A 56,907-nucleotide genomic window follows, 5' to 3' on the forward strand; every position below is an offset into this window, starting at 1 on the left:
GACCGATGCCGAAGGCGACCTGCGGCCCTGGCTGAAAATGCAGGTGGAGAATCGGCGCTGCCGCCAGATTCTCCTCTCCACCGCGGCCCGTGACACCGGTCCTGGCGAGGGCTGGCTCATGGGCGTGCTCTACAAGCCCTACGCTCCCGACGCGCTTCTGAAGGCTCTGGAACCCTGAACGGATCTCAGGCGGCTATGCTTTTTTTCTGATCCGAGGCTTCCATGTCCGTCTTGCCTTCCAGGTTCCGCACCACGGCTGCGCTCCTTTGCGTCCCGCCGTTCCTGGGCCTGGCGCAGGAGGTCGATCTGGCGGAAAAGCTCTACCGAAGCGGGGACAGGGCCTATGCCGCCAAGGCCTATAAGGAGGCTGCCGATACCTGGGGGCAGTTGCTGCAGACCAGCCCCAAAAGCGAGTTCGCGCCCATGGCTCTGCTGCGACTCGCACGCCACCAGGTGGAAGTCGAGCACCAGCCCGATGCAGCCATGCCCTTTTTAGATCGCTTGCGCGCGGACTACATCAAGTCTCCCGAAGCCGCTGACGGCCTCCTTCTGCGGGGCGTCATCCTGGTGGGCAAGGCCCGGAGAGCGGCCGAGTTGAAGGACGCCATGGCGGAATTCAACCGCGTCCTCGACCTGTTCCCGGACGCCCCCGCCTGTGCCGAGGCGCGCCTTCAGCTGGGCCGAACTTGGCGCGACCAGGGGCAGTGGGGCCGGGCGCTCCAACTCTTCGTCGATGCCATTCGCCTGCACGCGGGATCACCCGTAGTGCCCAAGGCCCTCTTCGAGGCCGCCGAGACCATGGATCTTCTCGGGGACACCCCAGGGTGTCTGCGGATGCTTCAGCGACTGCGAGTGGAGGCGCCCCAGTCACCCGAGGCCCAGGAAGCCGCCTGGCGCATGGCCGTGCGAGTGAAGCACCGTCTGCAGAAGCCGCCTCTCCGCACCGAGGGCCCCTGGCCAACCGGGCGGACCAAATGGCTCAAGACCCCCACCCTCCTTGCGAGTGGTCCCGGTGGGGACCTCCTGGTCTATCAGAACGATCTGGACCGGACTTTCCGTCTCCACGGCAGTGACTTCTCGCCCCAGGGCCCGGCAGCGCCGGGTGCCAAGGCCATGCTGGCCTCGCCCACCGGCACGATCTGGATGCTCACCAAGAATGGGTTGGTCCGCGAGGATGCCCCTGCCGTGCAACCCCTTGGCACCCTGAACGCCATCTCGGGCGCCGCGCTGGATCGCTGGGGCAACCTCTGGGTGGCGGATGCCAAAACCCCAGCCCTGACGTTGTTTTCCCCCGATGGCACTTCGCGAAGCATGGCCTCTCCCACGGGCAATGCCCTGGCCCCGCTGAACACCGGGGGAATGGTCCTCGCCTCGGACACGGACCGCAAGCTGCTCTTCCTGGATGCGGAGGGCCAGCCCCGCCTGGTGGTGCCCTACGGCAAGGATCTGCCCACCGCCTTTCGATCCGTGACTGCCCTGGCCACGGATGGCGCCGGTCAAGTGGCGGCCCTGGTGGACGGCGGCGATTTCGGCGAAGGAGTCGTCATCTTCGGGCCCGATGGCGCCGTGCTGCGACAGGCCACCTTCAAGGCCCTGGGCATCAGCGGACGCATCACCTCCCTGGCCTTGGACCGCTCCGGGGGTCTGATCCTCTGCGACCGCCGCAACGACCTCCTGATCCGGTTGAACTGACATGCGCCTGACCCACCTGCTCCTCAGCACCCTGTTCTGCGCCGCCTTGTGGGGCCAGGACGCCACGCTCAAGGACACCTTCGTCCAAGCCAAGGCCCTGTGGGCCACCCAGGGGGACCGTGAGGGTGCCACGGCCCGCTTCGACAGTGTGGTCGCCGCTCTGGCACCCAAGGCCCTCGGGCTGGAGCCGGAGTGGAGCCAGGTGCTCTGCGAAAGCTACAACTGGCTGGCGGTGCTGGATGACCGCAATGCCCAGACCAGGGCCCGGGCCCAGGTGCGGCTGCAGGCCCTCCTGGATCTGAACCCCGATTTTGACCTTGATCGCGCCCTGACCTCCCAGCGTTTGGCCACCCTCTTCGATCGCATGAAGGGCGAGAAATATGCCCAGGTGAAGCTGAGCTGGGCCCCGGAAGGGGGTCGCCTGACGGTGGATGGGCGGCCTTCTGCCTTGTCACCGCGGAAGTACCTGCCCTTCGGCCCCCATAAGCTGATTTACACCCGGCCCGGCCACACCCCGGCCGAGGTCATGGTGGAACTTGCCCCCAAGGATGCGAAGCCCGTGGAGTTCAAGCTGACCCGCGTCGCCTCAACCATCACCCTCTTCGTGCAGCCGGCGGATGCAGAGGTCCTGCTGGATGGGCAGAGCCTCGGCTACGCCATCGGCAAGGCTGGCCCCGAGGCCGCTCCCTACGCGGTCCCCTTGGGACTTCGACCGGAGGATCTTTCGGCCCCTTTCATCATTCCTGAACTCAGCCCAGGCAAACACCGGCTGGAACTGCGGGCTCCATGTCTGCGCACGAAGGTGCTGGAGCTGGGGCCCGAGCTGTCGACCCCAGCGGCGGATCACACCCTGGAGCCCATTCGCATGGAAGCCTCCAAAGGCTCCCTTAGCGTGAGCTCAGCCTGGCCTGGGGGTGAACTCTTCCTGTCCGGCCAGAGCCGCGGCCCCCTTCCCGTGGTGAACCTCCCGGTCTGTTCTGGGGCCTACGATCTGCAAGTGCGCTTCCCCGAGGGCGGCTATTCCCAGCGCATCACCATGGAGGATGGCCAATCCATCCGGCTGGAGGTTCGGCCGAAGCCCCGCCTCGCCTTCCTGGGGTTGGAGGGCGGTGATTTCACGGGACGCGCCAGGTTCCTCAGCCAATTGGAGACTCTGAGAGAGCGTTTGCAGGCACTGGCCTTCATCCCCGGCCATCCCGACGAGCTGCCCAAGGACGCCCTGGCACGCCTGAAGGCCTCTCACGAGGCGGAGCTGGTGCTCATGGCCCGTCCCATTCCAGATTCAGTCATTCATCGCATCGAGCTGGTGGTGGCCAACCTGGATGGTGAGGAAGAGCGCCTGGTGGTGAAGCCCCTGGAACAGGATCCCCTCGGCGCCCTGGTCGCACGCCTCAATGCCCTCGCAGCCATTCACCAGCCGAGTGCAGATCTCACCCTTCTGGACCTCCCGGGTGAGCCCGGCCCCTGGGTGCTTGCCGCCGGAGAGTCGGCCCTGAAGGCCGGCATCCAGATCGGCAAGGCCATCCTCCACGCTCAGGGAAAGCCCGTGGCCTCGGTTCGGGACCTTCAGGCGGTCATCGCAGGGGCCAAGGAAGGCACTGTGCAGATAACCCAGGAAACCGGGGCCACAAATCTGCCGGTTCAGGTGGAGGCGTTGGAGATCCCCCTGGGCTCGCCCGACCTCTGCTACCCAGCCGTGCTCGCCCAGCTGCGACTTCTCTGTGCCAGCGCCAAGGGTGATGAAGCCAACCTCCTCCGGCTCAACATGGCCTTGGCCCTGATGCAATTCCGCAAGTTCGACAAGGCCATCGAACTGCTGCGCGATGCCCACCTCAGCTCCGTGCGCGACGTCAGCCAGGGCACCATCGACTACCACACAGGCCGCTGCTTCCTCCACCTGGGACCCGCCTACCAATCCGAAGCCTCCCAGGCATTCCGCCAGGCCTTGAAGTATCCTCAGTCAACCCTGCTCGGTCCCGATGGTCCCCTCGTTGCCCCTTTGGCCAAGCAGGCCCTCGAAGACCTGAAGTGAAACGGAGGAGGCCCCATGCAGACACAACGCGGTGAAGGCAAGGTGGGATGCATTGTTTCCCTGCTGGTCTTGGGTGTGCTCGGCGCGGTAGCTTTCAAGGCCGTACCGGTCTACTACGGCAACAGTGAGCTCATCGACGCCTGTGACTTCATCGGCAGCGGCGCCAGTGGCAAGTCCATTGAGACCATCGAACGGGAAGTCAAATCCAAGGCGAAGGAGTTGGGGGTCATCGAGGCCCTCTCCAACAAAAACGCCATTCGAATCACGAAAACTGGGAGCGGAGAAGCGGGGTCATGCACCATCACCCTCCATTACTCCCGCACCGTTGACTTCTATGGCGCCTACCAGTGGACGATCGAAACCAACAAGACGATCAGCAAACCCATTTTCGAGAACATCCGTTGATCGTCCCTTGCGATCAGGGCAGCGTCACGGCACCCTGCCCTGATGCTGCTGTCACTTCCTCAAGACAACCTCGGAATTCCTGACATTCCCTTGGGTCCCGTGCGGGTGCCTGGGTCCAAGTCCGTCACCAACCGGGCCCTGCTGTTGGCTGCCCTGGCCCCTGGCCAAAGTCGCCTTCGCGGCGGACTGGAAGCGGAAGACACCCGGTGGATGCGCGAAGCCCTGCGGGGGCTTGGATGCGAGGTGACCGACCACCAAAGCCCTTGGGGCATTCGAGGCGGACAAAAGCCTCACATCCAAACCCCGCTCTGGCTAGGCGCCTCCGGAACCACCCTGCGCTTCCTCCTGCCATGGCTGGCCCTGATGGCGACGGGGCCACTTCGCCTCGAGGGCGATCCCCGATTGTTTGACCGGCCTCTGGGACCGCTTCTTGACCCCCTCCTGGCCCTTGGCGCCCAGTGGCTGCCTGATGGGGCGGGGGCCTGGCTCCATCCCTGCCCGACGCCTCCCCGCCGACTGGCTTTGAACATCGATGCCCGACTCAGCAGCCAGTTTCTGACAGGCCTAGCCCTCACTGCCGCCGCCCTGCCCGACCCCAGTCTCCTCACCTGGGAGCACGTGGCCAGCGCCAGCTACCTGGAGCTGACCAACCAATGGCTCTGGCGCTTTGGTTGCGAGGCTGACCTCCAGGAGACTTGCTGGCGCATCCCGGGAGGCTCCCTGCTTGCGCGGGATCTGGAGCTGCCCGGGGACTGGAGCGGCGCAGCAGCCTTCTTGGCCGCCGCCGCAGCCACGGGCCGAAGCCTTTGCCTGGGGTCTCTCGATCCTGAAGATGTCCAGGGCGACCGCGCCATGGTGGGCATCCTGGAGGCTGCCGGATGCGATGCGAGGTGGGTAGGCCCACAGGAGCTTCGTTTGTCAGGTCGGCTTCAGCGGGGTCTGGATGCCGATTTGACCCAATGCCCCGACCTCGGCCCCGTCTTGGCTGCGCTTTCAGCCCTGGCCCCGGGTCCCTCGGAGCTGCGCGGTCTGCAGACGCTGCCCCTGAAAGAATGCGACCGGCTGGAGGCCTCCGCCGATCTGGTGCGTTGGCTGGGGGGCGAGGCCCAAGTCATCGGAGACCACACCCTGCGGATCCAGCCCGGAACGCCCGCCCGGAACCGCCGCCCCTTTGACCCCCGCAATGACCACCGCATGGCCTTCGCCGCCGCTGTGGGTGCCCTCCAATGGGGCGGAGATCTCCTCGATTCCCACTGTGTCGCCAAGACCTTTCCTGATTTTTGGGAGGTTTGGCACTGCATGCTCGCATGCTGAGGGCGGCCTGGTTGGGAGACTGGAAGGCCCCCTGGGGCCTGGACCGGGGCCGCCGCTGGGGCGATCCGGCCTGGGCCCTGGCCGCCATCGCCCAGGCCTGGCTGCTCGGCGGGCGGGAGGGCCGCTGGCCCCGCCTTGAACTAGAGGCCCGCCGACCCCACGGCCCACACGTGCTGGCTCACCCTTCCACGTTCGGCCCTCATCCGGATTCCGCGTGGGTGGCGCGCCTCCGCCATGGCAGCGCAGCCGTGGACGCCAACCTGCGTGGCTCCCAGGAGGACGAGCTCCTGGCCTGGGCCTGGGAGGCCCTGCTGGAGGGCGACGGAGATCCCTGGATGGCCGCCGGCTCCGTCATCCTGGACCTGCCCCAGCGCCTCCGGTGGGTGGCCGTCCTCGGAGCGGTGGACGAGACAGGCGCCCTTCACCTCCCTCCCTTCCTGGATCTGATTCCACCAGAATGGCGCACACTGCCGCCGGGCTGGTGGGAGACGCTTTTGAGATCCCAGGATGCCGACGGGCACCTTCTCCCAGAAGGTGGGCTCGACCCGGCGCTGCCATGGGCCCTCCTGCAGCTCCATTCGGAGCCGTTGGTGCTGAAGGCCCTTCCCGAAGAACTGAAATCCCATGAACCCGCCCCCTGGCTCGTTCAATCCATCGCAGGCACATGGATGGTATCGCCCAAGATCCGCGCCTGGTCCCGGGGTTTAGGCGCCTCACCGAAAGGCCTCGTCGGCATCATCCCCCAGGGCCTGGGCACGGGCCATCCCCCTGACGAGAATCTTGCCGCCATCCTGGAGCTGCGTCTGCCCCCCAAACCACCCGCAGGATGGGAGGCTGCCCTGGAGGCCGACCTTCAGGAACGAGTCGAACGGCCGGACCTCCCTCCCCCATCCGGGCATGCCACCTGGGACCGCCTCCGCATGCGCTGGGGAGGTGAACCCGCGCCAAACAGCCCGGGCTATCCAAATTGGGGCACAGTCGCCCATCCCTGCGCTGATCCCTTCCATTGGATGGCTCAGGGAAAGTTGGCGATAGAGGTATGTCAGTCTCCAGTCGCCCTTCGTGCATTTGCCCTCGCCTATGTTCATTTCAATCGATTAGGTGCAGCTGAGTGGGCTTCCCGGGCTGCTTCCAATGCCGCCATCACAGCCCTCAATTGGGCTGATCTTAAGGCTCACCATAGATGGGCAATTCTTCGTGGCCCTTTACCACAGCCATGGCATGACCTCGAAACAGCATTGCTTGTTGAGATGAACCATGGGCCTGATGAGGCCTTGGATTATGCACAAAAGTTGATTAATTCTCACTCGGATTTTGATGAAGCATGGGGACTCCTCGCGAGCCTTGGCGCGGACCTCGAACTCTGGGATGTGGTTCGCGACTGCCTCCCCCACGTCCAACACCATCCCTACGCGCGCTTTCTCGAGGCAGCCCTCGGCCCCCTAGTCGAAGGTCCACCCGAGGACGCGGACCCGGAGACCCGCATCAGCTGGGAGGCTCATCGGCTTTATCGCGGTTTAGGCAGTCCGGAGGCCTTTTGGCGAGCCTGGGAGGATTGCCCCACCCAGATCATGAGGTTGGAACTGGGACTGCAGGTTCTGGAACGTCGGGCGGACCAGCGGCTGGCCCAACACCTGTTGGCGCTTCAGGTCATTGCCGATCGGGCCCAATCGCCTCGGCACCAACGGCGCCTGGGAGAGCTTTGGCCTCATACAGACACGGCGTCCGCACCCACAACCGCCTTGCTGGTGGATGGGTGGCTGGCCCAGCGCGGCCTTCCGACCTGGATCGCCTGGGAGGAGAAGGGCGCCCTGCATACGCTCGGCGCCGGGGATCCACCCCCCGAAGGCACCCTCAGTCGGCTGGCGAAGGATGGCAGCCTTGCTCCCTTCCTGCAGAACGGGTGGGTGTGGCGAGGCCACCCACTGTTCTGGGAGGGATGTCCGGTGGGGGCTGTGTTGCTGGGCCAACGCCCGGATACGCCTCCAGTTCCCCCCTCGGAACCCCTGCTCCTCGCGCCTTGGATCTCGGACCTGCGCGCCCAGCGACCCTCCGCCTCCCCTCTTGATCCGGGCCTTCTGCTGACAGACGGCAGCGACCCCATGGCCAGTGTGCTTCGAGAGTTGGACCGGGTGGCGGGATCAGAGCTGCCGGTATTAATCCTGGGCCCCACGGGCAGCGGCAAGGAACTGGCAGCTGGCGAGGTCCACCAACGCTCGGGACGCCAGGGGCCCCTAGTGGCCGTCAATTGTTCCGCCTTCGCCGAAGGCCTGCTGGAATCAGAGCTCTTCGGCCATGTGAAGGGCGCCTTCACGGATGCCCACCGGGACCGGCGCGGCGCCATCGAGATGGCCAGGGGCGGCACACTGTTCCTGGATGAGGTGGCGGACCTGTCGCCGCGACTGCAGTCCCTGCTTTTGCGGGTGCTCCAGGAGCGGGAAATCCGCCGGGTGGGATCGGACCATGCCGTGAAGGTGGATGTGCGGTTCGTGGCGGCCACCCACCGCCCCATGGAGGATCTGGCCGCAGCCGGATCCTTCCGGCGGGATCTGCTCTTCCGGTTGCAGGGTGCTGTTCTGAACCTGCCCGCCCTGTGCGAGCGGCGCCATGAATTCCCTTTTCTCCTGCCCCATCTCACGCTCCGGGCCGCCGAAGCGGTGAAACGACCGGTACCGGCCCTGGCACCGGGGCTGGCACAGGCGCTGTCCCGCCTCCCCTGGCCTGGCAATGTGCGGGAGCTGCTGCACGCCCTCGAACGGGCCATCCTCCGCTGCGAGGATGGCGCCCTGCGGCCGAGGCATTTTCCTGAGCTCGACGTGCCCCTGCTTCAGTCCCGCACCTGGGACGAAGCCACCCGCACCTTCCAGCGGCGCCTGCTGCTGGACACCCTGCAGGCCTGCCAGTTCCGCGTGGCCGAGGCGGCCGAGATCCTCGGCCTCGCCCGACCGGCGCTCTACGCCACCGCCAAGCGGCTGGGCATCGACCTGGTGGCCGAACGCCTAGCCAAGCCCTAAGGCTGATATAAAGGGGCCTACAACCGACGTCCAAAACTGCGGTCGAGATCCTCCAGCGTCAGCTTCTTGATAATGGGCCGCCCATGGGGACAGGTGTTGGGCACCTCGCAGGCCAGCAGGTCGCGGATGAGGCCCAGGGCCAGTTCCGGGGGCAGGCCGTGATGCTTCTTGATGGCGGCGCGGCAGGCCAACTCGGCGTTGAGATCGCGACGGAAAGCATCCAGATCGATACGGCCCTCCCGTTCCAGGCGCTCCAGCAGATCCTCCAATAGGGCCTGGGGATCACGGTCTACGAGAAAATCGGGAAGGCCCCGCACCACCAGCGCATCCGAACCAAAGGGCTCGGCATCCACGCCCGCGGCGGCCAGTTCGGCCAGGAAGGGCCCCAGCCGCGCCAGGGCCTCGGGGCCCACCTGCACCACCTGGGGCGGCAGCAGGGGCTGGATGGCAGGGGCGTGGCGGCGCAGGAACAGCCGCTCAAAGAGCACCCGCTCATGGGCCACATGCTGATCCACGATCCAGAGTTCGGGGCCCTGGCTGCCGTGGATTTCCGCCAACAGGTAGGTCTGCTGGAAGGCGCCCAGGTAGCGGATGTCCGTCTCCTGACGGGTGGATTCGGCCACACGCGAGGGCGTGGGCTCATAGGTGTAGGCGCGGTCGACGGGCGAAGCCGGAAACGCCGAGGCCAGGGCCTGGTAGGCGCCCAGGCCGCCACCCGAATGATCCGACCAGAGCCGCGGATGCTGGGGTTCCATCCGGCGGGAGGGATCCAGCTCGAACTCCGCGTCCAGCGGTTTGGGCGGCAGCTCCAGCACCGAGGCCAGGCCGCCCCGCAGCTTGGCCCAGGCTTCTTCGGCGGCGCCCCGCACCCAAGCGAACACGCGCTGGGGCTCGCGGAAGCGCACTTCGGCCTTGGTGGGGTGCACGTTCACGTCCACCGCTTCGGGTGGCAATTCCAGAAAGAGCACTGCCGCTGGGTACGAGCCCTTGGCGAAGGTACCGGACCAGGCCTCTGACAGCGCGGCCAGCAGCAGCCGATCCCGCACGGCCCGCCCATTCACGAAGAGGTAGAGGTGGTTGCGGTCGCGAAAACTCAGATCCGGCGGCGAGACAAAGCCCTGCAGCTGCCAGGGGCGCTCGCCATTCACAAAGGGCACCAGGCGGCCCAGCTTCTCGCCCAGCAGGGGCGCCAGGCGGTGGCCCGCGTCTTCCACCGGAGGCAACACCAGCGGTGAACCCCGGTCGGGCCGGATGGTCCAGTGGACGCCGGGCGAGCTGAGTGCGAGGCGCGCCACCACGCCCCAGAGCTGCGCGTGCTCGGTGTCGGTGGATTTCAGGAAGCGCCGCCGCGCCGGGAGCTGGGCGAAAAGATCCCGCACCGACACCGTGGTACCCCGGCTCCGCGTGGCCGGCGCAACGCCCTTGATGACGCCAAATTCCGAACGCAAACAGTGGCCAGCCCCTTCGGATTCGGCACTGGTCAGATCAAAGCGGCTCACGCTGGCGATGCTGGGCAGGGCCTCGCCCCGGAAGCCGAAGGTGCCCAGATGCCCGAGATCTTCCGCTGTGCGCACCTTGCTGGTGGCATGGCGTTCCAGAGCCAGGTAGAGGTCATCCCGGGCCATGCCCGAGCCATCGTCGGCCACTTCCAGCAGCCGTTTGCCGCCCTCTTCCCAGGCCACCTCGATGTGGCGGGCATCAGCATCCAAGGCGTTCTCCACCAGCTCCTTGAGCACGGAAGAGGGCCGCTCCACCACCTCTCCGGCGGCGATCTGGTTGGCCACTTGGTCGGAGAGAATCCTGATGCGGGACATGCCTATGAAACTATCAGCTCTCGGAATGAGCAGGGCAGTCCGGCAAACTTAAGGGCATGTCCCCCCGACTCCTCCTGCCCTGTTTCGCGCTCCTGCCCGTCCTCGTGCAGGCCGCCCCGCACACCCAGGCCCCTGATGCGCCCTGGCTCACCTTCACCACCGCCCACTACCGCATCCACTGCCCCAAAGCCTTCGAAACGTTCGGCCGAGACGTGGCCGGGCGGGTCGAAGGCATCCACGCCCAGTACCTCGATCTGATCGGCTATGTCCATGACAAGCCCATCGACATCCTGATCCTGGATCCGGTCATGGACTCCAATGGCATGGCCTTCCCTTTCTTCGACCGGCCCCACGTGGTGCTCTGGAAGACGGAACCCGAGGCCGATTCCGTCATCGGCCATCACCGGGGCTGGGCCGAACTGCTCCTCACCCACGAGCTGGGCCACATGCACCACCTGCTGCGCCCCACCCGGAATCCCGGTCTGTGGGAGCGCTGGTCCGCCGTCGTGGGGCCCATCCCCAGGAAGGCTCCCCGCTGGGTGATCGAAGGCTATGCCACGGTGATCGAAGGCAAGCTCACGGGCAGCGGGCGCCCCCACAGCGCGTTTCGGGCCGCCATCCTGCGTCAGTGGGCCCTGGAGGGCAAGTTGCCCACCTACGAAGCCCTCAGCGGTTCGGGCGGCTTCATGGGCGGCAGCATGGCCTACCTGGGCGGCAGCGCCTATCTGGCATGGCTGGAGGGCCAGGCCAAGGATCCGCGCATCCTCCAAACGCTTTGGACGCGCCTTGCAGGCAAGCGCGGCTTCGACGCAGCCTTCCTGGCCACCTTCGGCTTCGGCCCCAGGGATGGCTACCAGCGGTTCTGCGCCGAGCTGACCCACACGGCGCTGGAGCTCGAACGCCGGGCCAAGGCCGAAGGGCTGCGGGAAGGCGAACTGGTCACCCAGTTGAACGGCATGGCCACGGATCTGTCCGTCAGTCCGGACGGTTCGAAGCTGCTGGCCCGGGTGCTGGATCCCGAGAAGCCCGGCCTCTATGTCTGGAATCTCAAGTCCGAAACGCCCAAACCCGCCAAGCAGGAGCCCGGTGAACCCGCGGATCACGTCCCGTTGGCACCGAGCCTGCCGCCATCCGGGCGTCTGGGCCGCATCCACGGGGCTCTTCCCTGGAAACCGGTCTGGGCCTCGGCAAACACCATCGCCTACCAGTTGAAAGTCCCCGATGCCGAAGGCGTACTGCAGCCCCAGAACCACCAATGGATCCTGGGCAAGGACTCGGCCCCATCCACTTCATCGCAGGCCAAAGGGGCGCTGTCCTGGAAGGAAGTAGATGGCATTTGGAACTTGGTGGATGGCCAGGGCCGGCCCCTGACCCGCACCCTGGCCGCGGCCTGGAACCCCGTGGCGACCCCCGATGGCAAGTGGATCTACTACACCCAGCTCAGCGCCACAGGCCTGCAGATCCGTCGGCTCGACGCCAGCCTTCCACCCCCGGAGGCGAAGCCGCTGCCACAGGACCCCGCCGCCCTGGTCAAGGATGTGGTGCTCTCGAAGGCGGACGAGCCCAGTCCGCTTCCCGCCCCGGTGGCCGTGGAAGCGCACCCCTACCGCGTGGGAGAAACCCATCAGACCTTCAGCCTGACGGGCTTCAGCGACACGCCTTCGGGCCGCAGCTATCAGATCGGGTTCGGTGGGAACGACGTGATAAATCGCCTCAACTGGCAGGTGCTCGCGGGCCTGGGCGACGGCGCGGGCCCCCGCGGCGGCATGCTGGGCGCGGCCTGGCGCGGCTGGGGCCGGGCACCCTCACTGCAGGCCTTTTCGATCCTGGAGCGCCCCTCCCGCCAGAGCGATCTTGCGGTTCAAGGCTTCGACCGTGAGCGACGTGGTGCGGAACTGGCCTTCGCGCAGGAAGATTTGGGAAGGCCGCGTTTCAGTTTCCATCCCGTGGTGGCCTTTGAGCGCATCACCCCCGCTGGCGCCGAGGCGTTTGGCCGTTCCCTGCTGGGAGGCCGCACCGCCCTGGGCAACATCTGGAGCGAGGATGACCAGGGCTTCCGCGGAGCAGCCACCCTTCAGGCCTACCAGGGACACACCGATGGTCAGAGTTGGACGCTCACCCGCGCTTCCCTCAGCGCCGGGTGGCTCAATCCCTGGGTTCCCCTCTCTGTGCGTGGGGAAGCGGGCCGCATTGGAGGCCAGCCCACTGCCTTCGATGCCTTCCACCTCGGAGGCGTGGCCACCTCCCTGCTGCCCACCACCCTGGATGCCAACCGCGTGGCCCAGGCGGCGCTGCCCGCCTATACGACCGTGGGCAATCGCTTGCAGAAGCTCCGGGGTGACCTGGGGCTCGGGGTGTTCAAGGCCTACCTGGAGCACCTCACGGTGTGGCAGGACACGGCTTCCCGGCCTTCGGCCCAGCGTGTGGCTGGTCTCGAGCTACACAGTCAGGACTTGGGCCTGCCCATGGATGTGCTTCGGCGCCTGATCGGGAACGTCTCCTTCACCGTTGGCATCCACCGGCCTCTGAATGGCGTCATGAAAGATCGTACCGTGGGGACCTTCAGCCTGATTGTGCGACCCTAGGGTTCCTCTCAGGACGCGAATGGCCTTTCTGATCGCCCTCATTCTCATCGTTCTTGTCCAGTGGTTCCACCTCCGGCTGCTGCGGCTGGAGCTGCCGGATCGTTCCCAACGGTGGCTGCCCTGGGCCCTGGGGCTGGTGCATGTGCCACTGATCGTCTTCGCCTTCATGCGGGCTGCGGGGATGAACAGCCACAACGCGCTGCCCCTGCTGCGCTCCCTCGCCCGCCTGGCCTTCTACTTCCAGGCCTTCACAGTGCTGCACCTGATCTTCGGCATGGTGGCCGAAGGGGTCTGGCGCCTGAGTTCTCCCCGCAAGAGGGACGAACCCGAGCAGGAAGAAGACACGCCTGAAGATGCTGGCCGCCGCGCCTTCCTCCGCACGGCGGCCGTGGCCAGCACCGGAGCCGCCGCCGCTTTGGGCGTGGGCGGCTCGCGGCAGGCCTATGGCGATCCCTTGATCACGCGCCTCACCTTGTCCTTCCCCGATCTGCCTGCTGGCCTGGATGGCCTCCGGCTGGCCCAACTCAGCGATCTGCACTCCGGCCCCCTGGTAGGTGCGGGCACCCTCCGCCGCTGGCGCGAACTCACCGAGCGCGAGAATCCGGAGCTGCTGCTCTTCACTGGCGATTTGGTGGACAGTCGGCCCGACGAGTTGCAGCCCTTGCTCGAGGCCTTTGCGGGATTCATTCCCCCTCTGGGCCGCTTCGCGGTGCTGGGAAACCATGATTTCTTCGACGATCCCCGCCCCATCTGGCGGGATCTGGAAAACGCTGGCATCCGCTGCCTGGAGAACGCCTCGGCCCTCATTCCGCGTCGCGGAGACACCTTGGCGATCATGGGGCTCCAGGATCCCATGGCCACCAATGGCCGCTTCCGCCGCATGGTCTTCGGACCTGGCCCCCGGCCTGCCCTGGCCGCCCGGGATCTGCCTTCGGAGGCCTTCCGCATCTGCATGAACCACCGTCCCAGCGAGTGGGAACAGGCCCTGGCGGCCGGGGCCCGGCTCACCCTTTCGGGCCACACCCACGGCGGCCAGATCAACCCCATCCCCGGTTTCAGCAGCGCCCACCTCATCGGCCCCCGCACTGAAGGGTTGTTCCGCGAAGGCGGCGATCTGCTCTACGTGAGCCGGGGCCTTGGCGTGGTGGGCCTGCCCATGCGCATCGGCGCTCCGCCGGAAATCGTCGTCATCACCTTGAAGCGCGGCTAGCGCGGGCTCTTGCGCAGAAGGGCCTGCACGTTAGCCAGAGCCTGTTGGGCGGCCTCTGGCGCCGATGCTGGCGCCTTCAGCGAGGCCTTGGCCACCCAAGGCAGGGCCCGGAGGCCGCGCAAGACGCCGGAGCACACCCGACAGAACAGCAGATGCACCCCGATGCCGAACCGGCGGTGAAAGGGCAGGGTGCCTTCGAGATACTCGGTGAGGTGGGTCTGCACGTCGTGGCAGGAGGGCAGAAGCGTCATGAACGGCCTCCCAGGACATGGTCGCGCAAGCGTGCCTGCAGCAGCACCCGGGCCCGATGGAGCCGCTGGCGCACGGTGCCCGGCGCCAGCTGGAGATGCCGGGCGATGTCCTCCATCTCCCAATCTTCCAGATCCTTCAGCACGAAGACGATGCGCTGCGAATCCGGCAGTTCATCCAGAGCCCGCATCAGGCAGTCACGCAGCTCCCCGCGTTCCACCAGATCGTGGGCCTGAGCCTCCACCTGCCATTCCGGCCGGTGATCGGTTTCCGTGTGGTGGCCCTTGGCGTCGAAGGGGCCAAGGGCCAGGGGTTCCGGACGCTCCATGTCCTGGATGCGCACCCGGCTCCGCCGGAACATCAGGGCCGCGTTCATGCAGATCTTGTAGCCCCAACTACTGAAACGGCTGCGTCCCTCGAACCGGGGCAGATCCCTGTGAATGCTCAACAGGGCATCCTGCAGCGCGTCCTGGGCGTCGGCGCTGTTGCCCAGGATGCGCAGGATGCCGTTGTGGAAGAGGGCGAGGTGGGGTTGCACGAGGTCGCCGAAGGCATCGGAGTCGCCCTGGGCGGCTCGCTGGATCAGGTCACTTTCGGTCAGGAGGGCTTCCATCATGCCGCAGCCAGTGTCAGCGGCGGCCCCACTCCCGGCAAGCGCTACTTCTTGGCGGGAGCCTTGGTTTTGGCCGCGGGCACCTTCGCAGATCCCGCCGAATCCTCGAAGAAGCCCACCAGCAGCAGATTCAGCTCCACTTGACGCTTGAGGCTGATCTTGGCGGCCACGCTTTCGGCCCCCACGCCGAAATCCAGGCGGTCCAACGAGAGGGTGCCCCGGTAGGACCAGGTGCGGACCCCGGCCCCGTTGACCCCCTCGGCAGGCTCGAAGGAAAGGATCAAGTCCTTGGCGACGCCATGCATTTGGAGGGTGCCCTGCACCCGCAGACGGTCCCCTTCCTTCCGCACCTCGGTGGACGTGAAGGTGATGCGGGGGAACTTGGCCACGTCGAAGAAATCCGCCGAGCGCAGGTGTTCGTCGCGGGCCTGAACCGCCGTGTTGAGGGATTTCGCGTCGATGTCGATGCGGACTTTGGCGCCCTCCAGCGTGGCGGGATCGCCCTGGATGTCGGCCTTGAACTTCATGAAGCGGCCCGGCACATCGAAGAGCAGCGTGGAGGCCTTGAAGCCGAAGACCGTGTGATTCTCATCCAGCCGGAAGACTTTGGTCTGGGCCGCGAGGGGAAGGGCCAGCAGCAGGGCTGGCAGAAGGAAGGGTATGCGCATGGGGCCTCTCGGGCTTAGGTGTGGGATTGGAATCCCGCGATGGCGCCATCGCGGTGGAGGTCACGGAGCAGGGAGAACAGGGATGCCAGGTCGTTCAACCCCAGGGAGGCGGCGGCCTCACCCAAGGGCATTGCCTGTGCGCGCACCAGAAAGGCGGCTGTGGCTGGGGTCAGCTCCAGCAGCTGCGCTTCGCCATCGTCCTGGCGGAAGGCGATGAGGTGGGTGGGCCGTGATTCGGGATGTGGCGACGCCTCGCTTGCCTGGTGCACGGCGTGGGCGTACGACACGATCTGGGTGGCTGCTTCCAGCACGAGATGGTCTGCGGCCTGCGGTTCTGCGTGCAGCCCGCTGGCAGGCGCTTCGTCCGGAAAGCGGGCCACCAGCACCTCGAGGAGCTCCACATGGGCCAGCTCCAGCAGGAAGGGCCAGCGGTCCTGGCCCCAGGCGGTGGTCGCCAGCCAACCCAGGAAGGACGGTGCGATGTCGCGGTAGTGGCTACTGCGGAGCACCCTGGCCTCCAGGAACTGCTGCACGCAGCCATCCCAGACTTCATCTTTTTCCAGGAGCGCCTTCAGCACGGGGAACATGGTTTCCAGTGGCTCGATGAGGCTCATGCGAGCCAGCTCCCGATAGGTCAGAAGCGCCTCGGTCTGCGCCCGGAAGGCCTGTTGATCCGCCACGGACAGCCCCTGGCGGCGGGCCACGCGACCGGCATCCGCCTCCAGGGCTGATTCGTCTTCATCCAGAACGAACGACGCCATCGCCCGCTGAAGCCGGAGTGCGCGAGCTTCAACCATGACTTGCCTCCGTAGAGACCAGCACGCGGTCGTAGGCCTGCTGGATCCGCTCCCGTTCCGCCAGCAGCGTGTCCAGCTCGGGGATGTGATTATCCCGCTCCAGCAGCACCGGCACGGGGCGTCCCACCTTGGCCAGGGTCCACTGCATGAGTTCGATGACGGGGTCGATGACATCGGCCCCGTGGGTGTCCACGGTGAGATCGCCGAACTTCCTGTGCCCGGCGATGTGCATCTGGGCCACCCGGTCCAGGGGCATTCGCGAGAGCCACTCCTTGGGATCGAATCCGAAATTGAGGGCATTCACATAGACGTTGTTCACGTCCAGCAGCCAGCCCACATCGGCGCCCTCGAGCACCGCCGTGATGAAGTCGGCCTCATCCATGTCCGGCACGCCCAATTCGGCATAGTAGGTGATGTTTTCCAACAGCAGCGGGACGGGCAGCCGAGCTTGTAATTCCTTGGCCCGCCCAATGGTGTGCCGAACGGCCTCCCGGGTGAAGGGCAGCGGCAACAGCTCATGCAGGCAGTTGGCATCTACGCTGGTGAAGCAAAGGTGCTCGGAATGCCAGGGTGTTCCGGTGCGCAGGAGGAACTGCCCCAGGCCGCGCAGGTAGTCCTCATCCCAAGCGTCGTAGCCCCCCACGGACATGGCCAGCCCGTGGGTGAGCACGGGGTCGCGGTCCAGGATGGCGCAGGCCAGGCGATGATGACGGCCACCATCGCCCACCACGTTCTCAGGGCAGGTTTCCCAGAAGGGCACGCCGTGGCTTTCCATCCGCGCCACCTGTTCGAGGTGTGGGCGGCGGAGCCCCAGCCCCACGCCAGTGAACCTGTCCTGAGTCATGATCAGCTCCTGACCGCTACTGCTTCTTGTCCTTGCCGCAGCTGCCTTCCTTCTTGTCCTTGCCACAGGATCCGTCCTTCTTGTCCTTGCCGCAGGAACCATCCTTCTTGTCCTTGCCGCAGGAACCGTCCTTCTTCGCCTTCTTGTCCTTGCTTCCGCAAGAGCCCTTGCCACAGGACCCATCCTTGGCCTTGCCGTCCTTCGCCTTGGCGGGAGCCTTGGCATCCTTGGCGTCCTTGTCCTTGCTGTCCTGGGGCATGGAGAAAGAGGCCTCAGCACCGGCGTGGACCGGCGTAGCGCCCACCGTGGCGGGCCCAGCGGCCATGAGGGACCCGGCGGCGAAGAGGGTGGCGGCGCCGATGAGTTTCGTGATCATGAATCCTCCGTGCGGACAGAGCCGCATCTGGAGCCGCACGGCGGCCCCGCATGTGATGGAACAGAACCGGATCTCCCGGAGCGGGTGGATCAAGGTGGTGGCGCTGTTCTTAAACCTTGGGGTGCAGGGCCTCATGCCTTTGTGACATTTTTTTATCTCTATGGCTCGAAGCGGTCATCCGGGCCCGAGCCATTCCTTGCACAAACACGCCTTGCTGGACGCAACCAGGCCACCAAGCCGTAGAGCCCATCCCTCAGAAACCGGGGAATCCATCCCATGACCCACCCCAGCGTGCGCCACCCCGGACCCATCCGGCTCAGAAGGTGGATCACGGCCTCCGACCGGAGGAGCAGCTCACCCTCAGGCCTCTGCACCACCAGGCTGTCCGGCAGGTTCGCCCGTTCGGATTCGGCCACGCACCGCTGGAACGTGCCGCCTCCCAGAGGCGCGAACCGGATGTCCCGCGAACGGTCATGACGCGCCACCAGGCGCACGGTTCGGTCGCAGAGACCACACTCGCCGTCGAAGAAGAGCCTGGTCAGCCCTTGATCAGCACCCACAGCCCCACCGCGATGAAGGCCGTGCCGGCGGCCCACTTGATGGCCGGCTCCGGGATGTATTTGAAGAGCACGCCGCCCACGGCCACGCCAATGGCCGTGGCGCACACCAGGGCCGCGCTGGCCGCGAGGAAGACGGTCCAGATCTGGCCGCTGCGCACCGTGGCGGTCATGGCCGCGAGCTGGGTCTTGTCGCCCACTTCCGCGAGGAAGACGGTGCCGAAGGTGGTCCAAAAGAGGGAGCGATTCATGGGGCCTCGCAGATCATCACAAGGCTTCATGGTACCGGACTGGCATACTGGCCAGATGGCGCTGGATCACTTCGACCTTCCCACGACCTACGTGGACACTCCGGACAAGCTGCAAGCGGCCCTGCCCCAGTGGCACGCGGCCGGTGTGCTGTCCGTGGACATCGAGTGCAGCCTCACGGGCGTTCACCATTGCGTGCTGGCTCTCATGCAGGTGGCCACCCATGACCAGGCCTGGCTGGTGGATCCCATCCCCCTGGGTGATCTCATGCGGCCCGCCCTGCAGGCCATGGCGCAGGTGCCCTGGATCGTCCACGACTTCTCCGGCGACGGCATTGTCTTCAAACGGCTCTACGACGTGGTGCCCGACAGCATCTTCGACACGATGTTGTTATCCCGCGCCCTGGGCTACCCGCAGCCGGGCCTCAAGACCATGGCCAAGCTCAAGCTGGGGCTGGACATTCCCAAGGAGGAGCAGGATTCCAACTGGATGATCAGGCCCCTGCGCGATTCGCAGATCAGCTACGCCAGCCGGGATGCGGCGCTGCTCCTGCCCCTGCTGCGCATCCTCGCCGACGAGTGTGACGCCCACCGCGATCACCCCGAGATCGGCCCCCGCCTCGCCGCCCTGCCCAAGGAGATGCGGCAGCTGCTGAAGCGCGTCAGAGCCTACACGCCGCCTGCCCACGATCCCGTGGTGGAGAAGGTGATGCACCTGGGTGAACTGGCCGTGGATCGGGCGCTGAAGCTCACGGCCCTGCGCTGGGCCTGGGGCAACGAGGGCGATGTCGGCGCCGTCATGGAACTGGGGAACCGTTGGCTCATGGCCCGCCTCTCACACCCGCCGACGACGAAGGAGGCCCTGGAGCGCACCATCTCGAATCCCCGGTTCCGCCGTAAAAGGCTGGACGCGCTTTGGGCCGTCTTCGCCGAGGGCCTCCATGAAACTCAGGAAGACCCCGAATCCTCCGATGCGTTGATCTGGAACAACCCTGGACAGCCATGACCCAACCCACCGAAGCCACTCCCGGTTCGACCCCGGCCCCTGATGAAGGCACCCTCCTGACCTTCCCCAAGGGGTTGGTGGGGTTCCCCCACCTCAGAGCCTTCCGGCTCGTGGAACCCCCGGATGCCTATCCCTTGAAGTTCCTCCAATCCGCCGAGGACGAGAGCGTCTCGTTCGTCTGCATCGACCCCGCCAGCGTGAAAGCGGATTATGAAGTGCCTCTGGGCACCGAGGAGGCCCAGGCCCTTCAGCTGGAGGCCCCCTCCGATGCCATGGTGCTCACCCTGGTGGTGATCCCCGAAGATGCCCGCCACATGACCACCAACCTGGCCGGCCCCCTGGTCATCAACGTGAAACTCCGCATTTGCTTCCAGATCGTCCTCAGCTCGGATAAATACCCGCTGCGGTTTCCGATTCTCGCCCCCATTTGATCTGCTCTGGTAGCCTCGCAAAATGCTTGTAATCACCCGGAAAGCCGAGCAATCCATCGTCATCGGTGGCGAGATCGAGGTGGTCGTCCTCGGCATCTCCAAGGATGGTGTGCGGCTGGGCATCAAGGCACCCCAGAGCGTCCAGGTGCATCGCCGCGAGGTCTTCGATGCCATCGCCGCCGAAAACCGAGCCGCCGCCAAGGCCAAAGTGCCCGTGCAGGATGCCGTCGCCCTCCTCCGAACCGCTCATGTCCGGAAGCCCAGCAGCCGATAGGTCTTGAATGGGAGGGTTTATGGAAGTCAGCGCTGCAGGTTCCGTCGCCCAGTCCCAGGCCCTGGTCCAAGGCCAGGTGGCCGTGAGCGTGCTGAAGAAGTCCCTGGATATCACTGCCGAACAGGGCGCCGAACTGGCCAAGATCCTGGCCAATTCCGCCGGCGTGGGACAGCGGGTCGATCAATACGCCTGAAGGAACGTGGCCCGATCGCCAGGCGCGATGAGGGAGCCCCATACACCTCTTGTCTTGAGGTAAACTAGGGTCCCACCCCACTGCTCCGCAGCTGGCCCTTCCTGGACCCATGATGCGTTTTCGCCTTCTGTGCGCCCCGCTTCTGGCCTGCACACTCCTGCACGCGGGCTATGCAGCGAGGCCCATCCTCCGACCATTCAAGACCAATACCCCACCCGTTTTGGACGGCAGGCTCGATGATCCGGTGTGGGCCCAGGCCCGTTCGGTGACGGATTTCGAGACCTTCATCCCGGAATTCGGCAAGAAGCAGGCGGAGAAAACCATCGCCTACATGGCCTACGACGAGCAGAACCTGTACTTCACCTTCCGCTGCTTCGACGACCAGCCCGACAAGATCAAGGCCACCCTTTCGCGGCGTGACGACATTGCCGCCAGCGACTTTGTCTGCATCAACCTCGACACTTTCAACGACCAGCAATCTCTCTACGCGTTCTACGTGACACCGCTGGGCGTTCAAGGTGACAGCCGCTTCGCCAGCAACAAGGAGGATTTCAGCGTCGACCTGGTGTGGGACAGCGCCGCCCGCATCGATGCCGAAGGCTACACAGTGGAGATCCGCATTCCCCTGAAGAGCATCCGTTACCTCCACCGGCCCACGGTGCAGATGGCGGTCTTCTTCGAGCGCACCATCAACCGGCGGCTGGAGCATGGGTCCTTCCCGGCCCTGGATCCAGCCCGCGGCTATGCCTTCCTGCCCCAGATGGCGGTGCTCGAATACGAAGGGCTTGCCCGCCCCACCATCCTGGAATTGCTGCCCGCCTTCACCCTCTCGCAAAAATCCCTGCGGGAGAACGGCATCATGGTGCGCCAGCCCGATGACCGCCAGTGGAGCCTCACGGGCAAGTACGGCATCACCCCCAGCCTCATTCTGGATGCCACGGTGAACCCTGATTTCTCACAGGTGGAAGCCGACGCGGGGCAGGTGGACGCCAACCTCCGCTCCGGGCTCTTCTTCGCGGAGAAGCGCCCCTTCTTCCTGGAGGGCAGCGAGGCCTTCAACATCGCCGCCTCGCAGTCGGGTCCGCTGCTGGCTGTGCTGCATTCCCGCACCATCGTCGATCCCAAATGGGGCGCCAAGCTGTCGGGAAAACTGGGGCAGAACGACACCATCGCCGTGCTCTCCGCGCTGGACACCGCCGACCCCGCCAGCGGCGCCACCGCGGATCCGCGCTTCAGCATCCTTCGGTACCGCCGCAGCACCCAGGAGGACGGCTACCTCGGTGCCTTCTACGCAGGCCGCGATCAGGGCCCTCGAACCAACCGCGTGCTGGGGCCAGACGGCCAGATCCGGCTCAGCCCCGGCTCTCAGTTGGGCTTCCATGCCTTCGCCTCGTCCACCCAGGATGGCGTGTCTCCGGAGGCCCAACGGGGGCGGGCCCTGGGCCTGGAGTATCTCTACGACACCAGCCGCCTCACGGTGAATGCCGATATCCACGACGTCACCACTGATTTTATCGCCGACGCCGGCTACCTCACCCGCACCGGCCTCACGTCCGAAAACCTGCGCCTGACGCCCAAGTTCTACCCGACCTCCGGCTGGGTGCGGCGGCTGGATCCCTTCGTGGGCTACACCACCCTGCGCGACCATCCCAGCGGCCTGCGAGAGGGAGATGCCGTCTTCGGCCTCACCACCGTCTTCCATGGCAACGGCAGTGCCACCCTCCAATGGGACGATGCCACCGAGGTGTTTCTGGGCCAGCGCTTCCGCACCGATGGCCTGCGCCTGTCCGCCAAAAGCCAGGTCCACAAGACCCTGTCTTTGCAGGCCACCTACTGGCACGGCAAGGGCATCCGCTACACCACGGATCCCTTTCAGGGGCGTGGCACGCAGACCTCTCTCGCCACCACCTATCAGCCTGGCGAATCCCTCAACCTCACCCTGAACTGGACCTACGCCGACTTCTATCGAGAGGCCACTGGCGAGCGGATCTACGCCTACCCCATCAGCCGGGCCAGGCTGACGTATCAATTCACCCAGTCCTTCTTCCTGCGCGCCATCGTCGAATACAACGGCTTCCGCCGCCAGATGCTCACGGATCTCCTGGCTTCGTACACGTACATCCCCGGTACGGTCATCTACCTGGGCTATGGCTCCTTGGCGAAGAAACAAGAGTGGGAGAACGGCATGTACCGGCCCGCGGATCACTACCTCGACATGCAGCGGGGCCTCTTCTTCAAGGCCTCGTATCTGTGGCGATTGTGATGCTGCCTACTTCAGATACGGCGCCAAGTACTTGCCCGTGATGCTGGCCTTCCGCTTGGCCACCTCTTCGGGGGTGCCCACGGCAATGATGCGGCCGCCTTCGCCACCGCCTTCGGGGCCCAGGTCGAGGATCCAGTCCGCGGTTTTGATCACGTCGAGGTTGTGCTCGATGATGATGATGGTGTTGCCCGACTCCACCAGCCGCGTGACGACTTCCAGCAGCTTCTGGATGTCTTTCAGGTGCAGGCCCGTGGTGGGCTCATCCAGGATGTAGACCGTGCGGCCCGTGGCCCGCTTGCTCAGCTCCTTGGCCAGCTTCACGCGCTGGGCCTCCCCCCCTGAGAGGGTGGTGGCGCTCTGGCCCAGGCGGACATAGCCCAACCCCACATCCATGAGGGTCTGCAGCTTGTTGGCCAGCACCGGGATGGGCCCGAAGATGGTCAGCGCCTCCTCCACCGTCATGGCCAGCACATCGGAGATGCTCTTGCCCTTGTAGTGGATTTCCATGGTCTCGCGGTTGTAGCGCTTGCCCTTGCACTGCTCGCAGGTGACGTAGACATCCGGGAGGAAGTGCATCTCGATCTTGAGGACGCCGTCGCCCTCGCATTTCTCGCAGCGGCCCCCCTTCACGTTGAAGCTGTAGCGTCCGGGCGCATAGCCGCGGGCCTTGCTCTCGGGCAGCTGGGCGAAGAGCTCACGCAGGGGCGTGAACAGGCCTGTGTACGTGGCCGGATTGCTGCGCGGCGTGCGGCCGATGGGGGCCTGATCGATGTCGATGACCTTGTCGATGGCCTCGAGCCCCTTGATGGCCTTGTGCTTGCCCACCACGTGCACGCCCTGGTGCAGCTGGTTGGCCAGAGCCTTGTAGAGGATCTCGTTCACCAGGGTGCTCTTGCCCGACCCGCTAACGCCGGTCACGCAGGTGACGAGGCCGATGGGGAAGTCCGCATCCACCTTCTTGAGGTTGTTCTCCTCGGCGCCCAACACCGATAGGTAGCCGCGCGAGGCCTTGCGGCGCTTGCGGGGCACGGGGATGGCATCGCGTCCGGACAGGAAGTCGCCCGTGATGGAGCCCTTCGTGTGGCTGATCTCTTCAGGTGTGCCCTGGGCCACCACTTGGCCGCCGTGCTCGCCGGCGCCGGGGCCCATGTCCACCACGTGATCGGCGGCCAGGATGGTCTCCAAGTCGTGTTCGACCACCAGCACCGTGTTGCCCAGGTCGCGCATCTCCTGCAGGGTGCGGATGAGCTGGAGGTTGTCCCGCTGGTGCAGGCCGATGCTGGGCTCGTCCAGCACGTAGAGCACGCCCTGGAGTTTGCTGCCAATCTGCGTGGCCAGACGGATGCGCTGGCCTTCGCCGCCCGACAGCGTGGCCGCGCTGCGATCCAGGGTGAGGTAGCCCAGGCCCACGTCATCCAGGAAGCCCAGGCGTTCGCGAATCTCCTTCAGCACCTTCTCCGCGATGACGGCGTCCTTGCCCTCCAGTGCCAGCTCTGCGAACCAGCGGCGCGCCTCGCGCACGCTCTGGGCCACCACATCGGCGATGTGGAGTCCGCCCACGAAGACCGCCAGGATCTCGGGCTTGAGGCGCCGCCCCCCGCAGTCCTCGCAGGGAATGATGCGCATGGACTGCTCCATCTCCGCCTGGATCTCTTCGCTGGTGGTTTCGCGGTAGCGGCGATCCAGGTTGCCGATGATGCCTTCGAAGTGGTGGACGAAGTCGTAGCGGTTGCGCTTGCTCTCGTAAGTGAAGCGCATTTCCTTGTCGGTGCCGTGCAGCAGCAGGCGGCGGATGTCCGCGGGCAGCTTCTTCCAGGGCACATCCAGGCTGAACTTCATCTTCTTGGAGAGCTGCTCCATGAGCTGGGAACGCCAGCCGTCTTCGCTCACGCTCTTCCAGCCGCTGGCCTGGATGGCGCCTTCATTGATGGACAGCGAAGGATTCGGAATGATCAGCTCTTCGGCGAACTGGCGCTTGAAGCCCAGACCATCGCAGGTGGGGCAGGCACCGTAAGGGCTGTTGAAGGAGAAGGAGCGCGGCTCCAGCTCCGGCAGACCCTGACCGAACTTGCCGCACTTGGGGTTATTGCAGGCCAGCTTGCTGGAGAAGAGTTGCTCCACCCCGTCGAGATCCACCAGGGCGCTGCCTTCGGCCAGGTTGCAGGCGATCTCCAGACTGTCGGCCAGCCGCGACTGGATGGAGGGGCTCACCTTCAGGCGGTCGATGACCACCTCCAACGTGTGCTTCTTCTGCTTGTCCAGGTCGGGGATGCCCTCGGTGAGATCGAGCATCGTGCCGTTGACCCGGGCGCGGATGTAGCCGCGCTTCATCAAATCCTGCAGCAGCTTCTTGTATTCGCCCTTCCGGCCGCGCACCACGGGGGCCAGCAACTGCAGCTTGGTGCCCTCGGGCCTGGCCAGGATCTGGTCCGTCATCTCCTGGATGGTCTGGCTGGCGATGGCTTCGCCGCAGGCCACGCAGGTGGGTTTGCCGGTGCGGGCGTAGAGCAGGCGCAGGTAGTCGTAGATCTCGGTCACCGTGGCCACGGTGGAGCGGGGGTTCCGGCTGGTGGTCTTCTGCTCGATGGAAATGGCGGGCGACAGGCCCTCGATGCTGTCCACATCGGGCTTTTCCATCTGATCCAGGAACTGCCGCGCGTAGGCCGACAGGCTCTCCACGTAGCGGCGTTGCCCTTCGGCGTACAGGGTGTCGAAAGCCAGGCTCGATTTGCCCGAGCCCGAAAGCCCCGTGATCACCACCAGCTGGTTGCGCGGCAGCGAGAGGTCGAGGTTCTTGAGGTTGTGCTCCCTCGCGCCTTTGATGTGGATGTGTTCCATGGTGCCCCCAGTTTACGCCATTTTTTCGCTTTTAGGGAATGTGTCTAAAATCATGGGATGCACCCAGCTGAGTTGGCGATCCTTCTTCACCGCGCCCTTGAGGTTCGCCTGTCCCGCCTGCAGGAGCTGCTGGAACCGAAAGGCTGGGCCGAGGAGGAGGAGCAGCTGCACCAGGTGCGGGTTTCCGCCCGTCGACTGGGCGCGGTGCTGGACCTGGTGGACCCCGAGGTTTATCCCGAGCACAAGAAGCAGCGGAGAGCCTTAAAAGGCCTCGTCGACACCCTTGGGCTGCCCCGGGAACTGGACGTGCATTCGCAATTCCTGCGGAGCCATCACCTCAATGCCCGCACTCCCACCCTCGCCGCCGTCATTGAACACCTGCTGGAGCAGGTGGACCGGGGCCGTGCCAAGGCCCGCCGCAGCATGGAAAAGGAGCTGGACCGCCTGCGCCTGCCGGACCTGCGCCGCCTGCTCGATGTTCCCGCCCTGCAGAATCCCTTCCAGACCACCTCGCTGCAGGAGGCTGCCTGGGCCTGTCTGGAGCCCCGCGCAGCCTCAGCCCTGGGTGGCCTGACCGACCTCGCAGCTCATGAAGACGCTGCAGCCATGCACAAGGCCCGGGTTCGCATTAAAAAGCTGCGCTACGCGGTCGAGGCTCTGGAAAGCGCCTTTGCTGAATCGCCAGAACCCGTCCTCAAGGGCCTCCGTGCCCTCCAGACCGCCCTGGGCGACCACCACGATCTCGCTGCCCTGGAGGCCCTCCTCTGGCAGGCGGAGGCGGATCTGCGCCTGCGGGACCGGGTGACCCTCTGTGGCGGCGTACTCGACCTCTTGGGCGATGTGGCCGAAAACCGCCGCCTCGCCTTTGACCGCTTCGTGGCCTTGACGCAGGCCCAGGGCCTGGAGACCTTCACCCACCTGGTGCGTCCAGCGCTCGGATTGCCCCCCCTGAACGGCGCCCTGTCATGAGCTTCTGGCGCATGCGGATCCGGCCCCTGGCCTGGCTGCGCAGCCTGCACGCCAAGCTCTTCGTGCTGTTGGGCCTGGTCACCAGCGTGCTCACGGTGGCCGTGGCCTACAACATCACGCGGAACAGCCGGCGGGAATTGGAAAGCTACTCGCGCAAGCTCACCATCGAAGCGGCGGGTACGGTGGAGACCGATATCGTCGAACGGGATCCCACCTTCAAGGATCCCGACAAGCTGGATCAGCTGCTGGAAAGCATCGCCGGTCCCGACCGCAGCATCTTCCAGATCGATGTCTTCAAGCGCCTGGGCAAGGGCAGTGAAGTGGAACTGGTGCGCTCCTCGGGTGAAGAGAAAACGGTGGAGTGGGGGCCTGAGATCGGCTCGTACCTTTCCCTTCCGGGCCCCCAAGCCGAGCTGGTGGATCTCAACACCGGCACCAAAGCCTGGAAGGTATACCTGCCCATTCACACCCATCGGCCCGGCCAGCCGCCCATCGGGCTCATCCGGGCCTATTGCGACCTGGAGCGGTGGGAGGTGGTGTGGAACAACAACTTCAACAAGACCGTCCGCACCCTGCCTGGCGTGCTGCTGGGGGAATTCATCCTGCTCTGGCTCATCCTGCGGGTGCTCATCAGTGATCCCATCGAAGGCCTGGTGCTCACCATGCAGCGTCTGGAGCAAGGCGAGGTGGGCGCGCGGGCGCCCGTGCGCCGCAGCGATGAACTCGGACTCATCGCCGCCCGCTTCAACGACATGGCCGCCCAGCTGGAGCAGGCCGCCAAGGAGCGCGAATCCCTGCTCCACGAGGTGCGAGGTCTGAACACCAACCTGCAGGGCCGCATCGACGCCGCGCTTTCCGAGTTGCAGGCCAAGAATGATGAATTGGCCGCCCTGGTGGAACGCAATGCCCTGCTGCGAGAAGAACTGAGCGCCCAGGAGCGGCTGGCAGTGGCGGGCCAGCTCACCGCCACTTTCGCCCATGAGGTGGGCACGCCCTTGAATCTGGTGACGGGGCACCTCCAGCTGCTCGACGCCCAGAAGGACCTGCCCGACAAGACCCGCGAACGACTGGCTGTCATCACCGGTCAGATCAAGCGCGTGGGCGATATCGTGCGCCGCCTGCTGGACCTCACCCGCCGCCCTCAGCTGCACCGCGAAGTGCAATCCCTGGGCGAGCTGCTGCACGACCTCCAGCAGCTCTGGACCCCCACCCTGGCTGCCCACGGCATCCACGTGGTGGCCGATGCCCCGTCAAGTTGCAGCCTGGATGTGGACCGGAAGCAGATGGAGCAGCTCTTCCTGAACCTCATGAACAACGCCGTGGACGCCATGCCTGAAGGCGGCACCGTGCGCCTCAGCGCACGGCCCTCCGAGGACAGCACCCCCGGCGGCCTCTGGTGGGAATTCCGCTTCCAGGATTCCGGACAGGGCATCCCCGCCGACCTGCTCAGCAAGGTCTTCCGCCCCATGTTCACCACCAAGCCTGAAGGCAAGGGCACCGGCCTGGGCCTCAGCATCTGCCGCGAAATCGTGCGAGGCCACGGCGGCGACATCCGCATCGAAAGCACCATGGGCCAGGGCACCTGCGTGGTGTTCACCTTGCCGGGAGCTTCCGCCGCCTGAATCGGGTGGAATCATACTGTGCCGCCTTCAATCGAGAAGGATCCACCACGGAGGCGCGGAGCATGGGCACACAGGAGGCGGCCTTCGGCCTGCCCATGACGGAGGCACGCTGAGGGCTCCGTGCCACCTCCGTGAATTCGGTGTCTCAGTGGGGGATCTCTATCGTTGATGGCGCCTTGGTATCAGGCGCTGTCCGCATCCAGCCGGGCGAGCCAGTCACACCAGGTGGCGTGCGCCTGACTATTTGGATCGAGGAAATCCATGTGGCCCGCGATCGGCAAAGGGATGAGGTCCATCTGATCGCCAGCGGCCTGAGCAGCCAAGGCGTACCGCTCTGAGAGCTCCAGGGGCACCAGGTCGTCCTGAGCGCCATGGAGGATCAGGTGCCTCAGGCCCAGCGGCGCCAGATTGATGGGCGATGCAGCAGCACAACGATCCGGGTGTTCCTCAGGGGAACCGCCGAGGAAGGCTTCCACCGCGCCCTTTCCCAGCTGAAGCCGGAAAGCGTGGTGCAAATCAGCCAGCGGCGCCAGACCAATCGCCGCGAAGAGCCGAATGCGCCCCGCAGGGAAAAGGGGCGAGGGGTTGTGCCGGGCAGCGGCCCACAAGGCGAGATGCCCACCCGCGGAATGCCCCACCACGCTGACCCGGCTCAGATCAAGGCTGATCCCGTCTTCCTCAAGGTTCACCAGGTGATCGATTCCCATCCGAACATCCTGGAGGGTGCCTGGCCATCCGCCACCGGGGGCGCCCAGCCTTCGGTACTCCAGGTTCCATACCGCGTAGCCGCGCTCCACCAGGTCCTCCGCCACGGCGTCGAATTGGTCTCGGCCGTAGGGCATCTTCCAGAATCCGCCATGAAGCAGGCACACCACCGGTGGTCTCACGGTGAGCGGCAGGTGGAGATCCCCCTCCTGGCCCCCGTCCGGGCCGTACTTCAGGGTCTGAATGGAATGGGGAGACCGACTCGTCTGCATGTCTGAATTCAGATCTCCAGATACCAGCCGCTAGATTTCCACCACTTCCACATCGCCCAGCGTTTCTTCAAGAAAGCGGCTGCCCACTTCCTTCAGGCGGCTGCTGGCATCGGTGAGTTGCACTTTCAGGGTGCCGCGGGCGCTGGTGGTTCGGTAGCCCAGGTGGCCTTGCAGGAGGCGGTCCACGGCCTTGGCGGTGACACGGCCGCTGTCGATCCAGTGGGTGCCGGGACGGCTGCGCTCCAGGCTGGCCATGAGGGTCGGGTAGTGGGTGCAGCCCAGCACCACCGTCTTCACCTCGAAGGGCAGCTGATTCAGGTAGCGGCGGCAGATGGTGTCGGTGACGGGATCATCGAACCAGCCCTCTTCGGCCAGGGGCACCAACAGGGGGCAGGCCACGCTGTAAATGACGCGATCCGGGTCATGACGGCGGATGGCCGTGTCGTAGGCCGCACTGCCCACCGTGGCCAAGGTGCCGATGATGCCCACGGGCCCATTCTGTTCGGCCGCGGCCTCGGCGCCGGGTTCGATGACGCCGATGACGGGGCAGGGGCTCACGGCCTGCAGGGCGGGCAACCCGTGGGCACTGGCCGTGTTGCAGGCGATGACGATCAGTTTGGGTTCGACACGCTGCAACAGTTCGCCCATCTGCAGGGTGTAGCGCTCGATGGTGCGGTGACTCTTGCTCCCGTAAGGCAGACGGGCCGTATCACCCAGGTAGACCAGATCCTCCTGCGGCAGGGATTGGCGCAAGGCGTGGATGACGGTGAGCCCGCCGATGCCGGAATCGAAGACGCCGATGGGGCGGTCGGACCGGTTCATGACAGCCACCACGGAGACACGGAGGGCACCAAGGGAAAACACGGAGAAAGAACCAGAGAGACAAGAACACCTCCGTGCGTTCTTCTCCGTGATCTCCGTGTCTCCGTGGTGAATCCGCTCATGCCGACACCCGCGTGGCCAGGATCGCGATCCACTCGCCCTCCTTCAGCACCTTCTCGGGTTTGAACCCCTGCGAGGCCAGGCTGACCAGGGCCTCGTCGGTGCACTCGGCCAGGATGCCACTGGCGATGAGCCAACCACCCGGGGCGGAGATTTCGGCCATGCGCGGCAGCAGCTCCTGGATGGTCACCAGCAGGATGTTGGCCAGCAGGCCCGGATAGGGACCGGCCACCCGGGGGTGCTCCAGGGTGCCCACGAAGCTGTCGTAGGGCTTGGCGCCCTTGAGCAGATGGGCGTTGAGCTGGATCAGCTCATCCATGGCCGGGCCGCAATCGGGATCGATGTCGAAGGCCGTGAGCTGGCGACCGCCCAGCAGGAAGGCCGCCAGGGACAGGATGCCCGTGCCTGAACCGATGTCGAGGATGGGGCCTGCCAGCCGGTTCATGGCATCTAGTTCCTCGAGCAGTTCCATGCAAAGCCGGGTGGTTTCATGGCCGCCTGTGCCAAAAGCCAGGCCCGGATTCACCACGAGGTCGATGCGGCCTTCGGGCCCCGGCGTTTCATCCCAGAGAGGGCGTACGTGAAACCGCGAGCCGACTTCGAAGGAGCCGAAGCCCTCCCGGCTCTTGGCCAGCCAATCCTCATCGCCGAAGGCCTCGGCTTCCATCAGAATCACGCCGGGGAAATTCGCCAGGCCAGCCGGGTCGGGGACGGCCTGGTCGGGCGGGAAATAGGCGAAACAGGCCCGCGGGGGATCCGCTTCGCGGTAGAAGGCCGAGGAGCCCTCATCCTCCAACCAGGCGCAAAGCGCCTCTTCCTGGGGGTCGGGGACCTCCAGCTTCCACCTCAGGTGCGTCGTCTGTGCCATCCGCCAAGATTAACACCCACACCTTGGGAACCATCTGGCCTCGGGCTGCACGTAGAGGGTGCGGACGGCCAGACGCCCGCATGTGAGTGGGAAGTATTGGGGGGGTATGGCGCGGGGGAACGGGGGTTCCCCCGCGTTCTTTTTCGGTCGGGCTACTCGGCAGCCTCGGTGGCTTCCGAATCCTCCAGATCCAATCGCTTCATCTTTTCCAGGAATGTGGTCCGCTTGAGACCCAGCAGGTCGGCGGCCCGCTTCTTGTTGCCCCGGGTGATGGCGAGGCTCTGAAGCATCAGGGTCTTTTCCATGTCCGACACAACCTGGTTGAGATCCAGTCCCTCAGCCGGCAAATCCATGCCAAAGGCCTGGGCAGGTGCGGGGGCGAAGGCATCGGCCGCCATCGGCGTGAAGGGAACCGCCGAGGTTTCGGTCGATGGGGCCTCAGCCATGCGCTCGGCCAGGAAGGCGAAGTCCTCCCGCGTGAGCACGGGCCGGGTGCCCGACAGCACGATGGCCCGCTCGATGGCATTTTCCAGTTGGCGCACGTTGCCGGGCCAAGGGAGGGACATGAGCAGCGGATCGACGCTGGGATGCAGGGCCTTGGGGTAGAGACCGTGCTCACGAGCCTTGCGGTTGAGGAAATGCTGGGCCAGGAAGGGCACCTCCTCCTTGCGGGCCCGCAGCGGCGGCAGGGTAATAGGCACCACTTCCAGGCGGTAGAACAGGTCCTCGCGGAAAGAACCGTCCTGGACCTTCTTCCAGAGGTCGACGTTGGAGGCCGTCACCACTCGCACCTCCACCTTCACGGGCGCGCCGCCGCCCAAAGGCTGCACCTCGCGTTCCTGCAGCACCCGCAACAAGCGCACCTGCGCGCCCAGGGGCATGGTGCCCACTTCATCCAGGAAGATGGTGCCCCCGTGAGCCTCGCGGAACTTGCCGGGCGTGTCCTTGCGGGCATCGGTGAAGGCGCCCTTGTTGTAGCCGAAGAGTTCGGATTCCAGCAGGTTCTCGGGGATGGCGCCGCAGTGCACCGCCACGAAGGGCTCGGTGCTATCGGCGCTCATGCGGTGGATGGCCCGCGCGATGACCTCCTTGCCGGTACCGCTTTCCCCCAGCAGCAGCACCGTGGCCCGGGTGGCGGCGGCGGCCCGGGCTCGGGCCAGCACGTCCTGCATGGCCGCGCTGGTACCCACCAGGCCAAAGGCCAGGGCCTGGGAGGCGCTCAGTTGGGTGGTGGTGCCCGACCGGGGCCGGAGGCCCGGCATGGGCGGTTCAGGCCCCAGCAAGCCCCAGCGCACAGAGCCCAGCGAGCCCCATTCGGAGAGCGCCTTGGGATCCATGGGCGCCGCATCGGGTTTCAGTCCCAGCAGGATGGGCAGGGCGGCCACCTCGGCCATCATGCGGTTCAGCTCTGGGGGCGGCCAGGCGCCCTTGGCGCTGATTACCCAGAGATCCACATCCTTGGGCGCCAAGGCCGGAGCGGATCCACGATCCACACTGATGTTCCAGAGGGCCGCCCACCGATGCTCCAGCCCCCCGGTGTCGTCCCCGAGGGTGGACCAGTGAAGGCGCGGCAGCTGGGTCATAAGCTCCTTGGTTGGAATTAGCCTAGATGCAGAGGCTTCCCGGTCAAGTCAAATAAATGACGGCGGGTTGGATCCCGCCCTCAAACCACGAGGCCCGAATCCGCAGGCGACCGCTATGCTGGGAGCGCTCGCGCAGCAGCGCAGCCTGTCTTTCCCAACCGGTCGCCACGGAGCGCCTATGAAACACCTCTGGATCACCCTCGCACTCGGCTTCTGCATGGCCGGTTCCCTTGCGGCCCAGGAGCCCAAACCCGCTCCCGCACCCGAAGATCCCTATCTGTGGCTGGAGGAGGTCACCGGTGACAAGGCCCTGGACTGGGTCAAGGCGCGCAACGCCGAATCCAGCAAGGAGCTGGCCGAGGCCCCCGGTTTCGCCGCACTGAAGGCCGACCTGCTGAAGATCATGGACTCGAAGGAGCGCATCGCCTTCATCAACAAGACGGGCCCCTACTACTACAACTTCTGGCGGGACGAGAAGAATCCCCAGGGCGTGTGGCGGCGCACCACGCTGGAGGAGTACCGCAAACCCCAGCCCAAGTGGGATGTCATCCTCGATCTGGATGCCCTGAACAAGGCTGAGAAAGAGAACTGGGTCTGGCACGGCGCCCAGATCCTCAAGGCCGGTGGCTGGCGCCATGTGCTGGTGAACCTCTCCCGCGGCGGTGCTGATGCGGGCGTGGTGCGCGAATTCGACCTCGACACCCGCGCCTTCGTGAAGGGCGGCTTCGAGCTGCCCGAATCCAAGGGCAGCCTGTCCTGGATCGACAAGGACAGTGTCTACGTCTCCACGGATTTCGGCCCCGGCTCCATGACCACCTCCGGCTATCCGCGCATCGTCAAGCTCTGGAAGCGCGGCACCCCCGTGTCCGCCGCCGAACTGATCTACGAGGCCAAGACCACGGACATGTCCGTCAACGCCTACTACGACGACACCAAGGGCTTCGAGCGCCACTTCGTCTACCGCACTCCGGCCTTCTACAAGGGCGAGCTCTTCCTGCGCACCAAGGACGGCAAGCTGCAGAAAGTGGACGTGCCCGAGGATGCCAATGCCCAGCCGCACCGCGAATGGCTGATGATCGAACCCCGCTCAGCCTGGACTGTGAACGGGAAGACCTATGCCGCCGGTTCGCTGCTGGTGGCCAAGTTTGATGACTACATGAAGGGCAAGCGCGACCTCACGGTGCTCTTCGAGCCCACACCGCGAACCTCTCTCGCGGGCTCCAGCTGGACCCGCCACCACCTGATCCTCAATGTGCTCGAGGACGTGAAGAACACCCTCACGGTGCTCACCCCCGGCAAGGATGGCTGGTCCCGCCAGGCCCTGCCCGGCGCACCCGGCTACGCCACCGTTTCCATGGGCGCCGTGGATGAGGACGAGAGCGACGACTACTTCATGACCACCAGCGGCTACCTGACGCCCACCACGCTGCTGCACGGCACCATCGGGCAGGCGCCCACCAAGCTCAAGGAGCTGCCCGCCTTCTTCGACGCCACCGGCCTCGAGGTGACCCAGCACTTCGCCACCAGCAAGGACGGCACCAAGGTGCCCTACTTCCAGGTGGCCAAGAAAGGCCTCAAGCTCGACGGCGCCAACCCAACCCTGCTCTACGGCTACGGCGGTTTCGAGGTGTCCCTCACCCCCGGCTACAGCGCGGGTATCGGACGCGCCTGGCTCAGCCAGGGCGGCGTCTACGTGGTGGCCAACATCCGCGGCGGCGGCGAGTACGGCCCCCGCTGGCATCAGGCGGCCCTGAAGGAGAAGCGCCACCGGGCTTACGAGGATTTCGCCGCCGTGGCCGAAGATCTCATCGCCCGCAAGGTCACCACGCCCAAGCACCTGGGCACCCAGGGCGGCAGCAACGGCGGCCTGCTCATGGGCAACATGATCACGCTCTATCCCAAGCTCTTCGGCGCCGTGGTGTGCCAGGTGCCCCTGCTGGACATGAAGCGCTACTCCCACCTGCTGGCGGGCGCCTCCTGGATGGCCGAGTACGGCGATCCCGACAAGGCCGAGGAATGGGCCTACATCCAGACCTTCTCCCCCTACCAGAACGTGAAGGCCACGGAGACGTATCCTCCGACGCTCTTCATGACCTCCACCCGCGATGACCGGGTGCATCCCGGCCACGCGCGCAAGATGATGGCCAAGATGAAGGATCTCGGCTTCAACGTGCGCTACTTCGAGAACATCGAGGGTGGCCACGGCGGCGCCGCCAACAACGCCCAGAGCGCCCAGATGAACGCCCTGGCCTTCACCTTCCTCTGGCAGCAGTTGAAGTAATCCAGCTGTCACCAACCCGTTGAGAAGCCCCGGTCCGCCGGGGCTTCTTCGTGACAACGGGCACGATTCCCCGGCGTATGCTGGGGGCACTTCCCGGAGGTCTCCATGGCGCTCACGGAATCCACCATGGTTCCCCTTGGCACGCCCTGCCCCGACTTCACCCTGCCCGGTGTCGATGGTCGGTTGTGGTCGCTCCATGACTTTCACACACCCACCCTGCTGGTGGTCGTCATGTGCAACCACTGCCCCTACGTGCAGGCCATCGACGACCGCCTCAACGACCTGGCCAAGGCCTATGCGGGCCACTGCGCCGTGGTGGGCATCAACTCCAATGATGCAGTGACCCATCCCGACGACAGCTTTGAGGCCATGCGGGCCCGGGCCCGGGAGAAGGGCTACGCCTTCCCCTACCTCTGGGACGAGGAACAGACCGTGGCCCGCGCCATGGGCGCCGTCTGCACCCCGGACTACTTCCTCTACGACTCCCACCGCCGCCTGGTCTACCGGGGCCGCCTCGATGACAACTGGAAAGATGCCGCCCGCGTCACCCGTCGGGAATTGAAGGAGGCCATTGAGGGTGCCCTGGCTGGTCACGATCCCCTGGATCCCCAGCATCCCAGCATGGGATGCAGCATCAAATGGAGGTCCCGATGAAGCGTTTCCTGCCAGTGCTGTTCTTCACCTCCGCCCTGGTGGCCGAGGCCCCAGCCGGGTTGAAGCTGGGCGATCCATGTCCTTCCTTCAGCCTCCCCGGCACCGACGGCAAGGTGCATGGCCCCGTTTCGTCCAAGCCCCTCATGGTGGTCTTCCTCAGCACCGAATGTCCCTTCGTGCGGGGCACTCAGGGCCGCATCCAGGCCTACGCCGCCAAGTACGCGGGTCGGGTGGCCGTGATCGGCATCGACGCCGATGACATCTACGACCACGGCAAGGAATCCATGGCCGCCATGCAGGCCCAGGCCAAGCAGCAGGGGTTCACCTTCACCTACCTCAAGGACGAACCCCAAACCACCGCCCGAGCCTTCGGGGCGGTGTGCACTCCGGATTTCTTCCTCTTCAACGCCTCCGGGAAGCTGGTCTACCGGGGTCGGCTCGATGACGGAGGCGTGGATCCATCCAAGGTCAAGACGAGGGATCTCGAGGTGGCGACGGAGGCCATGCTCGGCGGAAAACCCATCCCCAGCCCCCAGCACCCCAGCCGGGGTTGCGCCATCTCCTGGAAGTAGCGCTGGGGCTCCAGCCTGTTTCCATGCAGCGGGTATGATCGAAGGTTCCGCTGGAGCCTTCATGCGTCTTGCCTACCTTCCCCTCTGCCTGCTCAGCCTGCCCCTCTGCGCCCAATGGGACCTGCGTCTGGAGCTGCCCCGCCCAACCGGTCAGAGCCTGCCCCAGACCCTGCTCAGCGGCAGCGGCCAGCTGGTGGGGGGCACCTTCGACACCGGCAAGGGCTTCATCGCCACGGCCAACCGCCAGTTCTTCCAGTTCGGCCCCCTCCTGAAGCTCGAAGGCGGCGTGGAATACTCCCAATTCACGGCAGACGGGAGCCTGGCCAAAGGCAGCGGCTCCCAAGGCACCACCCTCAAACAACAGGGGGCGGGCTTGGATGTGAACGCCCAGGTATGGGTGCCCTTCGTGGGCATTGCTGGCGAAATCGGCCTCATCCAGCGCTTCCAGCGCTACACCGTGGATACCGCCGGAGCCTCCAGCGCGAAGGACCTCAGCCGCACCTGGTTGCGGGTAGGCGCCCGGTGGCGCATCCCCTCGGTGATCGTGCATCCCTACGTGGTGGCCAGCTATCAGCAGCCCGTCACCAAGGACCGGCCCGTGAAGCTCAACAGTGTGGCGGATCTGGCCACCTATTTCACCGCCCAGGGCAGCGGCCAGGAATTCGAACGCATGTGGACCTTCGGTGCCGGCGTGACCTTCTGATGCGGTACTCGGCGCTCGTCCCTCTGCTCCTAACTTCGGCCCTCGTGGCCGCGCCTTCACCCGCCAAGCGCCCCAAGCTGGTGGTGGTCATTTCCGTGGATCAATTTTCCGCGGAGCTCATGCAGACCTATGGCCCCGAACTGACGGGGGGGCTGGCCCGGCTGCGGAAAGAAGGTGTCTTCTTCACCGAGGCCTATCACGATCACGGCTTCACCGAGACCGGCCCAGGCCATTCCGTGCTGCTCTCAGGGCGTTTCCCCGCGAACACCGGCATCGTGGAAAACCGCTGGATCGATCGTGCCGCCGGGCGTCTCGTCTACTGTGTGGAAGACCCCTCGGCCACGGCGCTGCATGCGCCTGGCCAGGCCAGCTCCTCCAGCGTCCGCTTTCTCGGCGAGGCCTTGGGAGACTGGCTTCAGGCCCAGGTGCCAGGCAGCCGGGTCTTCTCTGTTTCGGGCAAGGACCGAGCGGCCATCCTGATGGCGGGGCGCAAGCCCACCGCGGCCTTCTGGTTCACCGGCGCCCCCGGCTTCACCAGCTCCACGGCCTACGGTGCAAGGCTGCCGGAGTGGCTGGTCCAGTACGATCAGGACCTTTCAGCTCGTCTCGCCACGAACAGCTGGCTGTGGGTGAAGGATCCCACCACACCCGAGGGCCGCACCGCCCAGTGGACCTTCAACGGCACCACCGTGCGCAACGGCGCCTTGCCCCGCCTCATTCAGGGAGCGGGCATGCCCCAGGACAAGGGCTTCGAGACCCGCTTCCGTCGCTCACCCTTCCTTGACACGGTCACCCTGGAAGCCGCCGAAGCCCTGCTCGAGGGTGAGCGCCTGGGGCATGGCCCCAGCACCGACCTGCTGGCCATCAGCTTCTCAGCCACGGATTACATCGGACACAACTACGGCAACATGGGCACCGAGATGCGCGACCAGATGCACCGTCTCGACCGCACCCTGGGCCGCCTCCTGGATCGCCTGCATCAGCAGCACCCCGACGCCTGGGTGGTGCTCTGTGCCGATCATGGCGGCATCGATGCCCCCGAGGCCCTGGCCGACCAGGGTTTTCCAGCCCGGCGTCTGGCCATCGAACCCTTCATGTCCGCCTTCCAGGCCGACCTGCGCACCACCTTCAAGATTGATCATGACCTGCTGCTGAACACGCCAGAGCCCAACGACCTGTACCTGGACGAGGCCGTGGTGAAGGCCGCGAACCTGGATCGCGGCGAGGTCATCCGGCAGGCTCTGGCTTGGCTGAAGGCCCGGCCCGAAGTGGCGGATGCCTTCACGGCCGAGGAATTGAAGGCCACCGATCCCGCGGCCACGGGCAGCCCCCGCGACACCAGCCTCCGGGTACTGCTGCGCCGCAGCTTCCACCCCGAGCGCAGCGGCGACATCCTGGTGGCTGTGAAGCCCTACGTGGTCATCGGCACCCCTCCCGCCGATTACCTCAGCAACCACGGCACCCCGAATGGCTACGACCGCCGTGTTCCCCTGATCTTCTGGGGGCCCTGGAAGGGCGGTGAACGCCGCGAACCCGTGCGCACCGTGGACCTGGCGCCCACTCTAGCCCGGGAGCTCGGGCTGAAGCCCGGTCCCGTGGATGGCAAGGCACTGGACCTGGGACAGCGGAAGTAGGGCCCCTCATGACCTCCGCCCTAAATGCCAGGGTCGTCATTCTCACCGGCGCGGGCATTTCCGCGGAGAGCGGGCTGCGTACCTTCCGGGCCGCCGATGGCCTCTGGGAGAACCATCGCGTGGAGGATGTGGCCACGCCCCAGGCTTTCCAGCGGAACCCCGATCTGGTCTACCGCTTCTACAACGAACGTCGCCGCAGCCTCGCCACCGTGCAGCCCAATGCTGCCCACCTGGCCCTGGCCCGGCTCGAACAGGCGTGGAGCGGCGACTTCCTCCTGGTCACGCAAAATGTCGACGACCTCCATGACCGCGCCGGTTCCCGAAACCTGCTGCACATGCACGGCGAGCTGCTGAAGGCCCAGTGCCTGGCCTGTCGGGCTGACATGGTGTGGCCTGGCGACATGGATCGCGACAGCCCATGTCCAATCTGTGGACATGGCCCAGTCCGGCCACACATCGTCTGGTTCGGCGAGATGCCCCTGGAGATGGACCGCATCTACCAGGCCCTGGACCGCTGCGACCTCTTCCTGGCCATCGGCACCAGCGGCCACGTCTACCCCGCCGCGGGCTTTGTGGAGGCCGTGGGCCCCAGGGCCCGTACGCTGGAACTGAACCTTGAACCCAGCCTCGCGGCCAGCGCCTTCCTCGAACGCCGCATCGGCAAGGCCACTGAACTGGTGCCGGCCTTCGTGGAGGAGCTGTTGGGCTGACAAGGGCCCCGTGGGATGAACCATGAGGCCCTTTGGTTTGCCCCTGGACTACTCGTACATCAAGACCTGGAATCCGGCCTTGGGATCGCCCGGGGTGCCCTTGGCTCCGGCGGCGGGAACGAAGATCCTGTGGTTGCTCGGGTCGAGGGCCATGGTCTTGGATCCCGGTTCCGTCTTTAGAATTCCCGCCACCCGGTAGGTGTCCGGAACCGCCGCTTCGATCACCGCCACGGTTCCATCCTTGCAGGAAGCAAAGACACGCTGCGTTCCCGGGTCAAAGGCGCAGGCATCCACACCAGCCCCGATGGGCAGGGCCGCCAGCAGCTTGCCCGATGCGGCATCGAGCACCACCAGCTGCTTGCTGCGGCAGCCCACGAAGAGGCGCTGGTGTTCGACATCGATGGCCATGCCAGTGGGCGTGGCATGGGGCGCCAGCGGCCACTCCGCCACCACCTTGAGCGTGGCGGCATCGATGACCGCCACGGCGTTCTTATCTTCCAGGTTCACGAACACCCGCCCTTGGCCATCCGCCTGGGCGAATTCCGGGGCTCCTCCGAGCGCAATACTCCCCACCGTTTTCAGCGTGGCCGCGTCGAAGGCTGTGATGTTGTCTCCGCCATTGTTCATGATGAACACCCGCTTGGTGGTGGGCTCGTAGAGCGCGGCGTCTGGCTTCTTCCCCGTGGCCTTGAGGGTGGCCACACGCTTGAAGCTCTTCGTATCGACGACCAGCACCGTGTTGTCGCCGCCACAGGTGAGGAAGGCCCGGGACAATTCAGGGGCAAAGGCGGTGCCGTGGATGCCAGGCGTGTTGGCGATGGTCGTGACGACGGTGTGGGTGCTGGGATCCACCACATGCATCTGGGTTGCATGGGAGACATACAGGTGATGGTTCTCGGGGTTCACGGCGATGTAGTCCCATCCGCCGGAGCCGCCGATTGGGGTGGTCGAGACGAAACTGGGCAGCTTGGCTTGGGCGTGAAGCAAGGTTGCTGCAGTCAGCAGGGTCAGACACAGGATCCACGGGCGTTGCATGGGGCTCTCCTCGAGGGTCGGATTACTTCGTCCACTTGAATTCGTCGATGACTTTCAGCTTGGATCCGGGTCGCGCATCCACAGTCTGAAGGGTGGCAGTGTCGCCTTCAAACGTCAGGAAGGTAATGCATGGAAAGGATCGCACGGTCGGCGTAAATGCAATTTTCGCATCGGGGGCTATGGGATCTTTCCAGCTGGCCCCGCCGGTGCCATTGATGAGGTGTACGATGCCGGACTTGGCGTCGAGGGTGCCATCCGGAAGCATGGGCTTGGTGCGAACGTAGACATGGGCATGGCCGTTCATGACGAACTTGGCCCCATGCTCGTGAAGGGCCTTCAACCAAGGGCCGCAGGTGGCCAGGTAGTTCTCCTTGTAGGTGATGCCATAGGCCGGATCGTGCCAGACGCCAATGAGCCAATCACCCTTGGGCACGGTCTTCAGGTAGCCATCCAGCCAGGTCTGCATGGTGGCGGCATCGGTGAAGAAGCCATCGCAGAAGACGATATGAACATTCCCCTTGTCCCATGCATAAAAATGCGTGGTGTGGTTCAGCGAGTTCGTGGGCAGCACGTCCTTTGTGTACTTGTCATAGACAGCTCGGCACTCGGGCGTCTGGTTTTCATCGCAGTCGTGGTTGCTGGTGCTCAGCAGGAAGCGGCCCTTCACGAAGAGTTTGTCGATGCCCTTGACCTGGAGGGTGCGCTGCCAATCCTTCTCACCGCCCCGGTGCGTGAAATCTCCGCTATGCACCTGCACATCCCAGTCAGTGATGTCGCTGAGCAACACTGACGCGATCTGCTCTGTGGCCTGGTCCAGGTTCTCGCGGGAGTCCCCCCAGAGAGCCACCTTGACCTTCGGAGCCGGAGCGGCTGCTGGCTTCTTGACGGGAATATCCGTAGCCGAAAGACTCCCGGCGAAGCAGGCCAATGAGAGTAAAAGAGCAAGTCGCTTGATCATGGAATCTCCCTCGAAATCACCGGATGTGGTCTACCAGGTCTTCTTCACGCCCACCGAGAAGGTGCGGCTGTAGAACTCGCGCTGGATGTTCCACTGGGGACTGCCGTTGTAGAACCCGAACACTTCGTTGTTGAGGTTGAGGCCGCTGAGAACCACCTTGAGGCCGTTCTTGAAGGTGTAGCTGGCCTGAGCATCGATCTGCGTGTGCGGGTAGAGGTAGGTGTCGCCGTTGGGGCCGTTCAACCCGCCGTCTGCGCCGTCCTGATAGTTGTACGTGAAGATCATCGCGGAGTTGTAGGTGGCGGCCAAACGGAAGGAGAATCCACTCCAATCGTAGGTGATGCCAAAATTAGCAGTGTCCGGGGCGGTGCGCTGAAGGGCCGCGGTGCCGGTGCGACCAGTGCTCGCATCGAAGGTCGCTTTGGAGCTGGTGTGGGTGTAGTTCGTGTCGATGCCCAGCCCGCTCCAGGCCCCGGGCAGGAAGCCCAGATGCTGTTTCCAGGCCACCTCAAAGCCGTAGATGTTCGCCTTGGGGCCGTTGATGGGCTGCACCTGCTTGTAACCATCGTAAAGACCGCCCACGATCTTAGTGGAGGATCCTGCGTAGATGGGATCGCTGAGGTCCTTGTAGAACACACCCGCCGAGAGGATGCCAACCGAGGGCAGGTAACGCTCGAAGATGATGTCGTAGTTGATGCCCTTGGTCGCCTTCAGGTTCGGGTTGCCCGCATCGACTTCCTTGATGGCGACATCGGTGTTGACCTTGAGAGATGGCACGAGCTGGCCGTAGTCGGGGCGCCCAATCGCCCAGCCGTAGACCGCCCGAAGGATGGTGTCCTTGTCAATCTCGTACCGCCAGGACACGCTGGGCAAGAGGTTGGAATAATCCCTGGATCCGTCCACAGGCTCAGTGGACTGCCAGGTCCCACCCGTGGTCAGGTTGATCTTGTTCGCGGTGAAGGTGGTGCTGGTGCGCTCAAGGCGCAGGCCGTACTCCAGCTGCGCAGAATCCACCTGGCTGGTGTTCTTGACGTAGACCGCGGCCACTTTCTCCTTGGCGTCCCAGGTGTTCTGGTCGTTGCCGATGCGGTCAGCAGCGGGGTTTCTGGTGAAGGAGGCCGGGTTGGCGCGGAAGAAATCCGCAATGGTGTACAGCGCACCCAAAGGCCCCAGCTGGTAGTGGCCGCCGTAGAAACCGGAATCCGAGTAGGTATCCAGCGCCCGGTCGAGGGTGAGGCCAGGCTTGCCCTTGGCCGCCGCAAACCCATGGTCATCACTGGAACTGTTCTTATCTTCATCCCGGAATTTCAATCCCGCCTTGAGCAGGCCGCCCTCGTAGGGAAACAGGGCATTGGCTTCGAAAGAGGTGGAACGGGTGGCGCTCGCCTCATCGGTGGTCTTGAATTTGCTGACAACCCACAGAGCGGGATTCTGGAAGGCAACGCTCCCCAGGGGCGTCAGCGTGGGGTAGTTGCCATTGCTGGAATCCACCTGGAACCCGGCCTTGGGCCCGCTGTAGCTGCCCTGCATCTGGCCAACCACATCCTTCGAGGCATGTGAAAAGGAGAGGCTGTAGTCCAGGATGGCGCTGCCCAGGTCATGCTTCCCGCCAGCCGTGATGGAGTAGGTTTCCTCGATGGGACGGCGGTTGCCCACGGTGCCTTTGTAGCTGCCGTTCACATCCGTGGTGGTGGGCGTGAGGAAGTCCCCGGCGGTCACCGTGGTCACCCACTTGTCGCCGAAGTTCTTGAACTTGGAGTAGAAAGCCTTGAGGTAGATCGAAGAGTTGTCATCCAGGCGATAATCAAGTCCGCCTGCTGCACCAAAGCGCTTGCGGTCGTAGCGGTACAGCTGCTCGTTGTTGGAGGTGAACACGGTGGCAGAAGTGCCGCCAGGCAGGGTGACGATTTCCGGCGTGGGCTCGATGTCTTCAATGGTGCGGCCATTGCGGTCGTAAGTCGCTCCAAAGACCACACCCAACGCGTTGTTGGCCAGGTAGCGCTGGGCGAAGGTCCCTTCCACCTGGGTGTTGTACCGGCCCCCAGCTTGGGCATTGCGTCCGGCTTCGTACCCGATGCTGCTCATCCCGCCATCGGGGGCGTTCTTGGTCACCAAGTTCACCGCACCGCCGATGGCATCGCCTTCCAGATCGGCCGACACCGTCTTGTGCAGTTCGATGCTGCCCAGCAGGTCTGACGGAAAGCCATCCAGCTTGATCTGCCGCACACCGGATTCGGCGGAAGGGATACGGGTGCCATTGATGGAAACGCTGGTGAAGCGGGGCTCTAGTCCACGAACCTGAACGTACTTGCCTTCGCCCTCGTCCCGCTCCAGCGAGACGCTGGGCAGGCGGCCAATCGCATCGGCGACATTGGCGTTGGGAAGGCTCTTGATCACTTCGGCCGGCAAAACGTTGATGATCTCCATCGAGTTCTTGGCCTGGTTCAGAGCCTCCACTTCGCCTGTCACTCGGGAATCGGACACCTCCACAACCATGCCCGGAGTCTCCTGCAGCTTGACGTTCAGGGTCTCTGTTCGACCAGCCTCGATCTGCACTTTGATCCGGTAGGGTTCCAACCCCATGTAGAGCACTTCCACGGTGTAGGTGCCCGGAGGCAGTTCCCTTGCCACGAAATGCCCATCCCGGTCCGTCACAGTCGACGTGTTGCCGGGCTTGAGGGACACCGCCGCACCGGCGACCGCGCGCCCTCCAGCAGTTTCCACCCTCCCGCGCAGCGTGCCATCGTGACCAGCTGCTTCTGCCGCAATGACAGGGCTGCCAAGGATCAAAAGCGTCAACAGGGAGACAGAGCCTCCCCGTCCGGGGAAGATGCTTGCGCGGTTCATGGTCCTTCTCCTGGCGGCCATGAGAGGTCGCCGATGGGGGGGTGGGGGAGGGTTTGGGGGTAGCGCCTGGACCGATCACCGTCGGCCAGTGGACTTCCAAGCCCTGATCATCAACGGGAAGGCTGGGGCGCCCCACCTCCGCTTCGCAAAGAGGAGGTAACTTTATCGATCACACCTTGAGATGGCTCCATCTCGACTGACAGATGCGCCCCACCGAGCGCCGTCGGGGCTCGCATCCATGTTGAAGGCAGGCCCTGACTAGCCCTGCGCCCCCGATTGCAGCTCCCTCAGCACGGCCAGGGCGCGCGGGCCCTCGTCCACCGGTACGAAGAGGTGGTCGTGATGAGCCCCGGCCATGACATTGCAGCTGATGCGGGCCTTGGCGAGGGCCTGCGAGAAGGCCGCGGTGAGGCCCACGGCCTCAAGATCCGAGTGGACCTTCAGGGTGATCCAGGCCGCCCGGAAGAGGATGGGCAACCTGTGGGTCTGAGCCACCGCCTCCTTCAGCACCAGGGTGAGGCCCTCATCCTCACGGAAGGTGGCCAGCGGTGCGAGCCCTTCCCAATGGGAGCCATCCGGCACGGAGACGAACACATAGACCCCTTCGTGCAGCACTGGATCCAAGGTACGGAGCAGGCGGTTCAGATCCGAGAGGGGCTGGCTCACTTCACCACCGGCAGTTCCACGAAGCTGGCCTGGCCGGGGGCGTGATAGATGCGCTGAGTGGCGGGGCGGTAATCCTCGGGTTTCGCAAAAAAGATGTTGGGGACGAAGGTCTGGGGATTGCGGTCGTAGAGGGGGAACCAGCTGGACTGGATCTGCACCATCACGCGGTGGCCCGGCAGGAAGACATGGTTGGCCGTGGGCAGGGCGAAGCGGTAGACCAGGGGTGCATCGGCTTTGAGCGCCTTCGGCGCGTCGAGGCTCTCCCGGTAGCGGCCCCGGAAGATGTCCGCGGAAACCATGAGCTGGAACCCACCCATGGCCGGCTGCGCGGCCACTTCATCCGGATAGACATCGATCACCTTCACCACCCAATCGGCATCGGTGCCGCTGGTGGCAGCCACAAGGTTGGCCACCGGCTCGCCGCTGATGCGCAAGGGCGCGCTCAGGGGTTCGGAGATGAAGGCCAGGACATCGGTGCGGCCGGAGGCCTCGCGCTGATCATCCGTGAGCCACTGCGGCCAAGTATGCAGGGCGTCGTAGCCCACAGGCAGAATGGGGCGGGCTCTGAAGGGCACGGGCTTGGCGGGATTCGACACGTAGGCTTCGAAGGGAGCCTCCCCGGCCTTCGGCGGCGTGACCCTCACCTTCAGGCCCGCGCCCAGGTAGAAGGGCGTGGCCGCGATGGCGGTACCCCCGCCAGCCACAGGCCAGCCCGGCAAGCGGCGCCACGCGTTGGTGCCGGTTTCGAAGGCCGTCACCGGCGCCAGGTCGGCCTTGGGCCCCTTCTCGCGCAGGTGTTCTTCCAGGAAAGCCCGCAGCACGTTCTGGCGGAACTGCAGGCCAGTGTCCTGGCTGAATTTCAGCGGCCCCAGGCTGCTGCCATCCCCGATCTCACCGCCGTGATTCCAGGGCCCCATGGCCAGGTGCAGCAGGTTCCCACTGTCCTTGGGTTTGAGGGCCTTCCACACGGCGATGGCCCCGTAGATGTCCTCCGCATCGTAGAGGCTGTGCACCAGCAGGGTGGGCACGGTCAGCGGTCGCTCCGCCAGCACCCGGTCCATGGCCTGCTGCTGCCAGAAGCTGTCGTAGGCAGGATGCTCGGCGACCTTCCGCCAGAAGCCCAGCTGCTCCATGCCCCGGCGGCGGGCCAATTCGCCCGTGGAGCCCGCTTGCAGGAACATGTCGTAGTCGTCGTAGTGGCTGCTCCACCACTTGGCGTCGTTGCCGCGGGTGGCCTGCTGCTCGTAGATGTAGGTCAGGTTCTGGGCGCGGAAGGCACCGTTGTGGAACCAGTCATCGCCGCGCCAGCCATCGACCATGGGGTTCATGGGCACGGCCGCCTTCAGCGCGGGATGGGGATTCACGAGGGCCATCAGGGGCAGGAACCCGTCGTACGAGATGCCCAGGATGCCCACGCGGCCATTGCTTTCGGGCAGGTGCTTCACCAGCCAGTCGATGGTGTCGTAGGTGTCGGTGCTGTGATCCACCGCGCTGGGGTTCAGCGGTCCCTGCAAGGGACGGTTCATGACGTACTCGCCTTCGGAACCGTATTTCCCTCGAATGTCCTGCACCACACGGATGTAACCGCCCTCCACGATGAGATCCGCGACGTTGTCGTAGCCCTGCAGGATGGGCTCCAGGTGGGCGCTATGGGCGTGACCTGTGAGCTCCGCGGCGTTGTAGGGCGTGCGCGTGAGGAGGATCGGTGCCTCCTTGGCACCCTTCGGAATCAGGATGATGGTGCGCAGCCGAGTCCCATCCCGCATGGGAATCATCTCTTCGCGGCGGAGGTAGTCCCAGCTGTCCGTGGCCACCTTGAAGGCCGCCGGCATTTCATTGGGCTGGCTTGGTGCCTGGGCCTGGAGGCCACCCGGGACCAGAGTCAATGTCAACGTGGCCATGGGAAGGAAACCGGATCGCAGCATGCCCGCTCCTGTGGTGATTTAGCCCTTCAACAACCGGTCCTCCGCGAGCCTCAGCAGGTGCTCGCTGGTCAGGACGCCATCCTGGTGGTTCATGCGCTGGAAGTGGCCGCGGAGGTGGCGCAGGGTACGGGGTACCGCGGAAGCGAAGTGCGCCTTTTTTTTGTGCACCAGCTGGTGGCCGAAGGTGCCCAGAGCCTTGAGGCTTCGCTGCAGGGCGCTGAGATTCAGCTCCTCTGCCAAGGCATCATGGCTCCAGCCCAGTTCGTGCTGCAGCGGCTCCACGAGGGCGCGGCCCGCCTCCCGGGACCAATCCCAATAGGCGTCATAGAGCAGACTGGCCAGATCGTAAGTGGCCGCGCCCCGCCGCGCATCCTGGAAATCGATGGCCACCAGGCGGTCACCGTGGACCATGAGGTTGCGCACATGGAAATCGCGATGGACGAAGAACCGGGCGCGCGTCTCCAGACTGGCGTGCACCTCCTCCATCATGCGATCCAGCCAGCGCGGCGGTTCCTTCTGGAGGAAATCCTCGAAGAAGTTCTGACGGCAGTAGTCCCACTCGAACTCGAACTTGGCCTGATCGAAGGCCCGGCTCATAAAGAAGGTGTGGCCCGGCGCCCCCAGGGTGAGGGGGCCTGCCAAAGTGGCCAGAAGGTATCCGGCCTTTTGAGCCCAATCCATCTCTTCTTCAGGATGCTCCACCAGCCGCCGCTCCAGCGTGGTATCGCCGAGATCCTCCACCAGCAAGCAGCGATCTTCATCATGGCTCTGCAGGATGGTGGGCACCCGCAGCAGCGGATCCAGATAGGCCTGCAGGGCGCGAAACTCGAAATAGCTGTCGTCGATCTTCTCCGCTGTGTCCAGGGGGTGCAGCACCACCAGGGCCGTGCCCACCTGCGGATGCGCCACGCGCACATACTGACGTGCGCCGGCGTCCCCCATGAGCGGCCTCGGCTCCGACAGGTGCCAGCGATCCAGGGCGCGTTGCAGACGAACATCCATGGTTTCAGGGTAAGCCCAAGCGCACCTGGCTGCCCCCCTCCTCGAACCAAAGGGCGTGATGATCGGTCAGGGCCGGAGGTGGCGCGGCCTCGGGACCCAGGATGCAGGCAGTGAGACGGCCCGAGGGATGAGCACCGGGATGCACATAGCAGCCGGGCAGTCGACCCTCCTGCAGCGGGGCCAACGCTGCGGCGGCTTCGATCAGGGCCTCGGGGGTGCCCACCTCCCGCCAGGCGAAGGGATCCACCACCACGCCGAGGTGCCCGCCGGGGGTACCTGCCAGCCGGGGGCGCAGGACCTCATTCACCTCGCTGGGGCCTTCGGGCAACAAGGCCAGAGCCTCCGGCGACCAGGCGGCGGCGCCGGTAAAATGGAATGGCCCCTGGGGACCCACCACGCCCTTGGGCAGGATCCGGTTCCGTTCATCCATCCACACGGGGTTCCAGCGGCCCCCGGGGTGGGGGATGAGCAGCCAGCTCAGGGTGGCCCTGGCCGAGCGATGGGCTTCCCGCAGGCGGTCAAAGGGCACGGTCTCGGCCCATACATCGGCGTTCCACGTAAGCAGCTCAGCTTCCACGCGGCCCAAGGCGTGGCGGAGGCCCCCAGCGCTGCCCAGCAGGTGGGGTTCCTCGCAGACTTCGATGCCTTCGGCCACGGCCCGGAGCCGCTCCACGTGAAGGTGGGCATTGCAGCCCAGACGGGTGAGTCCCGCGCGGCGCATGGCGTCAGCGCCCCACTGCAGCAAAGGCCGGTCCCGCAGGGTCCAGGCGGGTTTGGGCAGGCAGCAGCTCAGGGGGCCCATGCGCAGGCCCAGCCCGGCCGCGAGCAGGAAGCCATCGAGCGGCTCAGGCATCGGGCTCCACCGGTTCTGGGGGCAGGGGCTTGAGCAGGAACTGGTTCGGGGCCAACCCACGCATGGACAGCACCCGGATGCGCCAGCCCTGCAAGCGCAACTCGTCGCCGGGGCGCAACACCCGGCCCAGCTGCTCCTGGAAGAAGCCACCCAGGCTCACGGAACCCGCCTCGGTTTCCAGGTTCAGCTGCAGGTGATCTTCCAGTTGCTCTAGCAGCACGTTGCCCTGGGCCAGCCAGGCCCCGCCCCGGGTGCGGCGCAATTGGATGGCCTCGCGGTCGAACTCATCCTGGATTTCGCCCACCAGTTCTTCGAGCACATCCTCCAGCGTCACCAGCCCATCCACGCCGCCGTGCTCATTCACCACCAGCGCGAGATGCTGCTTGCGCTGCTGGAATTCCAGCAGCAGGCCCTGGATGGGCTTCATCTCCGGCACGAAGAAGGCCGGTCGGGCCAGGCTACGCAGATCCACGGCGCCGTCTTGATCCTGCATGGCCCAGAGCAGTTCCTTGATGTGAATGACACCCACGACACGATCAAGATCACCTTCCACCAGGGGAATGCGGGTGTGGGGCGTGGTACGGGCCAGGGCCAGGTTGTCTGCCAGGCTGCGGGTGAGGTCAAAGCAGACCACGCGGGCCCGCGGCACGGAGATCTCTTTCACCATGCGGCGGCTGAAATCGAAGACATTTTCGATGAGTTCCTTGCGGTCCAGCTCCAGGTGGCCCTCCGCCTGGCTGCGTTCCAGCATGCGGCGGAACTCGGCTTCAGAAGGCAGCAGGTCCTCGGCGTCGGCGTCGGGCCGCACGCCGAATACGCCCAGCACCAGGTGGCTCAGTTTCGTCAGCCCCCAGGTGAGGGGCCGCACCAGGCGCGACCAGGCCAGCAGCGGTGTGGCCGTGCGCAGGGCCCAGGGCAGGGCCGCGCGGATGGCGAGGCTGCGGGGCACCAGCTCCGCCAGCACCACATGCAGGGTGGTCATCACCAGCAGGGCCAGGCCAGTACTGAAGGGCAGCACCAGGCGGGGCCAGGGCAGATGGCCGAACAGGGCCCGGAACGGGTGGCTGAACAGCTCCTCACCCACGGCACCCAGGGCCAGGGCGCAAAGCACGATGCCTGCTTGGATGGCCGAGAGGTGGTGGGAGAGCCCGCGGTGCACCTCCATGGCGCGGTGGGCTCGCGAATCCGAATCCGCCAGGGCCTCCAGTTGGGTCATGCGCACGCGCACGGCGGCGAATTCCGCCATGACGAAAAAACCGCTGAGGAGGATGAGGGCGGCGCAGACGAGGGCCGCAGCGAGGGTCACGGCGATCAGCCCCTGGCCAGATCCGAACCGCGCCGCAGCTTGTCCTGGATGTCCTGAAGCAAGCTGTCCAGGTTCTGAAGTCGATCCTTGTGCTCGGAGAGCTGCCCATGAACGGCCTGCTTTTCACGCTCGAGGGTGGCGTGCGCATCCTGCTGATCCCCCAAGGCGCGGTGGAGCCGGTTGATCTCCGCCTCCTTCTGGTCGAGGCCACTCATCAATTCCAGCCGTTCGCCATCATGCTGGATCTTGGCTGCGTCGAGATCCAGGTGCGCCGTGTTCAGCCGGGCGGACAACTGGGTGATCTCCTCCTGGTGCTGGTGGATGATCTCCTGCTGGGCGAGCAGCTTTTGCTCACGATCCGTCAGCTCGGTGCGGCTGGCATCCCGTTCGGCTTCCACCTGCTTCAGCCGCAGGCCCAGCTCCGCCAGATCCCGGCCTTGACCGCGCATGGTGGCTTCCACCCCGGCCAGTTCCATCTGGGTGGTATGGACCTTCTCCACCTGGTTCGTCAGCTCCAGGAGGGTCGACTGGTGGAGGGCCTCCAGGTTGGCCTGCTGCTGCACCATGCCTTCGAGGGTGGCATTCAGCTGGTTCTGGGCACTCTGGGCGTTTTCCAGCTCCCTCCGGAGAGAGGCCAGGGCTTCCTCTTTCTGGTTTAGGGCAGCCTCCCGGTCACGGTCTTTGGCAGCAAGGGCCTCGGCCATCTCGCGTGCTTTGGCCGTCAGCGCCTCTTCCAAGTCCTTGGTCTTGGCCCGGAAGGGTTCGAGGTCCATGTTTTCGCGCAGCAGACGATCCCGCTCCTTGAGGAGTTCAATGGCGCGCTGGGATTTCTCACCCACCTGATGGTTGAGGGACTCCACCTGCAGGATCAAATCGGTGCGCTCGGTGAGGGCCTCCTTCAGCTGCGCCTTGAGGGTTTCCAGGCTCTCCCCTTCCCGGCCGCGGCTTTCCTCCAGAGCCTTCAATGCGGCTTCCGTTTCAGCCAAGCGGGTTTTCAGCGCTTCCGATTCCCGGTTGCTGCGCTCCAGTTCATCCAGGTTCAGGGTGACGGAATTCAGCTGACGCTGGATCTGCTGGGCCTCGGCCTCGGCCTTCTGAAGGCGCTGCTCGGTGGCCGCCAGGCGCTGATCCTTGAGGCGCATCTCTTCGTGCAGCGAAGCGATCTGGTCTTCCAGCAGCTTCATGTGGCGGGAATCCGGCGGCACGTCTCCCGAAGGGGCATCCAGATGGGTGGTCTGGGCCGGGGAGGAGGGGCGCACTCCGAAAACGGGGGCGGAGGGTGAGCCCTGGTTATCCAGGTTGGATTTCAGGCTGTCCAGCCAGTCATCGCCCAGTTCCGTATCCACCAATTCGCCAAAGGGGTTGTCGGGGTCCAGGGTCCGTCCCGGAACCAGCGGCGTCAGGGCCGCCACCAGGGCGCTGGGTGCAATGGGTTTGTGGAGGTAGACATCTGCGCGACCCTTGAGGCTCTGGTGCCGCCGGTATTCCTCCTCGGTGGCCTTGCCGCTGATGAGAACGATCTTCACGCCATCCAGCTTGGCGTTCTTCCGAATGGAGGAGCACAGCGCGTAGCCCTTGTTGTCGGCCACTTCCACGCAAATGAACACGGCGGCGAAATCGCCACTTTCCAACCGGGAGAGCACACCCTCCGGGGAGGAGGCCACCTCCAGGTCGAAGGCCGCTTCCAGGCTGACTTGGTGCTCTTTGAGGAAGCTCCGGTCGCTGTCCACAAGGAGAAGGCGTTGGCCCATGGCTGGTCCTTAGGCTGGGTTGAACCCCCAAGTCTAGCGGAATGAAGGAAGCCCCGGTATTCCCGGGGCTTCCTTCATTCACATCTTGTGCACTCGAGCTTGGGTTCAGCGGGGCGGAATGGCCAACGTGACCTTCTGGCTCCCGTTGGGCGTCTGGACGAAAAGCAGCAGGGGCCGCCCACCGGCCTTCTTCACCTGGGCATTGAACTCCGCCAGGTTGTTCACGGGCTGGCGGCCCACTTCCGTGATGATCACGCCCGGCGCCAAGCCCCGGTCCGCGGCCGGGGAACGGGGATCCACGGTGGTCACCACCACACCCTTGAGCCGGTTCTTGGCATCTGCAAGTTCAACCGTGAAGCCGTAGGTCTTCTCCAGATTGACGGTCTTCGGGTCGCCCTGGGATTTCTGGGCCGGTTCATCCTCGGGCTCTTCGCCCGCATCGCGGCGGCGCTGATCCTCGATGGCCTTGCGGTCGCCCAGGGTGGCCGTCAGGGTGAGGGTCTTCCCGTCCCGCTGGACCGTGAGCTTGATGGTCTCGCCGGCGCGGCGGCCTGAAACCGCGGCCACCAGTTCATCCGGGCTGTTGACGGTCTGGCCATCCACGGCGCTGATGACATCCAGGCGCTGCAGGCCGGCCTTGTCCGCGGCCTGGCCCTTCTCCACCGCACTGACCACCACGCCCTGCTTGCTGCCCAAGGCTTCCTGATAGGCCTGGTCCAGATCCTGGGGGGTGATTCCCAGGTAGCCGCGGCTGACGGGCTTGCCGCTACGCAGGTCCTTCAGGATGCGGTTCACCATGCTGATGGGCACCGCGAAGCCGATGTTCTGGCCAGCGGGATTGATGGCGGTGTTGATGCCCACCACCTCGCCCCGCAGGTTCAGCAGGGGACCGCCCGAGTTGCCGCGGTTGATGGCGGCGTCGGTCTGCAGGAAGGAACTGACACCCGGATCGAGCTTGCGGCCCTTGGCACTGATGATGCCCTGGGTGACGGTATGTTCCAGACCGAAGGGGTTGCCGATGGCCACCACCCACTCGCCGATGCGCAGGGAATCGGACTCACCCAGCTTGGCGAAGGGCAGGTGGGCCGCATCGATCTTGATGAGCGCAATGTCCAGTTCCTTGTCCTTGCCCAGCACGGTGGCCTTGTAGGTCTTCCCGTCGCTGGTCTTCACTTCCAACGTGTTGTCGCCGCCCATGCTGGCGATGACGTGGTGGTTCGTGAGGATCTCGCCCGAGGCCGAGATGATCACGCCAGAGCCCGAAGAGGCCGCCTTCTGCTCGTCATCCCCGCCCCGGGGCGTGCGCCGCTGCTGGGGCCCGCCGGGGCCGAAGAAGAAATCGAAGAAATCCTGGCCGCCCACAGATGGGTGATCAAACCCCCGGCGGTTCTTCACAAAGCTGGTGTTGGTGATGGCCACCACCGTGGGGTTCAGCTTTTCGGCCACATCGGCGATGGGCGGCAGGCGGTCGAGCCCCTTCGCATCCACCACCACGGGCTTTTCTTCCTGGGCCGAAACCACCCAACCGTGGCTGAGACCCATGCCCAGAGCCATGCACCCGGCCGCGAAGGCCGACAACCCCAGAACCTGTTTCACCTGACGATTCATGGAACTCCTCACTTGGCCGGATCCCCGGCGTATCTGTTCGATGACCACAGTCCCCCGAAGGTTCCCGCTGGTCATCCTGGGCCGACCAGGATAATCTGGGTGGTCCAACGGCGGCTGTAGCTCAGTTGGTTAGAGTACTGGATTGTGATTCCAGGTGTCGCCGGTTCGAGTCCGGTCAGCCGCCCCAGAATGAAAAGGCCCCCGAATGGGGGCTTTTTCATTCTGGGACAAGCCAAAGGACTCGAACCGGCGACAGTGGGCTTGCGGAGGCCTTCCGGGGGAAGGCCGGGAGCAAGACCGGCAGACCGCCAAGCGGGCTGCGGCCGGTCATTCTCCGTCCACTCTCACCTAATTACACTCACCCGTGTAATAATACCCCCGATGGCCGCATCCACCCCGACACCCTGCCCCCCCAAGGCACCCCTCCAGGCGCGCCCGCTGCTGGACGCGCCCCTGGCCAAGGAGCTGGCGGACCTCTTCGACGTGCTGGCCTCGGGTACCCGGCTGCGGCTGCTCCACGCGCTGGTGCGGCTGGACGATCCCTGCATGGGCGATCTGGCGGAGGCCGTGGGCATGAAGCCCCAGGCCGTCTCCAACCAGCTGCGGCGGCTGGTGGATCTGGGCATCCTCGCCACCCGCCGCCACGGCACCCACATCCACTACCGCATCGTCGATCCCTGCCTGACCCGGCTGCTGCACCATGCCCTCTGTCTCCGCGAGGAGACTCACGCCCTCTGCCTCCACGAGGAAACCCGTGGCCAAGCCCCCATGGGCCAGCCATGAGGCGCTGGATCGCCATCCTCCTGCTCTGTTTGGCTTCCGTGTATCTGGGCGCCACCAGCCTCGATCAGTGCGCCGAAGGCCCCGGAGACGACTGCGCCCCCATCTGCCACATCCTCTGCGCCGATGGCTGCGGCACGGTGCCGGTGCCCGAGACGCCCCGGCCCCCCGCCGCGGATCCCCTGCCGGATCCCGCTTTCCTGGCGGAACAAAGCGCCGACCTGATCAGCCTCGACATCGAACCCGAGAAGGAGCCGCCCCGGGCCTGAGGCTCTGAGCGCCTAGATCCGCGGCCGGGCCTCGCCCTGCCTCGCCTTCTCCAGTCCTTTCGAGGTTCCCATGCGTGCCCTCCTTCTGGGGGCTCTGCCCGGCCTGCTCCTGGCCCAGGCTCCGCCTCTTTCTTATGACGACATTCTCCAGCGGGCTCGAACCAGCCCGAGCCAACTTCGCACCGAAGCCCTGCTGGCCGAACGGCACCGCGCCCTGAGCGCCAGTCGCGGTTTCCTGCGGGATAGTCCTTCCCTGGCCGCGGCCGCGGGCCCCCGCACGCGACCCGGAGTTTCCAGCACCAGCGATCAGTCTCTGGACCTGGACCTGCCTCTCTTCCTGTCACCCGCCGTTCGCCAGCGCCTGGAGACAACCCTTGGACAGGCGGATCCCGCCTTGCGGGAAGCCACCCGCATCGAGGACCGGTTCCGCCTGCGGCAGGCCTACCTGGAGGCCTGGCTGGCAGAACGGCAGCTGCAGCTTCGGGAGGCGGATCTCGCCACGGTTCAGACCTGGCTGAAGGCCGCCCGGGCCCGCCTGGAAGCCGGGGCTGATCCCGCCTTCCAGGTGAGTCTGGTGGAAGGCGAAACCCTGCGGGCCCTGGCGGATCTGGACGAGGCCCGGCGCCAGCGGTTGGCCGTCTGGGCGACCCTTCAGGCTCTGGCCGAGGTGCCTTCCCAGCCCGTTCCGTTGGCGGATCCCGGGGAGCCGTCCGCACTCCCCGTCGCGGAACTTCCCGCCCGATTTCAGGCCGGGGTGCTGAGGCGGGCGCTCCAGACCCGGCTGAGCCTCGATGAACAGGCCCTCCGCCACCAGGAGGCCCTGGCCACCAGCCGCTGGAGCCTGCGGGGCAGCTATGCCCGGGAAGGTGAGGAGCGCATCGGCAAGGTCGGCCTGGCCTACCGCTTTTCGCGCCCTGGGGAAACCCAGGCCATCCGCCGCGATACCGAGGCTTCGCTCCAGGTCGCCACTCGCGAAACAGACATCGCTCTGCTGAACCTCGACGCCCGCTTTCAATCCGCCCTTACCCGGGCCCAGGAAGCGATGCCGCCCCTTCCTTTTCTTGGCTTCAGTTCGGCCCTCAAGGCCATCCAGCTTCGCCTGGAGGAAGGCCGGGAGCGGCCGTCCGAGGCCCTGCCCATCCGCCGCCAATTGCTCGAGGCCCAGGCCGCGTCCTACCGGCGCCTCCAGGCGGCCCACCTGCTCAGCGCCGAGCTCGAAGCCCTCACGCAAGGAGTGAATCCATGACCCGCTTGCTTCGCCATTCCCTGCTGTCCCTGACGCTGGTGGCCAGCACAGCCTGTGGACGCAAGGCCGCCACAATTGAAGCCAAGGAGTCCCACGGAGCGGCAACGGGTCACGAGGCCGCCGACGCCCGACTGCCCCTGAAGGACATCCGGGGCCTCCACTTCGTGGTCGTGCCCGAGCCCAGGCCCGAGGGCGCCTGGTACCCCGCCGAGGCCATCGGCGATGAATCCGCCCAGGCCCTGCTCAGCAGCCCCGTGAAGGGCATCGTCTCCGCGGTGCGGGTGCCACCCGGACAGCGCGTGAGCCCCGGCACGGTACTGCTGGCCATCCAGAGCCCGGAGCTGGCCCGGCTCAAGGCGGACTGGCTGTCCGCCCGGGCCCGACGGGAGCGCACCGAGGCCGAACTGGCCCGTGAGCAGCGGCTCTTCCAGGCCCAGGCAGGCTCCCGTCGAGAGCTGGAGACCGCGGGCAGCGAAGCCGCCACGGCCCGGGCCGAGGAGGACGCCGCCCGCCTGGCCCTGGAAGCCCGAGGCCTCAGTCCGGAAGCCGCCGGAGCCATGCTGAGCCTGCGCGCGCCAAGGGGCGGATCGGTCACCGCCTACACCGTGCAGCTGGGGCAGGGGGTCGAAGCGGGCCAGGAACTGGGCCGCTTCCAGACGGCTTCCGCGGCCATCGCACGGCTGGAGCTGCCGCTGCCCGCCCCACAGGACTGGCAGCCCGGCACCCTCACCGAGGTGCGCAAGAGTGACGGCCAGCGCTGGCAGGCACGCCTGGAGGGCACACCCGCGGCCCTCAGCACCGACACGCGCCGACTGAGCTACCGCCTGCGCCTGCTGGGTGCCACCCTGCCGCTGCCGGGCACGCCCCTGGAAGTCCGCGTGCCGTTGGCGACCTCCGTGGTGTTGCCCCAGAGCGCCCTTCAGCAGGTGGAGGGGACCTGGGGCGTCTTCGTGAAAGTCGGCGAGGCGGCGGAATTCCGGCCCGTGCGCCGCGGCCCGGAACTGGGCACGGACGTGATGGTGCTGAGTGGCGTGAAGCCCGGCGAAAGCGTGGCCGGAGAAGGCGCCTACCTGCTCAAGTCGCTCCAGATCAAGCGCAAGAGCGGAGGGGATGACCATGACCACTGAAAATGTCCTGCCCACAGCAACCCATCACCAGAGCCTGATGCGCCGCTGGTTCGACTGGATGCTCCCCCGCAAGGGCTGGGTCTTCGCCCTGGCCCTGCTATGGGGTGCCGCGGGTCTCGCCAGCTTCCTGACCCTGAAGCGCGATCTCTTCCCGGACCTCTCCCTGCCCAGCCTCAATCTGCTCATCCAGAGCCCGGGCCGCGCCGCCACAGAGTTGGAACTCACCGTCGCCCAGCCGGTGGAACAGGCCCTCGGCGGCCTTCCGGGCGTCAAGCGCGTGGTGAGCACGTTACAAGCAGAAGTGGTGCAGATCGTGGTCTCCTTCGAGGGCGACACCGATCCCTGGCGGGCCCGGCAGCTGGTGGCTGAGCGGCTGGCCGGCATCCTTGGCAGCTTCCCGGAAGGCACCCGGGCCCCCCTGGTTTCCAGCGCGGCGGGGCGGCTGCAGGAAATCATGGAGATCGTGCTCGAAGGCCCGGCCGCGGATCCCATTCGGTTGCGCGATCACGCAGAACAGGTGCTGATCCCCCGGTTGCAGGCGGTACCCGGCGTGGCGCGGGTGGAACGCCTGGGCGGCGAGGAACGCCAGCTCCAGG

General features: G+C 65.6%; 51 protein-coding genes and 1 tRNA gene (2 of these 52 cut by a window edge). 28 read left to right on the plus strand and 24 right to left on the minus strand.

Annotated features, from left to right (window positions below; all coding sequences use genetic code 11):
* The 6 genes from Q9293_RS17760 to Q9293_RS17785 all read left to right on the plus strand — a co-directional run.
* Positions 1-178: the final stretch of a HEAT repeat domain-containing protein gene (locus Q9293_RS17760; RefSeq protein WP_306248818.1), read on the plus strand. The gene continues 2,495 nt to the left of window position 1, outside the view; the window shows 178 of its 2,673 coding nt (coding positions 2,496-2,673); its start codon lies off the left edge, out of view; its stop codon occupies positions 176-178.
* Positions 179-222: 44 nt separating this feature from the next.
* Entirely contained in the window at positions 223-1,692 is a 1,470-nt protein-coding gene (locus Q9293_RS17765; RefSeq protein ID WP_306248820.1) for a tetratricopeptide repeat protein, read from the plus strand.
* Between the two features lies 1 nt (position 1,693).
* Complete coding sequence (locus tag Q9293_RS17770) at positions 1,694-3,724, plus strand: hypothetical protein (protein ID WP_306248822.1); 2,031 nt, start codon at positions 1,694-1,696, stop codon at positions 3,722-3,724.
* Positions 3,725-3,739: 15 nt separating this feature from the next.
* Entirely contained in the window at positions 3,740-4,129 is a 390-nt protein-coding gene (locus Q9293_RS17775; protein ID WP_306248824.1) for a hypothetical protein, read from the plus strand.
* A gap of 99 nt (positions 4,130-4,228) precedes the next feature.
* Positions 4,229-5,443, plus strand: coding sequence for a 3-phosphoshikimate 1-carboxyvinyltransferase (locus tag Q9293_RS17780; protein WP_306252457.1), 1,215 nt, complete (start codon positions 4,229-4,231; stop codon positions 5,441-5,443).
* A 1,571-nt stretch (positions 5,444-7,014) separates the two neighbouring features.
* Positions 7,015-8,457: a sigma 54-interacting transcriptional regulator gene (locus Q9293_RS17785; protein WP_306248826.1), complete on the plus strand. Its 1,443-nt coding sequence runs from the start codon at positions 7,015-7,017 to the stop codon at positions 8,455-8,457.
* Positions 8,458-8,474: 17 nt separating this feature from the next.
* Here Q9293_RS17785 and mutL read toward each other — a convergent pair whose 3' ends face one another.
* Complete coding sequence (mutL, locus tag Q9293_RS17790) at positions 8,475-10,271, minus strand: DNA mismatch repair endonuclease MutL (protein WP_306248828.1); 1,797 nt, start codon at positions 10,269-10,271, stop codon at positions 8,475-8,477.
* A gap of 56 nt (positions 10,272-10,327) precedes the next feature.
* On the opposite strand from mutL, the gene Q9293_RS17795 reads away from it, so the two are divergent.
* Positions 10,328-12,856, plus strand: coding sequence for a hypothetical protein (locus Q9293_RS17795; protein ID WP_306248830.1), 2,529 nt, complete (start codon positions 10,328-10,330; stop codon positions 12,854-12,856).
* Positions 12,857-12,875: 19 nt separating this feature from the next.
* The gene (locus tag Q9293_RS17800) at positions 12,876-14,066 is read left to right on the plus strand and encodes a metallophosphoesterase (RefSeq protein ID WP_306248832.1); all 1,191 of its coding nucleotides are present in this window, start codon (positions 12,876-12,878) and stop codon (positions 14,064-14,066) included.
* Here Q9293_RS17800 and Q9293_RS17805 read toward each other — a convergent pair.
* From Q9293_RS17805 to Q9293_RS17830, 6 genes are read right to left on the minus strand one after another with little or no spacing between them, the layout of a single operon-like run.
* Complete coding sequence (locus Q9293_RS17805; RefSeq protein WP_306248834.1) at positions 14,063-14,317, minus strand: hypothetical protein; 255 nt, start codon at positions 14,315-14,317, stop codon at positions 14,063-14,065. The two genes, Q9293_RS17800 and Q9293_RS17805, sit on opposite strands and share 4 nt — an antisense overlap.
* Positions 14,314-14,931 (minus strand): RNA polymerase sigma factor, encoded by a 618-nt coding sequence (locus Q9293_RS17810; RefSeq protein ID WP_306248836.1) that lies wholly within the window; start codon positions 14,929-14,931, stop codon positions 14,314-14,316. Before Q9293_RS17810 ends, Q9293_RS17805 begins: the two co-directional genes overlap by 4 nt.
* A 41-nt stretch (positions 14,932-14,972) precedes the next feature.
* Positions 14,973-15,596, minus strand: coding sequence for a YceI family protein (locus Q9293_RS17815; RefSeq protein ID WP_306248838.1), 624 nt, complete (start codon positions 15,594-15,596; stop codon positions 14,973-14,975).
* A gap of 14 nt (positions 15,597-15,610) precedes the next feature.
* Positions 15,611-16,393 (minus strand): putative DNA-binding domain-containing protein, encoded by a 783-nt coding sequence (locus tag Q9293_RS17820; RefSeq protein ID WP_306248839.1) that lies wholly within the window; start codon positions 16,391-16,393, stop codon positions 15,611-15,613.
* Positions 16,386-17,237, minus strand: a complete 852-nt coding sequence (locus tag Q9293_RS17825; protein WP_306248841.1) for a DUF692 domain-containing protein — start codon at positions 17,235-17,237, stop codon at positions 16,386-16,388. The genes Q9293_RS17820 and Q9293_RS17825 overlap by 8 nt, the downstream gene beginning before the upstream one ends.
* Positions 17,238-17,253: 16 nt before the next feature.
* Positions 17,254-17,613, minus strand: a complete 360-nt coding sequence (locus Q9293_RS17830) for a hypothetical protein (protein WP_306248843.1) — start codon at positions 17,611-17,613, stop codon at positions 17,254-17,256.
* Here Q9293_RS17830 and Q9293_RS17835 point away from each other — a divergent pair.
* The gene (locus Q9293_RS17835; RefSeq protein ID WP_306248845.1) at positions 17,612-17,758 is read left to right on the plus strand and encodes a hypothetical protein; all 147 of its coding nucleotides are present in this window, start codon (positions 17,612-17,614) and stop codon (positions 17,756-17,758) included. The genes Q9293_RS17830 and Q9293_RS17835 overlap by 2 nt on opposite strands.
* 13 nt (positions 17,759-17,771) lie before the next feature.
* On the opposite strand, the gene Q9293_RS17840 is transcribed toward Q9293_RS17835, so the two are convergent.
* Entirely contained in the window at positions 17,772-18,173 is a 402-nt protein-coding gene (locus tag Q9293_RS17840) for a thiol-disulfide oxidoreductase DCC family protein (RefSeq protein ID WP_306248846.1), read from the minus strand.
* Complete coding sequence (locus tag Q9293_RS17845) at positions 18,152-18,421, minus strand: TMEM165/GDT1 family protein (RefSeq protein ID WP_306248848.1); 270 nt, start codon at positions 18,419-18,421, stop codon at positions 18,152-18,154. The genes Q9293_RS17840 and Q9293_RS17845 overlap by 22 nt, the downstream gene beginning before the upstream one ends.
* A 28-nt stretch (positions 18,422-18,449) precedes the next feature.
* Here Q9293_RS17845 and Q9293_RS17850 point away from each other — a divergent pair, with 28 nt between their 5' ends.
* The 5 genes from Q9293_RS17850 (at position 18,450) to Q9293_RS17870 (ending at position 22,585) form a co-directional block, all read left to right on the plus strand.
* Entirely contained in the window at positions 18,450-19,424 is a 975-nt protein-coding gene (locus tag Q9293_RS17850) for a hypothetical protein (protein WP_306248850.1), read from the plus strand.
* Positions 19,421-19,855, plus strand: a complete 435-nt coding sequence (fliW, locus tag Q9293_RS17855; protein ID WP_306248852.1) for a flagellar assembly protein FliW — start codon at positions 19,421-19,423, stop codon at positions 19,853-19,855. The genes Q9293_RS17850 and fliW overlap by 4 nt, the downstream gene beginning before the upstream one ends.
* A gap of 22 nt (positions 19,856-19,877) precedes the next feature.
* The gene (gene csrA / locus Q9293_RS17860) at positions 19,878-20,129 is read left to right on the plus strand and encodes a carbon storage regulator CsrA (RefSeq protein WP_306248853.1); all 252 of its coding nucleotides are present in this window, start codon (positions 19,878-19,880) and stop codon (positions 20,127-20,129) included.
* Positions 20,130-20,148: 19 nt separating this feature from the next.
* Entirely contained in the window at positions 20,149-20,322 is a 174-nt protein-coding gene (locus Q9293_RS17865; protein WP_306248854.1) for a YjfB family protein, read from the plus strand.
* A 109-nt stretch (positions 20,323-20,431) separates the two neighbouring features.
* A complete protein-coding gene (locus Q9293_RS17870; protein WP_306248855.1) occupies positions 20,432-22,585 on the plus strand; it encodes a carbohydrate binding family 9 domain-containing protein in 2,154 nt (717 codons plus the stop codon).
* A gap of 6 nt (positions 22,586-22,591) precedes the next feature.
* Here the strand turns inward: Q9293_RS17870 and uvrA are convergent, their stop codons facing one another.
* Entirely contained in the window at positions 22,592-25,423 is a 2,832-nt protein-coding gene (gene uvrA / locus Q9293_RS17875; protein ID WP_306248857.1) for an excinuclease ABC subunit UvrA, read from the minus strand.
* A gap of 72 nt (positions 25,424-25,495) precedes the next feature.
* On the opposite strand from uvrA, the gene Q9293_RS17880 reads away from it, so the two are divergent.
* Together Q9293_RS17880 and Q9293_RS17885 are read left to right on the plus strand one after the other, a co-directional pair.
* Positions 25,496-26,392: a CHAD domain-containing protein gene (locus Q9293_RS17880; RefSeq protein WP_306248859.1), complete on the plus strand. Its 897-nt coding sequence runs from the start codon at positions 25,496-25,498 to the stop codon at positions 26,390-26,392.
* Entirely contained in the window at positions 26,389-28,014 is a 1,626-nt protein-coding gene (locus tag Q9293_RS17885; protein ID WP_306248861.1) for a sensor histidine kinase, read from the plus strand. The genes Q9293_RS17880 and Q9293_RS17885 overlap by 4 nt, the downstream gene beginning before the upstream one ends.
* Before the next feature lie 182 nt (positions 28,015-28,196).
* Here the strand turns inward: Q9293_RS17885 and Q9293_RS17890 are convergent, their stop codons facing one another.
* From Q9293_RS17890 to Q9293_RS17905, 4 genes are all read right to left on the minus strand, one after another.
* Entirely contained in the window at positions 28,197-28,991 is a 795-nt protein-coding gene (locus Q9293_RS17890) for a S9 family peptidase (RefSeq protein ID WP_306248863.1), read from the minus strand.
* A gap of 30 nt (positions 28,992-29,021) precedes the next feature.
* Positions 29,022-29,813, minus strand: a complete 792-nt coding sequence (murI, locus tag Q9293_RS17895) for a glutamate racemase (protein ID WP_306248865.1) — start codon at positions 29,811-29,813, stop codon at positions 29,022-29,024.
* A 118-nt stretch (positions 29,814-29,931) separates the two neighbouring features.
* On the minus strand, positions 29,932-30,801 hold the full coding sequence (locus Q9293_RS17900; RefSeq protein WP_306248867.1) for a 50S ribosomal protein L11 methyltransferase: 870 nt from the start codon (positions 30,799-30,801) through the stop codon (positions 29,932-29,934).
* Positions 30,802-30,953: 152 nt separating this feature from the next.
* On the minus strand, positions 30,954-32,384 hold the full coding sequence (locus Q9293_RS17905) for a sigma-54-dependent Fis family transcriptional regulator (RefSeq protein WP_306248869.1): 1,431 nt from the start codon (positions 32,382-32,384) through the stop codon (positions 30,954-30,956).
* 178 nt (positions 32,385-32,562) lie between these two features.
* On the opposite strand from Q9293_RS17905, the gene Q9293_RS17910 reads away from it, so the two are divergent.
* From Q9293_RS17910 to cobB, 6 genes are all read left to right on the plus strand, one after another.
* Entirely contained in the window at positions 32,563-34,665 is a 2,103-nt protein-coding gene (locus tag Q9293_RS17910) for a prolyl oligopeptidase family protein (protein ID WP_306248871.1), read from the plus strand.
* A gap of 105 nt (positions 34,666-34,770) precedes the next feature.
* Positions 34,771-35,319 (plus strand): thioredoxin family protein, encoded by a 549-nt coding sequence (locus Q9293_RS17915; RefSeq protein WP_306248873.1) that lies wholly within the window; start codon positions 34,771-34,773, stop codon positions 35,317-35,319.
* A complete protein-coding gene (locus Q9293_RS17920) occupies positions 35,316-35,891 on the plus strand; it encodes a thioredoxin family protein (RefSeq protein ID WP_306248874.1) in 576 nt (191 codons plus the stop codon). The genes Q9293_RS17915 and Q9293_RS17920 overlap by 4 nt, the downstream gene beginning before the upstream one ends.
* Before the next feature lie 61 nt (positions 35,892-35,952).
* The gene (locus Q9293_RS17925) at positions 35,953-36,594 is read left to right on the plus strand and encodes a hypothetical protein (RefSeq protein ID WP_306248876.1); all 642 of its coding nucleotides are present in this window, start codon (positions 35,953-35,955) and stop codon (positions 36,592-36,594) included.
* Positions 36,594-38,228 carry an alkaline phosphatase family protein gene (locus tag Q9293_RS17930; RefSeq protein ID WP_306248878.1) on the plus strand — a complete coding sequence of 545 codons (1,635 nt, stop codon included), beginning with the start codon at positions 36,594-36,596 and terminating at the stop codon, positions 38,226-38,228. The genes Q9293_RS17925 and Q9293_RS17930 overlap by 1 nt, the downstream gene beginning before the upstream one ends.
* Positions 38,229-38,236: 8 nt before the next feature.
* Positions 38,237-38,938, plus strand: a complete 702-nt coding sequence (cobB, locus tag Q9293_RS17935; RefSeq protein WP_306248880.1) for a Sir2 family NAD+-dependent deacetylase — start codon at positions 38,237-38,239, stop codon at positions 38,936-38,938.
* Between the two features lie 48 nt (positions 38,939-38,986).
* Here cobB and Q9293_RS17940 read toward each other — a convergent pair whose 3' ends face one another.
* From Q9293_RS17940 to Q9293_RS17985, 10 genes are all read right to left on the minus strand, one after another.
* Entirely contained in the window at positions 38,987-39,973 is a 987-nt protein-coding gene (locus Q9293_RS17940; protein ID WP_306248883.1) for a YncE family protein, read from the minus strand.
* Positions 39,974-39,995: 22 nt separating this feature from the next.
* Positions 39,996-40,931, minus strand: coding sequence for a metallophosphoesterase (locus Q9293_RS17945; RefSeq protein ID WP_306248885.1), 936 nt, complete (start codon positions 40,929-40,931; stop codon positions 39,996-39,998).
* A 30-nt stretch (positions 40,932-40,961) separates the two neighbouring features.
* Positions 40,962-43,778 carry a TonB-dependent receptor gene (locus Q9293_RS17950; protein WP_306248886.1) on the minus strand — a complete coding sequence of 939 codons (2,817 nt, stop codon included), beginning with the start codon at positions 43,776-43,778 and terminating at the stop codon, positions 40,962-40,964.
* Positions 43,779-44,036: 258 nt separating this feature from the next.
* Entirely contained in the window at positions 44,037-44,444 is a 408-nt protein-coding gene (locus tag Q9293_RS17955; protein WP_306248888.1) for an ACT domain-containing protein, read from the minus strand.
* Positions 44,441-46,369, minus strand: a complete 1,929-nt coding sequence (locus Q9293_RS17960) for a CocE/NonD family hydrolase (protein ID WP_306248890.1) — start codon at positions 46,367-46,369, stop codon at positions 44,441-44,443. The genes Q9293_RS17955 and Q9293_RS17960 overlap by 4 nt, the downstream gene beginning before the upstream one ends.
* Positions 46,370-46,387: 18 nt before the next feature.
* A complete protein-coding gene (locus Q9293_RS17965) occupies positions 46,388-47,371 on the minus strand; it encodes a phosphotransferase (RefSeq protein WP_306248892.1) in 984 nt (327 codons plus the stop codon).
* 4 nt (positions 47,372-47,375) lie between these two features.
* Positions 47,376-48,224: an NTP transferase domain-containing protein gene (locus tag Q9293_RS17970; protein ID WP_306248894.1), complete on the minus strand. Its 849-nt coding sequence runs from the start codon at positions 48,222-48,224 to the stop codon at positions 47,376-47,378.
* Complete coding sequence (locus Q9293_RS17975; RefSeq protein WP_306248896.1) at positions 48,217-49,530, minus strand: hemolysin family protein; 1,314 nt, start codon at positions 49,528-49,530, stop codon at positions 48,217-48,219. Before Q9293_RS17975 ends, Q9293_RS17970 begins: the two co-directional genes overlap by 8 nt.
* Positions 49,531-49,535: 5 nt before the next feature.
* On the minus strand, positions 49,536-51,281 hold the full coding sequence (locus tag Q9293_RS17980) for a response regulator (RefSeq protein ID WP_306248898.1): 1,746 nt from the start codon (positions 51,279-51,281) through the stop codon (positions 49,536-49,538).
* Between the two features lie 105 nt (positions 51,282-51,386).
* Positions 51,387-52,889: a trypsin-like peptidase domain-containing protein gene (locus Q9293_RS17985; protein WP_306248900.1), complete on the minus strand. Its 1,503-nt coding sequence runs from the start codon at positions 52,887-52,889 to the stop codon at positions 51,387-51,389.
* Between the two features lie 110 nt (positions 52,890-52,999).
* On the opposite strand from Q9293_RS17985, the gene Q9293_RS17990 reads away from it, so the two are divergent.
* From Q9293_RS17990 to Q9293_RS18015, 6 genes are all read left to right on the plus strand, one after another.
* Positions 53,000-53,076 (plus strand) — tRNA-His (locus Q9293_RS17990).
* 194 nt (positions 53,077-53,270) lie between these two features.
* Complete coding sequence (locus Q9293_RS17995; protein ID WP_306248902.1) at positions 53,271-53,672, plus strand: metalloregulator ArsR/SmtB family transcription factor; 402 nt, start codon at positions 53,271-53,273, stop codon at positions 53,670-53,672.
* Positions 53,669-53,938 carry a hypothetical protein gene (locus Q9293_RS18000; RefSeq protein ID WP_306248904.1) on the plus strand — a complete coding sequence of 90 codons (270 nt, stop codon included), beginning with the start codon at positions 53,669-53,671 and terminating at the stop codon, positions 53,936-53,938. The genes Q9293_RS17995 and Q9293_RS18000 overlap by 4 nt, the downstream gene beginning before the upstream one ends.
* Before the next feature lie 70 nt (positions 53,939-54,008).
* Positions 54,009-55,184, plus strand: coding sequence for a TolC family protein (locus Q9293_RS18005; protein WP_306248906.1), 1,176 nt, complete (start codon positions 54,009-54,011; stop codon positions 55,182-55,184).
* Complete coding sequence (locus tag Q9293_RS18010) at positions 55,181-56,311, plus strand: efflux RND transporter periplasmic adaptor subunit (protein ID WP_306248908.1); 1,131 nt, start codon at positions 55,181-55,183, stop codon at positions 56,309-56,311. The genes Q9293_RS18005 and Q9293_RS18010 overlap by 4 nt, the downstream gene beginning before the upstream one ends.
* On the plus strand, positions 56,301-56,907 hold the 5' end (the start) of the coding sequence (locus tag Q9293_RS18015) for an efflux RND transporter permease subunit (protein WP_306248910.1). Its footprint extends 2,489 nt past the window's final position; 607 of the gene's 3,096 nt are visible here — the first part of the coding sequence; its start codon is at positions 56,301-56,303; its stop codon lies off the right edge, out of view. The genes Q9293_RS18010 and Q9293_RS18015 overlap by 11 nt, the downstream gene beginning before the upstream one ends.

Origin of the sequence: Geothrix sp. PMB-07 (assembly GCF_030758935.1) — a bacterium.
GTDB lineage: Bacteria > Acidobacteriota > Holophagae > Holophagales > Holophagaceae > Geothrix.

Bases quoted from the DNA above. Each gene is read 5' to 3' on its own strand.
- Q9293_RS17765 (WP_306248820.1), top strand. From the start codon at position 223: ATGTCCGTCTTGCCTTCCAGGTTCCGCACCACGGCTGCGCTCCTTTGC.
- Q9293_RS17810 (WP_306248836.1), bottom strand. From the start codon at position 14,931: ATGATGGAAGCCCTCCTGACCGAAAGTGACCTGATCCAGCGAGCCGCC.
- Q9293_RS17950 (WP_306248886.1), bottom strand. From the start codon at position 43,778: ATGAACCGCGCAAGCATCTTCCCCGGACGGGGAGGCTCTGTCTCCCTG.
- Q9293_RS17770 (WP_306248822.1), top strand. From the start codon at position 1,694: ATGCGCCTGACCCACCTGCTCCTCAGCACCCTGTTCTGCGCCGCCTTG.
- Q9293_RS17965 (WP_306248892.1), bottom strand. From the start codon at position 47,371: ATGGATGTTCGTCTGCAACGCGCCCTGGATCGCTGGCACCTGTCGGAG.
- Q9293_RS17945 (WP_306248885.1), bottom strand. From the start codon at position 40,931: ATGATCAAGCGACTTGCTCTTTTACTCTCATTGGCCTGCTTCGCCGGG.
- Q9293_RS17940 (WP_306248883.1), bottom strand. From the start codon at position 39,973: ATGCAACGCCCGTGGATCCTGTGTCTGACCCTGCTGACTGCAGCAACC.
- uvrA (WP_306248857.1), bottom strand. From the start codon at position 25,423: ATGGAACACATCCACATCAAAGGCGCGAGGGAGCACAACCTCAAGAAC.
- Q9293_RS17915 (WP_306248873.1), top strand. From the start codon at position 34,771: ATGGCGCTCACGGAATCCACCATGGTTCCCCTTGGCACGCCCTGCCCC.
- Q9293_RS17795 (WP_306248830.1), top strand. From the start codon at position 10,328: ATGTCCCCCCGACTCCTCCTGCCCTGTTTCGCGCTCCTGCCCGTCCTC.
- Q9293_RS17775 (WP_306248824.1), top strand. From the start codon at position 3,740: ATGCAGACACAACGCGGTGAAGGCAAGGTGGGATGCATTGTTTCCCTG.
- csrA (WP_306248853.1), top strand. From the start codon at position 19,878: ATGCTTGTAATCACCCGGAAAGCCGAGCAATCCATCGTCATCGGTGGC.
- Q9293_RS17985 (WP_306248900.1), bottom strand. From the start codon at position 52,889: ATGAATCGTCAGGTGAAACAGGTTCTGGGGTTGTCGGCCTTCGCGGCC.
- Q9293_RS17980 (WP_306248898.1), bottom strand. From the start codon at position 51,281: ATGGGCCAACGCCTTCTCCTTGTGGACAGCGACCGGAGCTTCCTCAAA.
- Q9293_RS17995 (WP_306248902.1), top strand. From the start codon at position 53,271: ATGGCCGCATCCACCCCGACACCCTGCCCCCCCAAGGCACCCCTCCAG.
- fliW (WP_306248852.1), top strand. From the start codon at position 19,421: ATGACCCAACCCACCGAAGCCACTCCCGGTTCGACCCCGGCCCCTGAT.
- Q9293_RS17830 (WP_306248843.1), bottom strand. From the start codon at position 17,613: ATGATCACGAAACTCATCGGCGCCGCCACCCTCTTCGCCGCCGGGTCC.
- Q9293_RS17850 (WP_306248850.1), top strand. From the start codon at position 18,450: ATGGTACCGGACTGGCATACTGGCCAGATGGCGCTGGATCACTTCGAC.
- Q9293_RS17920 (WP_306248874.1), top strand. From the start codon at position 35,316: ATGAAGCGTTTCCTGCCAGTGCTGTTCTTCACCTCCGCCCTGGTGGCC.
- Q9293_RS17925 (WP_306248876.1), top strand. From the start codon at position 35,953: ATGCGTCTTGCCTACCTTCCCCTCTGCCTGCTCAGCCTGCCCCTCTGC.
- Q9293_RS17930 (WP_306248878.1), top strand. From the start codon at position 36,594: ATGCGGTACTCGGCGCTCGTCCCTCTGCTCCTAACTTCGGCCCTCGTG.
- Q9293_RS17905 (WP_306248869.1), bottom strand. From the start codon at position 32,384: ATGACCCAGCTGCCGCGCCTTCACTGGTCCACCCTCGGGGACGACACC.
- Q9293_RS17845 (WP_306248848.1), bottom strand. From the start codon at position 18,421: ATGAATCGCTCCCTCTTTTGGACCACCTTCGGCACCGTCTTCCTCGCG.
- Q9293_RS17835 (WP_306248845.1), top strand. From the start codon at position 17,612: ATGAATCCTCCGTGCGGACAGAGCCGCATCTGGAGCCGCACGGCGGCC.
- mutL (WP_306248828.1), bottom strand. From the start codon at position 10,271: ATGTCCCGCATCAGGATTCTCTCCGACCAAGTGGCCAACCAGATCGCC.
- Q9293_RS17785 (WP_306248826.1), top strand. From the start codon at position 7,015: ATGAGGTTGGAACTGGGACTGCAGGTTCTGGAACGTCGGGCGGACCAG.
- Q9293_RS17800 (WP_306248832.1), top strand. From the start codon at position 12,876: ATGGCCTTTCTGATCGCCCTCATTCTCATCGTTCTTGTCCAGTGGTTC.
- Q9293_RS18010 (WP_306248908.1), top strand. From the start codon at position 55,181: ATGACCCGCTTGCTTCGCCATTCCCTGCTGTCCCTGACGCTGGTGGCC.
- Q9293_RS18005 (WP_306248906.1), top strand. From the start codon at position 54,009: ATGCGTGCCCTCCTTCTGGGGGCTCTGCCCGGCCTGCTCCTGGCCCAG.
- Q9293_RS17815 (WP_306248838.1), bottom strand. From the start codon at position 15,596: ATGCGCATACCCTTCCTTCTGCCAGCCCTGCTGCTGGCCCTTCCCCTC.
- Q9293_RS17900 (WP_306248867.1), bottom strand. From the start codon at position 30,801: ATGGCACAGACGACGCACCTGAGGTGGAAGCTGGAGGTCCCCGACCCC.
- Q9293_RS17970 (WP_306248894.1), bottom strand. From the start codon at position 48,224: ATGCCTGAGCCGCTCGATGGCTTCCTGCTCGCGGCCGGGCTGGGCCTG.
- Q9293_RS17890 (WP_306248863.1), bottom strand. From the start codon at position 28,991: ATGCAGACGAGTCGGTCTCCCCATTCCATTCAGACCCTGAAGTACGGC.
- Q9293_RS17960 (WP_306248890.1), bottom strand. From the start codon at position 46,369: ATGCTGCGATCCGGTTTCCTTCCCATGGCCACGTTGACATTGACTCTG.
- Q9293_RS17910 (WP_306248871.1), top strand. From the start codon at position 32,563: ATGAAACACCTCTGGATCACCCTCGCACTCGGCTTCTGCATGGCCGGT.
- Q9293_RS17825 (WP_306248841.1), bottom strand. From the start codon at position 17,237: ATGACTCAGGACAGGTTCACTGGCGTGGGGCTGGGGCTCCGCCGCCCA.
- Q9293_RS17805 (WP_306248834.1), bottom strand. From the start codon at position 14,317: ATGACGCTTCTGCCCTCCTGCCACGACGTGCAGACCCACCTCACCGAG.
- Q9293_RS17885 (WP_306248861.1), top strand. From the start codon at position 26,389: ATGAGCTTCTGGCGCATGCGGATCCGGCCCCTGGCCTGGCTGCGCAGC.
- Q9293_RS17865 (WP_306248854.1), top strand. From the start codon at position 20,149: ATGGAAGTCAGCGCTGCAGGTTCCGTCGCCCAGTCCCAGGCCCTGGTC.
- Q9293_RS18000 (WP_306248904.1), top strand. From the start codon at position 53,669: ATGAGGCGCTGGATCGCCATCCTCCTGCTCTGTTTGGCTTCCGTGTAT.
- murI (WP_306248865.1), bottom strand. From the start codon at position 29,813: ATGAACCGGTCCGACCGCCCCATCGGCGTCTTCGATTCCGGCATCGGC.
- Q9293_RS17820 (WP_306248839.1), bottom strand. From the start codon at position 16,393: ATGGTTGAAGCTCGCGCACTCCGGCTTCAGCGGGCGATGGCGTCGTTC.
- cobB (WP_306248880.1), top strand. From the start codon at position 38,237: ATGACCTCCGCCCTAAATGCCAGGGTCGTCATTCTCACCGGCGCGGGC.
- Q9293_RS17870 (WP_306248855.1), top strand. From the start codon at position 20,432: ATGATGCGTTTTCGCCTTCTGTGCGCCCCGCTTCTGGCCTGCACACTC.